This window comes from Pseudomonas sp. B21-031 (assembly GCF_024748985.1).
In the GTDB taxonomy this organism is placed as follows: Bacteria; Pseudomonadota; Gammaproteobacteria; order Pseudomonadales; family Pseudomonadaceae; genus Aquipseudomonas; species Aquipseudomonas kermanshahensis.
On sequence record NZ_CP087181.1, the window covers coordinates 3,264,517 to 3,321,790 of the forward strand.

Annotated in this window: 51 protein-coding genes and 2 pseudogenes (2 of these 53 running past the window's edge); 27 read left to right on the forward strand and 26 right to left on the reverse strand. The window is 61.9% G+C overall.

Going from position 1 to position 57,274, the window contains the following annotated elements; all coding sequences use genetic code 11:
- The 6 genes from LOY53_RS14305 to LOY53_RS14330 form a co-directional block, all read left to right on the forward strand.
- Positions 1-351: the end of a heme utilization protein gene (locus LOY53_RS14305; protein WP_252824452.1), read on the forward strand. 1,149 nt of this gene lie to the left of the window's left edge; the window shows 351 of its 1,500 coding nt (coding positions 1,150-1,500); the start codon falls outside the window, past its left edge; the stop codon is at positions 349-351.
- 64 nt (positions 352-415) lie between these two features.
- Positions 416-1,096 (forward strand): C39 family peptidase, encoded by a 681-nt coding sequence (locus tag LOY53_RS14310; RefSeq protein WP_027594769.1) that lies wholly within the window; start codon positions 416-418, stop codon positions 1,094-1,096.
- A 44-nt stretch (positions 1,097-1,140) separates the two neighbouring features.
- On the forward strand, positions 1,141-1,899 hold the full coding sequence (locus LOY53_RS14315) for a hypothetical protein (RefSeq protein WP_252824453.1): 759 nt from the start codon (positions 1,141-1,143) through the stop codon (positions 1,897-1,899).
- Positions 1,900-1,945: 46 nt separating this feature from the next.
- The gene (locus LOY53_RS14320) at positions 1,946-3,226 is read left to right on the forward strand and encodes a hypothetical protein (RefSeq protein ID WP_252824455.1); all 1,281 of its coding nucleotides are present in this window, start codon (positions 1,946-1,948) and stop codon (positions 3,224-3,226) included.
- A 138-nt stretch (positions 3,227-3,364) separates the two neighbouring features.
- Positions 3,365-5,566: an LTA synthase family protein gene (locus LOY53_RS14325; RefSeq protein ID WP_252824457.1), complete on the forward strand. Its 2,202-nt coding sequence runs from the start codon at positions 3,365-3,367 to the stop codon at positions 5,564-5,566.
- A 96-nt stretch (positions 5,567-5,662) separates the two neighbouring features.
- On the forward strand, positions 5,663-6,388 hold the full coding sequence (locus tag LOY53_RS14330; protein ID WP_258702824.1) for a thioredoxin family protein: 726 nt from the start codon (positions 5,663-5,665) through the stop codon (positions 6,386-6,388).
- Positions 6,389-6,514: 126 nt separating this feature from the next.
- Here the strand turns inward: LOY53_RS14330 and ureG are convergent, their stop codons facing one another.
- From ureG to xerC, 9 genes are all read right to left on the reverse strand, one after another.
- Positions 6,515-7,138 (reverse strand): urease accessory protein UreG, encoded by a 624-nt coding sequence (ureG, locus tag LOY53_RS14335; RefSeq protein WP_010953755.1) that lies wholly within the window; start codon positions 7,136-7,138, stop codon positions 6,515-6,517.
- Positions 7,139-7,149: 11 nt separating this feature from the next.
- Positions 7,150-7,824, reverse strand: a complete 675-nt coding sequence (locus LOY53_RS14340) for an urease accessory protein UreF (RefSeq protein ID WP_258702825.1) — start codon at positions 7,822-7,824, stop codon at positions 7,150-7,152.
- Positions 7,824-8,369, reverse strand: coding sequence for a HupE/UreJ family protein (locus LOY53_RS14345; protein WP_258702826.1), 546 nt, complete (start codon positions 8,367-8,369; stop codon positions 7,824-7,826). The genes LOY53_RS14340 and LOY53_RS14345 overlap by 1 nt, the downstream gene beginning before the upstream one ends.
- 18 nt (positions 8,370-8,387) lie before the next feature.
- Positions 8,388-8,885 carry an urease accessory protein UreE gene (gene ureE / locus LOY53_RS14350; RefSeq protein WP_252824462.1) on the reverse strand — a complete coding sequence of 166 codons (498 nt, stop codon included), beginning with the start codon at positions 8,883-8,885 and terminating at the stop codon, positions 8,388-8,390.
- 10 nt (positions 8,886-8,895) lie between these two features.
- Entirely contained in the window at positions 8,896-10,599 is a 1,704-nt protein-coding gene (ureC, locus tag LOY53_RS14355; protein ID WP_252824464.1) for an urease subunit alpha, read from the reverse strand.
- On the reverse strand, positions 10,596-10,913 hold the full coding sequence (locus LOY53_RS14360) for an urease subunit beta (protein WP_252824466.1): 318 nt from the start codon (positions 10,911-10,913) through the stop codon (positions 10,596-10,598). Before LOY53_RS14360 ends, ureC begins: the two co-directional genes overlap by 4 nt.
- Before the next feature lie 19 nt (positions 10,914-10,932).
- On the reverse strand, positions 10,933-11,235 hold the full coding sequence (locus LOY53_RS14365) for an urease subunit gamma (RefSeq protein ID WP_027594759.1): 303 nt from the start codon (positions 11,233-11,235) through the stop codon (positions 10,933-10,935).
- A 10-nt stretch (positions 11,236-11,245) separates the two neighbouring features.
- Positions 11,246-12,079 carry an urease accessory protein UreD gene (locus LOY53_RS14370; protein ID WP_252824467.1) on the reverse strand — a complete coding sequence of 278 codons (834 nt, stop codon included), beginning with the start codon at positions 12,077-12,079 and terminating at the stop codon, positions 11,246-11,248.
- A 369-nt stretch (positions 12,080-12,448) separates the two neighbouring features.
- On the reverse strand, positions 12,449-13,363 hold the full coding sequence (xerC, locus tag LOY53_RS14375; RefSeq protein ID WP_099453920.1) for a tyrosine recombinase XerC: 915 nt from the start codon (positions 13,361-13,363) through the stop codon (positions 12,449-12,451).
- 215 nt (positions 13,364-13,578) lie between these two features.
- On the opposite strand from xerC, the gene LOY53_RS14380 reads away from it, so the two are divergent.
- Positions 13,579-14,760: an NnrS family protein gene (locus tag LOY53_RS14380; RefSeq protein WP_258702827.1), complete on the forward strand. Its 1,182-nt coding sequence runs from the start codon at positions 13,579-13,581 to the stop codon at positions 14,758-14,760.
- On the opposite strand, the gene LOY53_RS14385 is transcribed toward LOY53_RS14380, so the two are convergent.
- The 9 genes from LOY53_RS14385 to LOY53_RS14425 all read right to left on the reverse strand — a co-directional run bounded on the left by LOY53_RS14385 (position 14,757) and on the right by LOY53_RS14425 (position 27,754).
- Entirely contained in the window at positions 14,757-17,018 is a 2,262-nt protein-coding gene (locus LOY53_RS14385; RefSeq protein WP_258702828.1) for an ATP-dependent DNA helicase, read from the reverse strand. The genes LOY53_RS14380 and LOY53_RS14385 overlap by 4 nt on opposite strands.
- A complete protein-coding gene (locus LOY53_RS14390; RefSeq protein WP_258702829.1) occupies positions 17,015-18,664 on the reverse strand; it encodes a VRR-NUC domain-containing protein in 1,650 nt (549 codons plus the stop codon). Before LOY53_RS14390 ends, LOY53_RS14385 begins: the two co-directional genes overlap by 4 nt.
- 93 nt (positions 18,665-18,757) lie before the next feature.
- Positions 18,758-20,065 carry an MFS transporter gene (locus tag LOY53_RS14395; protein ID WP_252824471.1) on the reverse strand — a complete coding sequence of 436 codons (1,308 nt, stop codon included), beginning with the start codon at positions 20,063-20,065 and terminating at the stop codon, positions 18,758-18,760.
- A 97-nt stretch (positions 20,066-20,162) separates the two neighbouring features.
- Positions 20,163-21,380 carry a fumarylacetoacetate hydrolase family protein gene (locus LOY53_RS14400; RefSeq protein WP_258702830.1) on the reverse strand — a complete coding sequence of 406 codons (1,218 nt, stop codon included), beginning with the start codon at positions 21,378-21,380 and terminating at the stop codon, positions 20,163-20,165.
- A gap of 26 nt (positions 21,381-21,406) precedes the next feature.
- Positions 21,407-22,477, reverse strand: coding sequence for an Ldh family oxidoreductase (locus tag LOY53_RS14405; protein ID WP_258702831.1), 1,071 nt, complete (start codon positions 22,475-22,477; stop codon positions 21,407-21,409).
- A gap of 16 nt (positions 22,478-22,493) precedes the next feature.
- On the reverse strand, positions 22,494-24,074 hold the full coding sequence (locus tag LOY53_RS14410; RefSeq protein ID WP_258702832.1) for an aldehyde dehydrogenase (NADP(+)): 1,581 nt from the start codon (positions 24,072-24,074) through the stop codon (positions 22,494-22,496).
- Positions 24,075-24,109: 35 nt separating this feature from the next.
- Entirely contained in the window at positions 24,110-25,651 is a 1,542-nt protein-coding gene (locus LOY53_RS14415; RefSeq protein ID WP_258702833.1) for a UxaA family hydrolase, read from the reverse strand.
- Positions 25,652-25,815: 164 nt separating this feature from the next.
- Positions 25,816-26,781 carry a LysR family transcriptional regulator gene (locus tag LOY53_RS14420; RefSeq protein WP_252824477.1) on the reverse strand — a complete coding sequence of 322 codons (966 nt, stop codon included), beginning with the start codon at positions 26,779-26,781 and terminating at the stop codon, positions 25,816-25,818.
- Between the two features lie 34 nt (positions 26,782-26,815).
- Entirely contained in the window at positions 26,816-27,754 is a 939-nt protein-coding gene (locus LOY53_RS14425; protein ID WP_252824479.1) for a LysR family transcriptional regulator, read from the reverse strand.
- Between the two features lie 110 nt (positions 27,755-27,864).
- On the opposite strand from LOY53_RS14425, the gene LOY53_RS14430 reads away from it, so the two are divergent.
- Together LOY53_RS14430 and LOY53_RS14435 are read left to right on the forward strand one after the other, a co-directional pair.
- Positions 27,865-29,178 carry an L-fuconate dehydratase gene (locus tag LOY53_RS14430; protein ID WP_252824481.1) on the forward strand — a complete coding sequence of 438 codons (1,314 nt, stop codon included), beginning with the start codon at positions 27,865-27,867 and terminating at the stop codon, positions 29,176-29,178.
- A gap of 67 nt (positions 29,179-29,245) precedes the next feature.
- The gene (locus LOY53_RS14435) at positions 29,246-30,547 is read left to right on the forward strand and encodes an MFS transporter (RefSeq protein WP_252824482.1); all 1,302 of its coding nucleotides are present in this window, start codon (positions 29,246-29,248) and stop codon (positions 30,545-30,547) included.
- A gap of 291 nt (positions 30,548-30,838) precedes the next feature.
- Here LOY53_RS14435 and LOY53_RS14440 read toward each other — a convergent pair whose 3' ends face one another.
- From LOY53_RS14440 to LOY53_RS14450, 3 genes are all read right to left on the reverse strand, one after another.
- The gene (locus LOY53_RS14440) at positions 30,839-32,194 is read right to left on the reverse strand and encodes a GntR family transcriptional regulator (protein ID WP_252824483.1); all 1,356 of its coding nucleotides are present in this window, start codon (positions 32,192-32,194) and stop codon (positions 30,839-30,841) included.
- On the reverse strand, positions 32,194-33,576 hold the full coding sequence (locus LOY53_RS14445) for a hypothetical protein (protein ID WP_258702834.1): 1,383 nt from the start codon (positions 33,574-33,576) through the stop codon (positions 32,194-32,196). Before LOY53_RS14445 ends, LOY53_RS14440 begins: the two co-directional genes overlap by 1 nt.
- A gap of 515 nt (positions 33,577-34,091) precedes the next feature.
- Complete coding sequence (locus LOY53_RS14450; RefSeq protein WP_252824485.1) at positions 34,092-35,117, reverse strand: zinc-dependent alcohol dehydrogenase family protein; 1,026 nt, start codon at positions 35,115-35,117, stop codon at positions 34,092-34,094.
- A gap of 204 nt (positions 35,118-35,321) precedes the next feature.
- Between LOY53_RS14450 and LOY53_RS14455 the strand changes: the two genes are divergently transcribed.
- The 14 genes from LOY53_RS14455 to LOY53_RS14520 all read left to right on the forward strand — a co-directional run bounded on the left by LOY53_RS14455 (position 35,322) and on the right by LOY53_RS14520 (position 50,542).
- A complete protein-coding gene (locus LOY53_RS14455) occupies positions 35,322-36,236 on the forward strand; it encodes a LysR family transcriptional regulator (RefSeq protein ID WP_225935653.1) in 915 nt (304 codons plus the stop codon).
- Between the two features lie 427 nt (positions 36,237-36,663).
- Positions 36,664-37,374, forward strand: coding sequence for a CoA ester lyase (locus LOY53_RS14460; protein ID WP_258702835.1), 711 nt, complete (start codon positions 36,664-36,666; stop codon positions 37,372-37,374).
- A 10-nt stretch (positions 37,375-37,384) separates the two neighbouring features.
- A complete protein-coding gene (locus tag LOY53_RS14465; protein ID WP_215520989.1) occupies positions 37,385-37,909 on the forward strand; it encodes a MaoC family dehydratase in 525 nt (174 codons plus the stop codon).
- A 42-nt stretch (positions 37,910-37,951) separates the two neighbouring features.
- Positions 37,952-38,692 carry an SDR family NAD(P)-dependent oxidoreductase gene (locus LOY53_RS14470; RefSeq protein WP_252824488.1) on the forward strand — a complete coding sequence of 247 codons (741 nt, stop codon included), beginning with the start codon at positions 37,952-37,954 and terminating at the stop codon, positions 38,690-38,692.
- Positions 38,693-38,759: 67 nt separating this feature from the next.
- Positions 38,760-39,800: an ornithine cyclodeaminase family protein gene (locus LOY53_RS14475; protein ID WP_196996475.1), complete on the forward strand. Its 1,041-nt coding sequence runs from the start codon at positions 38,760-38,762 to the stop codon at positions 39,798-39,800.
- Positions 39,801-39,808: 8 nt separating this feature from the next.
- Complete coding sequence (locus LOY53_RS14480; protein WP_258702836.1) at positions 39,809-40,786, forward strand: C-terminal binding protein; 978 nt, start codon at positions 39,809-39,811, stop codon at positions 40,784-40,786.
- Entirely contained in the window at positions 40,779-41,522 is a 744-nt protein-coding gene (locus LOY53_RS14485) for a class II aldolase/adducin family protein (protein ID WP_258702837.1), read from the forward strand. Before LOY53_RS14480 ends, LOY53_RS14485 begins: the two co-directional genes overlap by 8 nt.
- The gene (locus LOY53_RS14490; protein WP_258702838.1) at positions 41,519-42,688 is read left to right on the forward strand and encodes a histidinol-phosphate transaminase; all 1,170 of its coding nucleotides are present in this window, start codon (positions 41,519-41,521) and stop codon (positions 42,686-42,688) included. Before LOY53_RS14485 ends, LOY53_RS14490 begins: the two co-directional genes overlap by 4 nt.
- Positions 42,685-43,422 carry a type IV toxin-antitoxin system AbiEi family antitoxin domain-containing protein gene (locus LOY53_RS14495; RefSeq protein ID WP_207879090.1) on the forward strand — a complete coding sequence of 246 codons (738 nt, stop codon included), beginning with the start codon at positions 42,685-42,687 and terminating at the stop codon, positions 43,420-43,422. The genes LOY53_RS14490 and LOY53_RS14495 overlap by 4 nt, the downstream gene beginning before the upstream one ends.
- A gap of 14 nt (positions 43,423-43,436) precedes the next feature.
- Positions 43,437-44,531 carry an acetyl-CoA carboxylase biotin carboxylase subunit family protein gene (locus LOY53_RS14500; RefSeq protein WP_258702839.1) on the forward strand — a complete coding sequence of 365 codons (1,095 nt, stop codon included), beginning with the start codon at positions 43,437-43,439 and terminating at the stop codon, positions 44,529-44,531.
- A gap of 118 nt (positions 44,532-44,649) precedes the next feature.
- Positions 44,650-45,855 carry an MFS transporter gene (locus tag LOY53_RS14505; protein ID WP_252824493.1) on the forward strand — a complete coding sequence of 402 codons (1,206 nt, stop codon included), beginning with the start codon at positions 44,650-44,652 and terminating at the stop codon, positions 45,853-45,855.
- Between the two features lie 46 nt (positions 45,856-45,901).
- Positions 45,902-46,948 carry a fatty acid desaturase gene (locus LOY53_RS14510; protein WP_252824495.1) on the forward strand — a complete coding sequence of 349 codons (1,047 nt, stop codon included), beginning with the start codon at positions 45,902-45,904 and terminating at the stop codon, positions 46,946-46,948.
- 130 nt (positions 46,949-47,078) lie between these two features.
- Entirely contained in the window at positions 47,079-49,673 is a 2,595-nt protein-coding gene (leuS, locus tag LOY53_RS14515) for a leucine--tRNA ligase (protein WP_252824496.1), read from the forward strand.
- Positions 49,674-50,209: 536 nt separating this feature from the next.
- Positions 50,210-50,542 carry a type II toxin-antitoxin system PrlF family antitoxin gene (locus tag LOY53_RS14520; RefSeq protein WP_258702840.1) on the forward strand — a complete coding sequence of 111 codons (333 nt, stop codon included), beginning with the start codon at positions 50,210-50,212 and terminating at the stop codon, positions 50,540-50,542.
- A gap of 158 nt (positions 50,543-50,700) precedes the next feature.
- Here the strand turns inward: LOY53_RS14520 and LOY53_RS14525 are convergent, their stop codons facing one another.
- Positions 50,701-52,161 (reverse strand): MFS transporter, encoded by a 1,461-nt coding sequence (locus LOY53_RS14525; RefSeq protein WP_258702841.1) that lies wholly within the window; start codon positions 52,159-52,161, stop codon positions 50,701-50,703.
- 98 nt (positions 52,162-52,259) lie between these two features.
- Between LOY53_RS14525 and LOY53_RS14530 the strand changes: the two genes are divergently transcribed.
- The 3 genes and pseudogenes from LOY53_RS14530 to LOY53_RS26905 form a co-directional block, all read left to right on the forward strand.
- The gene (locus LOY53_RS14530) at positions 52,260-52,676 is read left to right on the forward strand and encodes a helix-turn-helix domain-containing protein (protein ID WP_408981302.1); all 417 of its coding nucleotides are present in this window, start codon (positions 52,260-52,262) and stop codon (positions 52,674-52,676) included.
- Positions 52,664-52,819, forward strand: coding sequence for a hypothetical protein (locus tag LOY53_RS26900; protein ID WP_408981303.1), 156 nt, complete (start codon positions 52,664-52,666; stop codon positions 52,817-52,819). The genes LOY53_RS14530 and LOY53_RS26900 overlap by 13 nt, the downstream gene beginning before the upstream one ends.
- 506 nt (positions 52,820-53,325) lie before the next feature.
- A pseudogene (locus LOY53_RS26905) lies at positions 53,326-53,442 on the forward strand (hypothetical protein); the annotation flags it as partial.
- Positions 53,443-53,497: 55 nt separating this feature from the next.
- On the opposite strand, the gene LOY53_RS14535 reads toward LOY53_RS26905, so the two are convergent.
- Positions 53,498-53,728, reverse strand: coding sequence for a hypothetical protein (locus LOY53_RS14535; protein WP_252824503.1), 231 nt, complete (start codon positions 53,726-53,728; stop codon positions 53,498-53,500).
- Between the two features lie 125 nt (positions 53,729-53,853).
- Between LOY53_RS14535 and LOY53_RS14540 the strand changes: the two are divergent.
- Positions 53,854-54,060: pseudogene (locus tag LOY53_RS14540) on the forward strand (damage-inducible protein CinA); the annotation flags it as partial.
- 16 nt (positions 54,061-54,076) lie between these two features.
- Here the strand turns inward: LOY53_RS14540 and LOY53_RS14545 are convergent.
- The 3 genes from LOY53_RS14545 to dctA all read right to left on the reverse strand — a co-directional run.
- Positions 54,077-55,330 carry an OprD family porin gene (locus LOY53_RS14545; protein WP_258702842.1) on the reverse strand — a complete coding sequence of 418 codons (1,254 nt, stop codon included), beginning with the start codon at positions 55,328-55,330 and terminating at the stop codon, positions 54,077-54,079.
- Positions 55,331-55,385: 55 nt separating this feature from the next.
- Positions 55,386-56,690 (reverse strand): CitMHS family transporter, encoded by a 1,305-nt coding sequence (locus LOY53_RS14550; RefSeq protein WP_252824507.1) that lies wholly within the window; start codon positions 56,688-56,690, stop codon positions 55,386-55,388.
- A 121-nt stretch (positions 56,691-56,811) separates the two neighbouring features.
- Positions 56,812-57,274: the end of a C4-dicarboxylate transporter DctA gene (gene dctA / locus LOY53_RS14555; protein WP_027596500.1), read on the reverse strand. 851 nt of this gene lie beyond the right edge of the window; 463 of the gene's 1,314 nt are visible here — the last part of the coding sequence; the start codon falls outside the window, past its right edge; it ends in the stop codon at positions 56,812-56,814.

Below are 57,274 nucleotides of genomic sequence, written 5' to 3' on the forward strand. Positions count from 1 at the left end.
GACAAGTCTCGCGACTCTTCGTACGAGAAGTCCCGCGACTCTTCGTATGAGAAAGCCCACGATTCTTCTTACGCAAACGCTTCGGAGTCTGCGTACGAAAAATCGGGCGAAAAAGCCAATCAATCGTCTAACGACGTGTCGAAAAGCTTCAGCGAAAGCAGCTCGTATGACCTGAGCAACACCGTGTCCTTCCAAGTGCTGACCCCAACCGGCTGGGCCAACCCTGTGACCAACACTGCAACCCTGAGCGGTTCGGTGAATGGTGGCAGCGGCAACCTGGGCGTCAACGTGGCAGCAGGTGTGGGCAACCAGCAAAGCAACTCGCTGGCCATCTCCAACACCTCGTTCTAACGGCTGTAGCCTCGAGGCCCCCTGCGGGGGGCCTTTTTCAACCAGAACAAGAAGGCACCCGATCATGCGTATTTTCGCCTTGGCGTTTTTGCTGTGCCTGGCCAGCGTGAGCGAAGCTGCACAAATGCCGTTGTCCGTGCTGCCCGGTGGCGCGGTGGTGTTCAAACCCATCCAGAGTGTGCGCGAGCGCAAGTTCGCCGATCTGGTGCAACAAAAAACCGACTTCAGTTGTGGCGCCGCGGCGCTGGCCACCATCCTGCGCCAGGCCTACTGGCTGGACGTGGACGAACAACACATCATCGAAGGCATGCTGGCGCACGCCGATCAAGACCTGGTGCGCACGCAGGGCTTCTCCATGCTCGACATGAAACGCTACGTGGAAAGCCTGGGCATGCGCGCCCGTGGGTACCGGGTAGCACCCGAAACCCTGACCAGCGTGCGTATCCCGGTCGTGGTGCTGATGGACATCCGTGGCTACAAGCACTTTGTGGTCATGCAAAAGGTCGACAACGGCTGGGTGTACATCGGTGACCCTGTGCTGGGCCACAAGCGCTTCAAGGTCGAGGACTTCCTCAAGGGCTGGAACGGCATCATCTTCGCCGTGATCGGCCAGGGTTATGACAAGGGCAATGCCCTGCTCGACCCGCCTCTGCCACTGACTGCCAAGGGCCGCGTCAATAACTTCACCCCGGTACAGGATGCAGAGCTGCTGGATTTCGGCTTCATCAAAAGCGACTTTTTCTAACGGTTCTTCTAACGATAGGGAGCACGACGCTCCGGGAGCATCCAATGAAGATTCCATTCTGGCTAGCCGTGGCATGCCTGGCCGCCAGCTTACCGACCCACGCACAGCCGCTCACCCCCATCGAGCTGAAGGATCAGGAGTTGGCGAACCTGCGCGGGCGCTATGTGATGCCGGGGCGGATCGTCAGCTTCGGCATCGTCATGACCAGCACCTGGCAGAATGCCAAGGGCGACGTGATCGGTGCATCGTCGACGCTGCAAGTGCAGCAAAACACCATTAAACCCCAGTTCTATGTGTCGATGATCGACGAAAAAGGGACCAGTGCGGCGCATTCGCAAAGTGCCAGCCCTGCGCCCGGCACCGGTGCGGTCAGCGGCGGCAGCGGGCTGAACACCACCGAAGGGGTGACCCAGGTGGTGCGTGCCGCGGGCGACAACAACACCGCCTATAACAATGTCGACATCAACGTCACCAAGGCCAACCAGGCGCCCGTGGCCCAGCCGCAGGGCCAGGCACTGACCGCAGGCTCGACCCTGGTCGGCGAAAACGGCGCAGGCGCGCTGAGTGTTTCGTCCACCGGCGTGGGCGTGCAGCTCAACATCAATGCCGCCAACAACCAGGGCAGCACCGTGCAACGCCTGGCCCAAGGGGGCCTGATGCAGAACACGACGTTGCTTGGCAACGGCAACCAGGTCAGCAACCTCACCTCCCTCAACGTCGTCATGCGCGAGAACGTACCCACGGCCGCTTCGCTGAACGGTAGCCTCGACCAGCTCAAAGGTCTTCGCACTCTCGGATACTGATCTACGCTCAGTCTCATCAAAAGTAGTCGGAAGGGACGGCAAATCCATGCACCGATCGTTAACGTTCAGAGCTTTTGTCTGTTTGACTACCCTGGCCCCATCCACCGCCCTTTATGCAGCAGTCGACCCACAGGTTGAGGCCCTGAAACAAGAATTGATGGCGTTGAAACAGCGCTACGAAGCGCAGCAGCAAGCGTTGATGGTCCTTGAACAGCGGGTTCGCCAGGTGGAGGAGACCCCTGCGGCGCCGCAGCCTAAACGGTTGACCAAATCCCCGGCCGAAACGGTCAAAGGTGGCCAGACCGTCGCCGCCGGGGCGCCAGGCACCACCGGCAGCTCCTATGGCCAATCGCTCAAGGACGATTCCGAACCTGCGCAAAGTGTGTCCAACCTGTACGACGAGGCCAGCGGTTTCTTCGGGGGCGGCAAGTTCAGCTTCGAAACCGGCGTCACCTACACCCATTACGACACCCGCGCACTGGTGCTCAACGGTTTCCTTGCGCTGGACTCGATTTTCCTCGGCAACATCAACCTGGACCGCATCAAGGCAGACAACTGGACCCTGGACATGACCGCCCGCTACAACCTGGCGCAGCGCTGGCAGTTCGACATTAACGTCCCAGTGGTCTACCGCGAATCGACCTACTCGTCTGGCGGCGCAGGCGGTGCAGCCCCGGTCACCAGCGATGAAACCGTTACCCGCGACCCAGAAATCGGCGACATCAACGTCGGCGTTGCCTACAAGTTCATGGACGAGTCCGAAAACTGGCCCGATGCAGTGGCGACACTGCGGGTCAAGGCCCCCACCGGCAAGGACCCATACGGCATCAAGCTGCGCGAGGTGCCAGGCAACGACAACCTGTCGGTGCCAGAAAGCCTGCCGACCGGCAACGGCGTATGGGCGATCACACCGGGCATCTCGCTGGTCAAGACGTTCGACCCCGCCGTGCTCTTCGGCAGCCTCTCCTACACCTACAACATGGAAGACTCGTTCAGCGACATCAGCCCCCAGGTCAACAGCAAGGTACCGGGTGACGTGAAACTCGGCGACTCCTGGCAAGTCGGTGCCGGTATCGCCTTTGCCTTGAACGAGAAGATGAGCATGTCGTTCTCGGTTTCCGACCAGTTTGCGCGCAAGAGCAAGATCAAGCCGGATGGCGGCGACTGGCAATCGATCAGCAACAGCGATTACAACTCAGCCAACTTCAACATCGGCATGACCTTTGCGGCCAGCAACAACCTGACCATCGTGCCCAACCTCTCGATTGGCCTGACCGACGATGCGCCAGACTTCTCCTTTAGCCTCAAATTCCCCTACTACTTCTGACCCCAAGCCGCCTGCCGGGCCTGCGCAAGCTGGCCCGGCATTTGGTTACCAGCCTTGTAGCCCGCCGTTTTCCCTGGCCCAGCCTGTTATCATTCAGCACAGTTGCATGACGATTTAATGGCAAAAGGGAAGTTTTCTGTGAAGAACCTGTTCGACCACCCACGCACCCGGCTCGTCGCTTTGGCGGGCCTGGTGCTGGTGATCCCACTGGGTACGCGCGCCATGCTGGGTTGGTCCAACCCGCTCGGCTATCTGTCCGACCTGGCCCTCGGCAGCCTGCTGGTCTTGCTGCTGCATCGCCGGCCGTGGTGGCTGGCGTTGCCGGTTCTGCTGGCCTGGGCGGCGCTCTGGGTGGCGTCGGCCGAGCTGGTGAGCGCGGTGGGCAGGCTGCCCACCAGCGCCGACCTCGGCTACCTGACCGACTCCCAATTCATGGAAAACTCAACCGGCGGCGGCCTCGCGCATGGCTGGTTGCCCTGGCTCTTGGCGGCCGGCCTGCTGGGCTGGTTGCTCAGCGTCTGGGGCAGCCGCGGCCAACGCGTCGCTCCCCTGCCCCGCAAGGCCTGGGCAGTTACGCTGCTGCTGTTTGGCGCGCACTGGGGCAGCCAACACCTGGCACCTTCCGATGCCGAGCAGTGGCGGCAGTACAACCTCTCCCATCAGTTGCTGTCGGCCGGTGTCGGCAGCCTGCAGCGCCAGGCACTGGGCTGGGCCGGCCAGGAGCAGGTGGTCACGCCCTTGCCCAGCAGTGGCCTGACCCAGTCCGACCTGCACGGCCAGAAGCTGCTCAAGGCACCGGGCAGTGCACGCAACCTGTTGGTCATCACCGTCGAAGGCATCCCCGGGGCCTACATTCGCCCCAACCGCCAGGCCCTGCACAGCCGCTTCGACGAAGATCTGATGCCAAAGCTCAGCCGTTGGGCCGAGCGCGGCATGAACACCCCAGACTATGTGCTGCACACCCACCAGACCATCCGTGGCCTGTACGCGATGCTGTGTGGTGATTACGACAAGCTGGCCAACGGCACGCCAAAGGGCGTCGAACTGCTGACCCAGAACGACCGTAACCAGGCCTGCCTGCCGGCGCAGTTGCGCCAGGCCGGCTTCACCACCCACTACCTCCAGGGTGCTGGGCTGCGCTTCATGGCCAAGGACCGCATCATGCCGCACATCGGCTTCGATTCGGTGCATGGCCTGGAGTGGTTCCGCAACAAGAACTACCTGGAATTCCCTTGGGGCAAGGACGACCGCGCCTTCTTCGAAGGTGCCCTGGACTATGTCGGCCAGCTGAGGAAACAAGACAAACCCTGGATGCTGACCCTGCTGACCGTGGGCACTCACCAGCCTTATTCGGCACCGGCGGCTTACCTCGAGCGCTACGACACGCCCAAGCAGGCTGCCGTCGCCTACCTGGACGATGCAATCGGCGCGTTTCTCGATAACCTCGAACGCCAGGGTGTGCTCAAGGACACCCTGGTGGTAGTCACCTCCGACGAGTCCCACGGCATAGACGGTGTGCGCTTGGCATCCTCGTGGGGTTTTAACCTCACCCTGGCGCCGGAGCAGGCGGAGCTACCCACTATCAAGCGCGGCACCTATGGCCATATCGACCTGACCACGTCGCTGCTCGACTACTTCGCCTTGCCGATCCCGGTTGCACTGGGTGGCCGCTCGCTGTACCGCGATTACGACACCGGGCGCGAGATGATCTCCTACACCAACGGCATGCTGCGTTACCACAACGGCCAAGGCGTGTTCACCGAATGCGACTTCCAACAGCGCTGCCGACGTTATGCCAGCGAAGGTTTCATCGCCGACCAGGCGCGATACCTCGGCACCGGTGACGACATGCTCGGCCAGCAGGTCGTTACCCTGGCCGGCACCCTCGACCAGTCGCTACTGCAAACGCCGCTCAACCTGCGCTACCAGTTCGGCGGCCCCTCACCGATAAAGTTGCGCAAGCGCATTCACGATGACTGGGCCGACAACCTGATCGGTGCGCAGTACCTGGAGATGCCCGGCGGCTCGCACACCCGTGTTCGGGTCAAGGTGCGCTCGCTGGACCCACGTCGTGCGGCCTACATTCAGCTCAAGGCCAAGCAGCTGGAGCAAGATGTGCCATTGGGGCTGCCAGAAGAAATCCGCGTGACGGCGGATCAGCCACTAGAGATGGAGTTCAGCTTTGACAACCCGACCGAGCGCAAGGCGTTTTCCTTCCACCTGCTGGGGTATGGCGGCGGTGCGGTCGAAGTCAGCGACTTCAGTGTGATTACCGCATTACCTGGGGAAAGCGACGCGCCGGATGAACTGACCGACGACCCTATCGCCCATTCGGGCTGACGCCAGGCCCACCGTTCATCGCACCACCTTCGATGCCTGTCGATCTGGCCCTGCCCCGCTCGACCAGTGCTGAATCCCTACCATGGAGTCAGCACCATGAGCAGTGAAAACAGGCATGAGGTGGTCTCCCGCAGCCAGTGGCTGGCAGCACGCCGGCAGCTGTGGCTGCACGAAAAAGCCTTCACCCATCAACGCGACGCGCTGGCGGCAGCACGTCGCGCTTTGCCCTGGGTGAAGGTCGAACAACCCTATCGATTCCAGGGGCCGGAGGGCGAACTGAGCCTGGCCCAACTGTTCGCCGGGCGCAGCCAGCTGTTGCTCTATCACTTCATGTTCGCCGAGGGTTGGCGTGAAGGTTGCCCCGGCTGCTCTTTCCTGGCTGACCATTTTGACGGTGCGAACCTGCACCTGGCGCACCACGATGTATCCCTGGTGGCCGTCTCCCGGGCGCCCTACGCCGAGTTCCAGGCATTTCGCCAGCGCATGGGCTGGCAGTTTCCCTGGTACTCGTCCGCAGGTAGCGGGTTTAATGAAGACTTTGGCGTCAGCGTGGGCAGCGATGGGCCTCGGCAGTACAACTATGAGCCCTATGAAGGCAGCGAAAGCGAGTTGCCGGGGCTGAGTGCGTTCTACCTTGACGCGGACGGCAGCGTGTACCACACGTACTCAACCTATGCCCGCGGGCTGGACATTCTGGTCAATACCTACAACTTCCTCGACATTGCGCCGTTGGGGCGTAACGAGGCCGGGACCATGGACTGGGTGCGGCACCATGACCGCTATGAAGGGCAGACCGGCACAGCGCATTGTTGCCATGACTGATGCAAACCTACCCTGAATGGTGCCCTGTAGGAGCAGCCTTGTGCTGCGAAGAGGCCGGTGAAAGCAGCGAACATTCACTGTGTAGCCGCCGGCCTCTTCGCAGCACAAGGCTGCTCCTACACCCGGCTAGCCGCGCACGCCAAGCATGCCGCGCTCAACGATGAAATCGATCACCGCCTGCAGCCCTTCGCCCTTCTTCAGGTTACTGAATGTCCATGGCCGCTGTGGGCGCATGCGCTGGGTGTCGCGCTCCATCACCTCCAGCGATGCACCGACGTAAGGCGCTAGGTCGGTCTTGTTGATCACCAGGAAGTCGGACTTGGTAATCCCCGGTCCGCCCTTGCGCGGGATCTTCTCACCCTCGGCAACATCGATGACGTAGATGGTCAGGTCGGCCAGCTCCGGGCTGAAAGTGGCGCTGAGGTTGTCGCCACCGCTCTCCACGAAGATAACCTCAAGGTTACCGAACTTGCGCGCCAAGGCCTCCACGGCCGCCAAGTTCATCGAGGCGTCTTCGCGGATCGCCGTGTGTGGGCAGCCGCCGGTTTCCACGCCGACAATGCGCTCAGGCTCCAGTGCACCGGCCTCGGTGAGGATGCGTTGGTCCTCTTTGGTGTAGATGTCGTTGGTCACCACGGCAATCTGATAATGATCGCGCATGGCCTTGCACAGGGCTTCGAGCAGCGCGGTCTTGCCGGAACCGACCGGGCCGCCGACACCGACGCGCAGGGGTTGTTGATAGCTTTGCATGAAGGCAGTCCTCAGGAGCGGAACAAACGGGTGTATTGGGTTTCATGTCGCGATGAAGCAATCGCCAGCAATGGCAGGCCGCCACCGAGCTGGTCATCGCCCAGGGCCAGCGCCTGGTCGAGTACGGCGGGCAAGTCCTGGCCAAGGTCGCGCAACAAGGTTTGCGCCGCCTGTTGGCCGAACGGCACCAGCTTGACCCCAGCCATCACTGCGCCTTCGAGCCAGGCGAAGCCAATGCCCAGCGCCAATTGACGCAGCGGGATCGACCAGTAGGCGCCGAGCCAGGCCATACCGCCCAGTTGGCTGAGTTCGAGGCTGGCCCGCCAGGCGGGGTCCTGCCCCAGCTGCCAGCCATCGAGCAGGCGTGCCAGCGCCGAGCCCCGCTGTTGTTCTTCCAGGCGCAATTCCGCGGTTTCTCGGTTGGCCAGCAGAAAGCGGCTCCAGTGGCTGAATGCCTGGGCATCCGCGGTAAGGCAGGCGTGATACAGGCGTGCCAGCACGGGCCAGTCGACGCAGCCCAAGGTGTCGTGCAACTGCTCGCGCTGCCAGGCACTGAAGCTGGCGATATCCTGCACCCAGCCCGCTTCGACGGCCCATTCCAGGCCTTGCGAGTAGGTGAACCCACCCACCGGCAAACCCGGGCTGGCCAGTTGCAGCAAGCGCAACAGCGCCAGGTCGCTGTCCATCAACCGGCCAGCACCAGTGCGGCGCCGGCCAGCAGGCCACCACCAAAGGCTTTTTGCAGGCCGCTGTGGCGGCGCAGCAGGCAACCCACCGCGTACCCGGCCACCAGCAGCAGGCCGCTGACGGTCACGAAGCCAGCACTGAACTGCCAGAACGCGCTGGGCGTGGCTTCAACGCCATGCGCCCAGCCGTGAAACAGGGCGAACACCGGCATGGCCAACGCCAGTAACAGCTGGCGGCTAGGCAGCAACAGGGCCCCGGCGGCGACCAGCAACGACACGCTGATCATGGTTTCCATACCCTGCACATCCCCAAACAGGTGGCCGCACACCGCGCCACCAAACATTGCCGCCAGGGTTGCCAAGGGCAAGGTCAGTTTGCGTTGGGTCAGCGCAGCCAGCACGCCAGTGCCCAACAGCATCAGCAAGTGGTCCAGGCCGGTCAGCGGGTGCAGCAGGCCGTCCTGCAACGGGTTGCTGTCGTGGCCGGGGTGGGCGAAGGCCGGCACCGCCAGCATCAGCAGAAACAGGGCAAACGTCTTTTTCATCAGTAGCTCCAGGGCAGTTCAGGAATGGGCTGGCAGGCGCACGAACGGGTGGTCGTTGCCATGGCTGTGGCTATGGCTGTGCGGCGCGCTCTGGTAGGCGCCAGCCTCAGGTTCGAACGGTGCCTGTTCGGTTTCCACCGTCAGGCCCAGGCCACGCAGCATGTCGTCCAGCACATAGTCGTGCTGGTAGCGCAGCAGGCCGGGTTCGATCTGCAGCGGCACATGACGGTTGCCCAAGTGGTAGGCGGCCCGTGCGAGCAAGTGCGGGTCGGCGCAACGTACCGTCGAAACCGTTTCTGGTGCGGCCAGCACGCGAATGACCTGGCTGCCATCGGCATCGGCCAGCAGTTCACCGCCACGCAGCAGGTGGCCACGCGCGAGCATCAGCCCGGCGTCGCGACCGTCGTCGAGGGTTACCCGCAGGCGGCTCTTGATGCGGCTGTCCACATCCAGGGTGACGGTGCCGGTTTCGGCAAGCGCGCCCGGTTCGGTGATCCGGCGAGTCAGGACTATCATCTGTGCTCCTTCAGAACAGGAAGTAACGCTGGGCCAGCGGCAGTTCGCTGGCCGGTTCGCACACCAGCAACTCGCCGTCGGCACGCACCTGGTAGGTCTGCGCATCGACTTCGATGACGGGCTGCAAGGTGTTGTGGACCATGTCGGCCTTGCGCACCCGTCGGCAGCCGTGGGCCACACCGATCAAGCTGCGCAGGTTGAGTGTTTCGGCCAGGCCGCTGTCCATGGCGGCCTGCGGCAGAAAGGTCATCCGCGTGGCGTGCCGCGCCGCGCCCAGGGCGCCGAACATCGGCCGGTAGTGCACGGGTTGCGGGGTCGGGATCGAGCCATTGATATCACCCATGGGCGCGGTGACGATCATCCCGCCCTTGATCACCAAGGCGGGCTTGACCGCAAAAAAGGCCGGGGCCCACAGCACCAGGTCAGCCAGCTTGCCCACCTCCACAGAGCCCACTTCATGGGCAATGCCGTGGGTCAACGCTGGGTTGAGGGTGTACTTGGCGATGTAGCGCTTGACCCGGAAGTTGTCGCTGTAGCTGTTGTCCGGCGCCAGAGGCCCACGGCGCAGCTTCATCTGGTGCGCCACCTGCCAGGTGCGCAGTACCACTTCCCCCACACGGCCCATGGCCTGGGAGTCGGACGAGGTCATGGCGAAGGCGCCCATGTCGTGCAGGATGTCTTCGGCAGCGATGGTCTCGCGACGGATGCGCGACTCGGCGAACGCCACGTCCTCGGCGATGCTCGGGTCCAGGTGATGGCAGACCATGAGCATGTCGAGGTGCTCGTCGACTGTGTTGACGGTGTACGGCAAGGTCGGGTTAGTCGAGGACGGCAGCACGTTGGCTTGCCCTGCGGCGCGGATGATGTCTGGCGCATGGCCACCGCCCGCGCCCTCGGTATGGAAGGTGTGGATCGTGCGGTCGCCAATGGCCGCCAGTGTGTCTTCGATGCAGCCGGACTCGTTGAGGGTGTCGGTGTGGATCGCCACCTGGATGTCCATTTCCTCGGCCACGCCCAGGCAACAGTCGATGGCTGCCGGGGTCGACCCCCAGTCCTCGTGCAGTTTCAGGCCGACGGCGCCCGCCGCAATCTGCTCGCGCAATGCTTCGGGGCGCGACGCATTGCCTTTGCCCAGCAGGCCGATATTGATGGGCAGGCTGTCGGCGGCCTGGAGCATGCGCGCCAGGTACCATGGGCCAGGGGTGCATGTGGTGGCGTTGGTACCGGTGGCCGGCCCCGTGCCGCCACCGATGAAGGTGGTGACACCGCTGGTAAGCGCCTCCTCCACCTGCTGCGGGCAGATGAAGTGGATGTGCGAATCGATGCCGCCAGCAGTGACGATCTTGCCTTCTGCAGCGATCACCTCGGTGCCTGGGCCAACTGGCACGGTGACCCCTGGTTGCACATCGGGGTTGCCGGCCTTGCCAATGGCAGCGATGCGGCCGTGCTTGACGCCGATGTCTGCCTTGACGATACCCCAGTGATCGATGATCAACGCGTTGGTCAGCACCAGGTCCATGGCTTCGGCCGCCAGCATCTGGCCTTGCCCCATGCCATCGCGGATGACCTTGCCACCGCCGAACTTGACCTCTTCGCCATACACGGTGAAATCTTTCTCGACCTCCACCCACAGCGCGGTATCGGCCAGGCGCACACGGTCGCCCACGGTGGGGCCGAACATGTCGGCATAGGCCTGGCGAGAAATACGGCTCATACCCTGCCCTCCAGTGCGCCCATCACCTTGCCCTGGAAGCCATAGACCTCGCGCTTGCCGGCATAGGCAACCAGTTGCACGGTGCGTGCCTGGCCCGGCTCGAAGCGCACGGCAGTGCCGGCTGGAATGTCCAGGCGAAAGCCCAAGGTAGGCGCACGCTCGAACACCAGTGCGTCGTTGACCTCGTAGAAGTGGTAGTGCGAGCCGACCTGCACGGGCCGATCGCCGTGGTTGGCCACGCTGACGCTCACCGTCGCGCGGCCGCTGTTAAGCTCGATGTCGCCGCCGGCGACCTGGATTTCACCTGGGATCATGCTGGGCTCCTGGGCTGTATCAGACGATGGGGTCATGCACGGTCACCAGCTTGGTGCCATCGGGGAAGGTCGCCTCGACCTGTACGTCGTGGATCATTTCAGCGACGCCAGGCATGACCTGCTCATGGCTCAACACTTCACGGCCCAGGCTCATCAGCTCGGCCACCGTGCGGCCATCGCGGGCGCCCTCCAGCACGGCGGCACTGATCAGCGCCACCGCTTCCGGGTAGTTGAGTTTCAGGCCGCGGGCCAGGCGCCGCTCCGCCAGCAACGCGGCGGTGAACAGCAGCAGTTTGTCTTTCTCTCTTGGGGTCAGCTCCATGGCGCTTCTCTCAGGTAGCCCAGATACGCGGCGGGCATGCTGGCAGGCCGAGGACGGCCGGGCGCAAGGCATGCCAGAGGCGTTGCAAGGTGTGTTGCAGGTGTTGGTTGTCGTGGTCGAGCAGGCGGATGACCAGCAGCGAGCCGATCAGGGTGGCGCCAGCGGGATTGTCCAGCTCATCGAGCAAGGCCCGGACGTGTTCCAGCAGCGCAGCGCCCGCCGGGGCGGCGCAAAAGGTGGCGACCAAGGGATGCCCACCGAGCTTGCCTAATTGCCCGCCTTCAATGCGCAGGCGCTCGTACAGGCCTGGGTCATCGGGCATTTCGATGTGCAAGCGGCTGTCGAGGGCGCCGTGATCGAAGCGCTCATTCATCACCGGGCGGCCCAGGCACAGGGTTTCCCAGGCCAGCAACCGGGCGCCTGGCGCCAGGGTGAAGCGGCTGTCGAGGCTGGCACAGGCACCGGCGAAGAAAATACTGTCTTGAGGCAGCCATTCCAGGGTGCTGTCGGCGGCCAGGTGAAAACGCTGGGCAAGCCGTGCGGTCGGGCCAATGCTGCGGTAGAACTTGCTCGCGCCGGGCATGGTCAGCAAGGCGTGGCTGCCAGGGTCAAGGTGGATGTCGAGTTCCAGCCGGTCACCGGCAACGATGCCGCCGGGCGGATGCAGCACATAGACGTGGCACGGCGCGCCCTCGGGATAGAAAGGCCGCTGCACCAAAAGAGGTCCGAAATGCCGCCGCGCACCAAGGCGGGTCACACCGTCGCGCTGGGTAAAGCGCAACTGCAGGAAGGCGCTCCAGCCTGCGTCGTCGTGTTGTTGTTCGATCTGCTCCGCGAGCGACATCCTGCGGCCCCTGATATCCGTGGCCTGGTGGCCGTTTAGAGGGTCATGCAGGCGGCGCTTGACGGCTGCCAGCCTGACCACTCGATCAAATTCTCAGGCTGGATATAGCAGGTTGCGGGCCAACTACGCAGGTGAACAAAAATGAAATCGTCAGTGCGACCGCTCTGGCATCGGGCACACAGGGGTGGCGCGCACAAAGCCAGGGCGCACGAAGGCCCTGTTTCGGTGCCAGAATGTAATGAGGTTTGCTTTTTGTAGGAGCAGCCTTGTGCTGCGAAGAGGCCGGTGTGAGCACCTGCAATCTCCACTGCTTACACCGGCCTCTTCGCAGCACAAGGCTGCTCCTACAGACAGCTATGCAGTGAGGCGTCAGTAATCGAAGCGGTCTACCGCCCGCCGCCGTTCGTTGTCATCTCGGCGGTCATAACTGGCCGTGGTCTGGATATTGGCATGGTGCGCGAGCTTCTGGGCAATCGACAGGTCGTGCTCTTCAATAACCCGGGTGATGAACGCACGGCGAAAATCATGGGGCATGATCTTCACACCCACCTGGGCACCGCGCTGGCGCGCAATGTAGTAGATCGCATGCTTGGTGATGCGGGCGCGGGTAATGTGGTTGCCCCGGCGAATGCGGTTGAACAGGAACGGGTCGTCGGATGCCCCCTCCGGCAAATCGTTGCGACGCAGGTCCAGCCACGCCTGCAGCTTTTCGAACGCCCAAGGCGGCGCATACTTGATCAACTGCCGGTTGCCCTTGCCAAGCACCTGTAGGCTGCGTGCATCGAAGTCGACCTGGTCCAGGTCGATGTCGACCGACTCCGACTTGCGCATGCCGGTACCGTACAGCAAGGCAATGATCGCCGCGTCGCGCACACCTTGCGGCCGAGGGTCGGCCGCGCACACGTCCATCAACTCACGGATCAGGCTGCGCCGCAGGTTGCGCCCCGGTGGCAGGCGGCTACCAGTGGCCGGCTTGACCTCGCGGATCCTCAACAGCTGCTCATGGTCGATCAGGCCCTGGCGCCACGCCTCGTTCATCACCCCACGCACCGCATTCACATACAGCGACGAACTGTTAGGGGCGTAACCATCCTCGCGCAATGCCGCTACCAGGCCGATGACATGCCCAGGTTCAAGCAAGTGCCACGGTACATCGACAAGGTTGCAGTCGACAAAACCCAGCCGGTCGGCAGCGTCCTGAAGGATGTAGCGCATGGTTTGCTGGCTCGACGGTGCCAGGCGGGCCATGTACTGCAGCAGCGGGTTTTTCGAGAGATCGGTCACAACGTGAATCCTGTAGCGACGCTTGGACCGGTACGGGGACAGGCACAGCGTGAAACGAGTCAATACGACATACAAACAAGTACAAATGACAACAATAAGTTGAAGTCATTCGGACTAGGCACAGTGCCATCACCTTGATATTCAAGGGATTTGAAGATGGCACGGATCGTGATCTTACCCCAATTACCGCCCACTGAACGAACGAAGGCCCGCTCATGCTTGTGCAACCTGTCACTGCTCGTCCGCGCCAAGCCGTCTGGGGCTTGGGTTTTCGCCCGTTCTTTCTGGGCGGAACTTTATTCGCACTGATGGCCTTGTTGCTCTGGGCAGGCGTGCTCGCAGGCGTGCTTGCCCCCTCCCCACCCGGCGGCATGCTTGCCTGGCACCGGCATGAAATGCTGTACGGCTTTGCTACTGCCATCGTCGCGGGCTTTTTGCTGACTGCCGTGCAGAACTGGAGCGGCATCCCAGGTTTGAGTGGGCGAGCGTTGCAGGGGTTATTCCTGCTCTGGCTGCTGGGCCGGGCGAGTTGGTTTCTGCCGTTACCGGGCAGTGTGCTGGTGTTGATACAGGGCAGCTTCCTCCCCTTGGTAGCCCTCACTCTGGCACGCCCGATCGTGCAACGGCGCTTGCGCAACAATTACCCGATCATCGGCCTGGTCTGCCTGATTGCAGCCTGCCAGTGGCTGACACTGGTCGGCTGGCTGCGCCAGGACGAACTCTGGCAACGCCGCGGCGTGTTTGCAGGGCTATGGCTGGTTGCCGCGATGATGACCATGCTGGGGGGGCGGGTCATCCCGTTTTTCACCCAACGAGGCTTGGGCCACACAGCCCCAACCCCTTCCCAACCCTGGCTTGATCGCGCGTGCCTGCTGCTGAGCGTGGCGGTGCCCCTGGTGTTTGCCAGTGGCGCTGCGGACATTCGGCATACCGGCCTCGGCGTGCTGTTCGCTGCCCTGTTCGCCCTGCACGCTAGCCGCCTGGTGCTTTGGCATGACCGGAACTTGTGGCGGGTACCGCTGCTGTGGTCGCTGCACCTGGCCTACGCCTGGCTGGCAGCCGCTTGCCTGGGCATGGCGCTGTGGCATGCCGGGCTAGACTTCAATGTCAGCCTCGTGACTCATGCATTGACCATCGGTGCCATGACCGGGCTGATCATGGCAATGATGGCGCGCGTCAGCCTGGGGCATACCGGCCGAGCGCTTAGCGTGCCAAAAAGCGTAGTCTGGGCCTTAGTAATGCTGCAACTGGCCGCGTTGTCGCGGGTTGTATTAACCGTGTTCACGCCACTAGGGGTAAGCCTTTCTGCACTCTGCTGGAGCCTGGCGCTACTGCTGTTCCTCTGGCACTACCTGCCTATCCTGCTGCGGCCAAGGGTCGACGCAATGCCGGGTTAGCTCAGCGCCGCCGGCCACCAACTGGGAAACATCTGCTGAACCCGCGGCTCGGCAAAGCGTTCGTCGATCAGCACCAGCACGCCTTGGTCCTGATCCCCCCGAATGACCCTGCCCGCCGCCTGAATGACCTTGCGCACGCCCGGATAGAGGTAGGCATAGTCAAAGCCCGCGCCAAACTGACGCCCCAGGCGCTGCTTGAACTGCTCGTTGACAGGGTTGACCTGGGGCAGCCCGAGGGTCGCGACAAACGCCCCGATCAAGCGCGTGCCGGGTAAATCGACCCCTTCGCCGAACGCGCCCCCCAGCACCGCGAAGCCCACCCCGCAGCCATCCGCCACGAAGCGATCAAGAAACGCCTGGCGCGCCTCTTCACCCATGCCTGCCGCCTGTGCCCACAGGGGAATGTCAGCATGCCGCTCTGCCAGCAAGCCGGCCACCTGTTGCAGGTATTCGAAACTGCTGAAAAAGGCCAGGTAGTTACCGGGCATGCGCTGGTACTGCTCGGCAATCAGCTCGACGATCGGCGCCAACGAAGCCTGGCGCTCTCGGTAACGGGTCGAGACCTGGCTGGCGATGCGTACTTCGAGTTGTTCGGCGCGAAACGGCGCCGCCACTTCCAGCCAGGCCGTGTCGGCCGGCATGCCGAGCAAGTCGCTGTAGAAATGCCGAGGGCTCAGCGTGGCGGAAAACAGCGTCACACTGCGCGCCGCCTGCATGCGTGGGGCCAGCAGCCGCGCCGGGGTGACATTGCGCAGGCACAGGGTGGCCAGGCGCCGCTTGCGCTGGCCTTCGCGCTGGCTGATGTCGAAGATGAAATGCTCGTCGAACAGCTCAGCCACCCGGTTGAACTGCAACGCCTGGTAGAAGAACTGCAGCACCTGCACATCTACCTCGGCTGGGGCCTGATTCATGCGCTCCTGGATCAGCCCGATGCACTGCTGCAGGGCGCGTAGGAAGGCCTCCGGCAACAGCTCGCTGGCCTGATACGGTACACGCTGCTCTTTGTACAACGCATTCCACTGCCGGTTGAGCCGGTCCAGCGCACTGCTCAGCCCTTGCGGTTTGCTCTGGCGCAAGGCGAGCAACTGGCCTTGATCGAGGCTGGCGCTGTACATGCCGCGACCGCGCTCGACCAGGTTATGCGCTTCGTCCACCAGCACCGCCACCCGCCATTGGTTAGCCTGGGCCAAGCCGAACAGCAAGGCATGGGCATCGAAGTAATAGTTGTAATCGGCCACCACCAGGTCGACCCAGCGGGCCATTTCCTGGCCCAGGTAATAAGGGCAAACCTGATGCACCAAGGCCACCTCGCGCAGGCTGGCACGGTCCAGTAAAGGCACCGCTGCTGCTGCCTCGCGCGCGGCGGGCAGGCGGTCGTAGAAGCCTTGCGCCAAAGGGCAGGACTCGCCATGACAGGCTTTGTCGGGGTGCTCGCAGGCCTTGTCGCGGGCGATCAGTTCCAGCGTGCGCAAGGCCGGTTGCGGCGTGGCATCGGTGATCTGGCGCATGGCATCGAGGGCCAGCGCCCGGCCCGGCGTCTTGGCGGTCAGAAAGAACACTTTGTCGAGCTGCTGCGGCACCATCGCCTTGAGCAACGGGAACAAGGTGCCCAAGGTCTTGCCGATACCGGTACTGGCCTGGGCCATCAGGCAACGGCCGGTGCTGACGGCCTTGTACAGGGTCTCGGCCAGTTGCCGCTGGCCCTGGCGGAATTGCGTATAGGGAAACCCCAGCGCCTGCAAGTCGCGGTCACGCTCGGCCAGTCGGCCTTGCTGACGCTGCGCCCAAGCCAGAAAGCAGCGGCACTGGGTTTCGAAGAACGCTTGCAGCGCGGCAGCCGTGTGGTGCTCGCTGATCAGCGTCTGGCCGTCGCTGTCCACGTCCAGGTACACCAGGGCCACTTCGATGGCCGGCAATTGCCGCGCTTGGCACATCAACCAGGCGTAGACCTTGGCCTGGGCCCAGTGCAGCTGGCGATGGTTGGCCGGCTGGCGCGCAAGGTCGCCGCGGTAGGTCTTTATCTCTTCCAAGCGGTTGCAATTGGGGTCGTAACCGTCGGCCCGGCCTCGCACCCGCAGGCTTTCAAACTGCCCCTCAAGGGCCACTTCCGACTCGTAATCAGCCGCACGCCGCGCCACTACCCGACGGTGCCCCTCGATGCCTTCCTGGGCCGTGGGCGACGGGGTGAAGCGCAGGTCCAGGTCGCCGACCTTGGCACTGAACTCGCACAGGGCGCGCACCGCCACGCTGTAGCTCACGCCGCCTCGCTCCAGCGCACATGGCACACTGCAACGGGCAACCCTTGGGCACGGCAGAACTCTAGCCAACGTAATTGGTTGTCTTGCAGGCGGTCGCCCGGCCCCTTGACCTCGACCATGCGGTAGCCGCCCTGCTCGGGCCAGAACTGGATCAGATCAGGCATCCCGGCGCGGTTGTTGCGGATGTCCTGCAACAGGCGCAGGAAGCACTGCTTCAGGTGCGCGGCCGGCAGGCAAGCCAGTGCCTGTTCAAGCAAGGCTTCGCTGAGCATCGGCCAGAACACGAACGGCGACTGCAGGCCCTGCTTGGCGGCGTAGCAGTCGAGAATGGCCTGGCGGTGGCTACCCTCGTCGAGCCGCCCCAGGCAGCGGTCGAACAGCGTACTGCGCCGTTGCTGAAAGTCGCTGTCGTGCAGGTCTTGTGGCGCGGCCTGAAACGGGTTGAAAAAGGCACCGGGTACCGGCGCGAAAATCGCCTCCCAACACAACAGGCCGAACAAGCTGTTGAACAGCGTGTTTTCCACGTAATGAACCTCCCCGCCGGCCTCGGCCAAGTGCTGGCGCACAGCCTCCTCCACACCCAGGGCTGCGTGTTCACGCGGCAGCTCAAGTTCGATCAAGTGCAGCGGCGCAGCACGCTGGCGCCGTTGTGGCGGGCCTCCGAGTTTGCGGGCCAGGCGCGGCAGCATGCGTTCGAGCGCCTGCACCTCCAGCGCATTGGCCGGGGCCGCAGCCAGTTGCTGGGCCAGCGCATGGGCCTGCGGCCATTGTTCGCTACGCTCCAGTACACGCACCTGACGGATTCGCGCTTGTGCATGGCTGCACTGGCCGTAGACAGCCATGGCCTGGTCCCAGTTGCCCTGGCGCTCGCATTGCTGGCCCAGGGCAAACAGCAGGCGCGCATGGCGCCGGGCCAACCAAGGGTTGTCACTGTGCAGCCCTGCCATCGCCCCCAGAATCGACAGCGGGTCATCGCCCTGCTCCAGCCGCTCGGCGCACTGGTGCAAGGCCATGGCCAGATCGACCTCGGCGCGATGGCGCAAGGCGCGCGAATCGGTGCTGAAAGGCACGTGCTCGTAGCGCAGCAAGCCCAGGTCGGCAAGCACGAAGTCCGACCAGTCCTGGTAAAGGTTGCCGAAGAACAACAGGCGCATGCGGTCACACAGGGGCTGCAGGCACCACTGGAAAATGCGCACGTCGCTGCCGGGGAACCACGCCTGCAACGGCCTGGCCGTTAGCCCCAGGGGTTGAAGCTGCGCGAGCAAGTCGTGCTTGGCGGCGCGCGGCCGGCTCAATTGGGCGGCGAAGCACGACGCCAGTTCGTCCTTGCGCAGCAAGCTGAACAGCTGCTCCAGCTCCAGATGCGCAGGCTCCCGAACCCAACCCAACGCCTGCAACGGCTGCAAGGCCAGCGCGGTATCGCCGATCTCGGCATAGGTCAGCTTGTCACTGCGAAACAGCTCGCCCTTGCGCATGACCATACGCACCATCAAGGCCTGCGCCGGCGCGTCCAATTGCGTAAACGCCTGGATGAACGCCAGCTCCTGGTCATCGAGCAGGTCTTCATAGCGCTGCTCGACCCATAGCAGCACCTGGCGGAAGTTATGCAGGTAATAGAACGGGTCGTCGACAGAATGGGCGATCACGGGGCAAGGTCGGGCAGTGAATGTGGGTACTGGTTATACATACAGATACCCACACCTGACAAGTGCCGTAGGTCCAGTGGCGCAGTAGGGCTGTTACTCGGTCACCCCAACCATCGGCCCCGCCTCGGCCTTGGCACTGCCGATCGGTGCCTTCAGCAGCAGGAAGTAAGCCACCGCCGAGCACAGTGCCACGATCGCGCTGATCATGAATGCCGTGTTGAACGAGCCCGAGTACTGGATGCTGAAACCGGTGACGATCGGTGCCACGGAGCCCGCAATGTAGCCGCCGAAGTTCTGGATCGAGCCAAACGACGCCACCCGCGGGCTGTCGACGATGGTGTTGACGATCATCCAGGCAGTGGCACTGGCCATGTTGATGCTGAACAGCGCCAGGCACAGCAGCACCACACAGCCGGTCAGGCCACTGACGAAGGACAGCGGCAAGGTGAACAGCGCCGCCAGCACCAGGCCAGTGATCACGCTGAATTTGCGACTGCCAAGGATGCTCATGCCGCGTTTGACCAGCAAATCGCAGAAGCGCCCGGCGACGATCGTGCCCGCCGCGCCGAAGCCATAGGCCAGCGAAACCACCCAGGCAGTCTTGTACAGGTCCAGGCCGTGCTCACGCTCGAAGTAGCCGGGCAGCCAGGTCAGGTGCAGCCAGAGCATGTAGATCACGCCCATGAAGCCCAGTACCGCCCCCCAGGTGCTGCGGTGCTTGAACAAGTCGAGCCAACCCGCAAAGTACGACACCTTCGGCGCCTGTGGATTGGCCGCAGGCAGCGGCTGCTTGTACTCGGTAGGCAACGGTTTACCTTCTGCAGCGAGCTCAGCCAGGTACTGCGCCTTGCTCTTGTAGAAGCTCAACCAGCACACCGCCAGCACCACACCGATCAAGCCTGTGATGATGAACATGCCGCGCCAGCCGAAATTGACCATGAACAGCGTCAACAAGGGGGGCGCCAGGCATGGGCCAAGGCAGGTCGAGGACCAGACGATACCGGTCGGGGTGCCGCGTTCGTTGGCATCGAACCATTCCGACAAGGCCTTGGCCGCCGAAGGGAACATCGGCGCCTCGCCAATCCCCAGCAACACGCGCAAGCCCATGAAACCGGCAAAGCTGCTGACCATGCCAAAGGTGGCCTGGGCCACCGACCAGGCCAGCAACGAGGCGCCGAGGGCGATCTTGCTGCCCAGGCGGTCGATGATCATGCCCATCGGCAACTGGGCAAAGGCATAAGCAATGGAGAAGGCCGACAACAGAATGCCCATCTGCGAGGGGCTGATCATCATGTCTTTCTGGATCGAGGTGTTGGCGATCGACAGCGCACTACGGTCCAGGTAGTTGACGATGCCGATCAACAGCAGGAAGACAACGGTGAGGCGCTGATACTTCTTCATAGGGTTCATTGGGTGGCCTTTATTATTATTGTTGCGGCGCCTTCAGCGCCTTGGCGATCCGTCGGTCCTGTTGCGTTCATCCCTGGTGCGGCAACCCTCAAGGTTGACGCGCAGTTACCGCCGCCTCGAGCAGGCCGCGCCGGCTCAAGCTGTCGATCAGCGCACGCAGGCCGAAGCCCCACTGCGGCGCGAGGTCGCTGGTGGTGACACGGTTGCACAGGGTGCCCAGTTGCGCGTTGCTGATGGCGACCAGGTCGCCGGGCTTGTGGGTAAAACCGTTGCCTGGCTGGTCGCGGTCCTGCTTGGGCGCGAACAGGGTACCGAGAAACAGCACCAGGCCGTCGGGGTACTGGTGGTTTTCGTTGAGGGTCTGCTGCACGAGGTCCTGGGGGTCGCGGCTGATCTGGCGCATGGAGCTGCGGCCAGACAGGATGAAGCCGTCCTGGCCCTCGACACGCAGGTCCACTTCGGCGTTACGCACATCGTCCAGGCTGAAGCTTTCGTCGAACAGGCGCAGCAATGGCCCCAGCGAGGTGGAGGCGTTGTTGTCCTTGGCCTTGGACAGCAGTAAGGCACTGCGCCCCTCGAAGTCGCGCAGGTTGACATCGTTGCCGAGCATGGCGCCCTTGATGCTGCCGTCGCTCGACACCGCCAGTACCACTTCCGGCTCCGGGTTGTTCCAGCTCGACTTGGGGTGGATACCGATGTCGGCACCATGCCCAACCGCCGACAGTGGCTGCGCCTTGGTGAAGACTTCGGCATCCGGGCCGATGCCCACCTCCAGGTATTGCGACCACAGGCCCTGCTCCACCAGGACCTTGCGCAGCGCTTCGGCCTGGGCAGAGCCCGGGATGATCTGCGAGAGGTCCGCACCGATGCGGCTGGCCAGCGTATCGCGGATGGCATCGGCCTTGGCCGGGTCGCCCTTGGCTTGCTCCTCCACCACTCGCTCCAGCAAGCTGGCGGCGAAGGTGACGCCGGCGGCCTTCACCGCTTGCAGGTCGATCGGTGCCAGCAGCCAAGGCAAGCGCGTGTCACGTTGACCAGGGTCGCTGTTGGCCAGCAGCGCCGGCAACTCGATCAACGCGTCGGCCAATGGTAACGCACGCAGGTAGGCCACCGGGTCGACCACTTCCAGCAGGGCCGAAACCGTTGCCACATGGGCGCTGATATCGTGCACGGCGCCGGCCTTGACCAGCACCACGGCGGGGCCTTGATCCGGCAGCCAGACGCGCCCCACCCAGCTGCCGGTGTCGAACACGGCAAGGTCGTGGCTTAGCGGCAGTGGCTGGTTGGCATTCGATTGGTCTGTCATGTGTGCACCCTTGTTGTCATTGTCATTCATTGGGAAAGCGCCTGCGAACGGGTCGCCAGCTGCAACTGCTCGGCCAGCCGGTCGAGGTCGTCGAGCACTGGCTGCGACAGGCTCAGGCCCTGCGCCAAGGCTTGCCGGCGCAACGCCAGGCCGGCTTGCCCAGGCAGGCGCACCGGGCGCTCGGGGTCTACCGGTCGGCTGGCCACGATCAACCGGCCAAGGAAGCTGGTTTCGTCGGTAAACGCTTGCAAGCCGCCGAAAAAGCGCGGGTCGATGACCACCGCGGTGGCCGACGCGCCCCACTGGTCCGGGGCGTCCTTGCGGCCATGGCCGGCCAATGCCGAGGTCAGTGCCTCGACCAGGATTGCCAAGGCAAAGCCCTTGTGGCCAAAGGCCTGACCACCCAGTGGCAGAATGCTGCCCTGGGGCGTGGTGAAGAAGTCACGCGGGTCATCGCTCAGGTGGCCATCGTTGCTCATCAGCACCGGGTGCGGCAGCCGGCTGCCGGCATCACGGCACTGCCCGACCAGGCCGAGGGTCACCGTAGACATGCTCACGTCCAGCAGGATCGGCTCACCCTGGGTAGGTACGCCGGCGGCAATCGGGTTGGGCGTGAACACCGGGTCGACCCCACCATGGGCACAGACCAGCCCTACGGACGGGTCCGAGGAATACACCATGGCCACCAGGCCACGGTCGGTATAAGGCTTGAGGTAAGCCGCCAGGCAGCCAATGTGCGCGGCTCGGCGCACCACGGCAATGCCGATGCCCTGTGCGCTGGCCCCTGTGGCCGCACACTCTAGGGCGCGGCTGACACAGTACGGGCCCAGTACGTAATGGCCGTCGAAGAGGCTGGAGATGCCGCTGTCCGACACCTGCTCCAGCGCCTGAGCCTGCGCCTTCACTTGCCCGCTGAGCATGCCGCCAACATAGCGGCTGACCAGGTTCAGGCCATGGGTGCGATGGCCCAGCAGTTCGCCTTCAAGCAATACCTGGGTCACCACCTGGGCGACCTCGGCATCGGCACCGGCTTTTTCAAACAGTTGCTCGACGAACCGGGTTAGCGCCTGCACGTCATAGCGTCTGGTTTGCGTCATGCCCGTCACTCCACGGTCAGTTCAGGGCTGCGGTGCTGGGCTTGCCGTCCACCAGGCGCTGGATGCCCAGCGGGTTGGCGTTCTGCAAGGCGGCAGGCAGCAAGGCGTCAGGCACGTTCTGGTAGCACACCGGGCGCAGGAAGCGGTCGATGGCCAGGGTGCCGACCGAAGTGCCGCGGGCGTCCGAAGTGGCCGGGTATGGGCCGCCGTGGACCATGGCATCGCACACCTCGACCCCGGTGGGGTAGCCATTGAGCAGCACGCGACCGACCTTCACTTCCAACGCACCCAGCAAGTAGCCGTAGGCCGCCAGGTCGGCATCGTCCGCCAGCAGCGTGGCGGTCAGTTGGCCGCGCAAGGCTGCCACCGCGCGCATAAGCTCGGCTTCATCGGCAACCTGAACCACCACCGTGCACGGGCCGAACACTTCTTCCTGAAGCAACTCGTCCTGCTCCAGCAGCAGGCTGACATCGGCCTCGAACAGGTGCGGTTGGGCCTGGTTACCGTGTTGCGCCTGGCCACTCAATCGCTTGACCCCAGGGTGGGCAATCAGGGCCTGCAGGCCCTTGCCATAGCTGCCCAGGGTGCCAGCGTTGAGCATGGTCTGCGGCGCTTGCTCTGCCATGTGCCCGGCCAACTGCTCGACAAAGGCACTGAACGCTGGGGAGCGAATGCCCAGGACCAAACCCGGGTTGGTGCAGAACTGGCCACAGCCCTGCACCACCGACGCGGTGAGGTCCTTGGCCAGTTGCGCACCGCGCGAGGCCAAGGCCTCGGGCAGCACCAGCACCGGGTTGATGCTCGACATTTCGGCGAACACCGGAATCGGCTGCGGCCGTGCCGCCGCCATGTCGCACAGCGCACGCCCACCCTTGAGCGACCCGGTAAACCCGACTGCCTGGATGCCGGGGTGCTTGACCAGCGCCTCGCCAACCCCGCCACCGAAGATCATGTTGAACACACCGGCTGGCATGTTCGTGCGTTCGGCAGCACGAACCAGTGCTTCAGCTACGCGTTCGGCAGTGGCCATGTGGCCGCTGTGGGCCTTGAAGACGACCGGGCAACCGGCCGCCAGGGCTGCGGCGGTATCGCCACCCGCTGTGGAGAACGCCAGCGGAAAATTGCTGGCACCGAATACCGCCACCGGCCCAACGCCAATGCGGTATTGGCGCAAGTCTGGGCGTGGCAACGGCGTGCGGGCAGGCAGGGCCTGGTCGATGCGGGCGCCATAGAAGTCGCCACGGCGCAGCACCTGGGCGAACAGGCGCATCTGCCCGCTGGTACGCCCCCTCTCGCCCAGGATCCGGGCAGTAGGCAGGGCCGTTTCCTGGCAGGTCAAGGCAATGAAGTCTTCGCCGAGGGCGTCGAGTTCGTCGGCAATGGCCTCCAGGAACTCGGCGCGGCGCACCGCTGGCAGGTTACGAAACAGCGGGAAAGCCGCCGAGGCCGCGCCCACAGCGTTGTCGACTTCGGCCAAGGTGGCCTGATAGAAACCGCCGGGCAGGCGCTCGCCGGTGTGGGCGTCGACGCTGTAGACCAGGGTCTGGCCCAGCGCGCTGCGCTGGCCGGCGATGAAGTTGTGTCCGCTAACGTGCATAAAAGGTTGCCTCAAATTCAGGAGTGGGCTGTCGATCAGGTCACGGCGCCGATCTGCCAGGGCACGAACTCGTTCTGCCCGTAGCCGTGCTGTTCGCTTTTGCTGCGCGCGCCAGAGGCGATGCGCAGCATCTGTTCGAAGATGTACGCGCCACGCTCTTCGATGCTGGTGGAGCCATCGGCGATGCCACCGCAGTTGACGTCCATGTCCTCTTCCTGGTGCTCGAACACCCGGTTGTTGGTTGCCAGCTTGATCGACGGCGCCGGGGCGCAGCCGTAGGCCGAACCGCGGCCGGTGGTGAAGGCAATCAGGTTGGCGCCGCCTGCGACTTGGCCAGTGGCCGAGACCGGGTCGTAGCCCGGCGTGTCCATGAACACCAGCCCATGGGCGCGTACCGCTTCGGCGTACTGGTAGACGTCGACCAGGTTGCTGGAGCCGGCCTTGGCCACCGCACCCAGCGACTTCTCGAGGATGGTGGTCAGGCCGCCCGCCTTGTTGCCGGCCGAGGGGTTGTTGTTCAGTTCAGCGTTCATGCGCTGGCAGTAGTCTTCCCACCAGTGGATGCGCGCCACCAGCTTCTCGCCGACTTCGCGGCTTATGGCACGACGGGTCAGCAGGTGCTCGGCGCCATAGATTTCCGGCGTTTCAGAAAGAATCGCGGTGCCACCGGCCGCCACCAGGCGGTCGACGGCATTGCCCAACGCGGGGTTGGCGGTGATCCCCGAGTAGCCGTCGGAGCCGCCACATTGCAGGCCAACGATCAAGTGGCGGGCGCTGACCGGCTCGCGTTCGACCTGGTTGGCTTGGGCCAACAGTGCCTTGACCTGCTCGATGCCGGCGGCGATGGTCTTCGAGGTACCGCCAATGCCTTGGATGGTGAAGGCGCGCAGTTGCGTGCTGGTGGTAAGCCCCTGGGTCTCCAGCAGGCTTTCGATCTGGTTGGTTTCGCACCCCAGGCCGATGATCAGCACGGCGGCGAAATTGGGGTGTACGGCATAGCCGGCCAAGGTCCGACGCAACAGCCCCAAGGCTTCACCGGAAGGGTCTACTGCGCAGCCGGCACCGTGGGTCAAGGCCACCACGCCGTCGATCTTCGGGTAGTCGGCCAGCGCTTCGGGGTGGATGTCGCGGCGGAAATGGTCGGCCACGGCCCGGGCCACGGTCGCCGAACAGTTCACCGAGGTGAGAATGCCAATGTAGTTGCGGGTGGCGACCCGGCCATCGGCACGCACAATGCCCTGGAACACCGCCTCAGCGACCGGCGTGCTGCGGGCATCGACGCCAAAGGCATAGTCGCGGGCAAAATCCCCCATCTGCACGTTGTGCACGTGAACATGGTCGCCGGCGTCGATGGCCTGTGAAGCAAAACCGATGATCTGGCCATAGCGGCGCAGGGGCTGGCCCTGCTCCACGCGTTGGGTGGCGACCTTATGGCCTGAGGGGATCGCCTGGCGCACGGTGATCGCTTCTGCGTCCAGGAACAGGCCTTCAGGCAGTGCCTGGCGGGCGATGAGAACGTTGTCCAGCGGGTTGAGGCGGATGACGGCAAGGTCACCAGAGCGGGCAATCAGTTGCATGGGACCTCTCAGGGCGGTGCGGCTGACTTCTTGTTATGGCGTCGCCCGTTCGATGCCGGGCGAATCTGCGACCACTGTAAGAAGCCTTGCGCAACATTCCCAATGAGATGATCCGATCACGCGATAACCCAGGGTTATCAATAGCGTCTATCGGTGATGTTTTATCAATCGATTGTTGTGCCCTGCGCGGCACGTCGTTGCTGCGCGAAGTCGAGCAGAATGTCGACGAACGCGTGTGCCGACGGGGTCAGCGGCTCGTCCTTGCGGGTGACGATGCCGTACTCCAGCGCGGGCAGGTGCAGGGGACTCTGCAGTTCCTTGAACTGGCCGCTGCTCAGCTGTGCGGCGACCATCGACCTGGGCAGCATCGCGATCATCGGGCCCGATTGCAGCAACTGCAGGAACATCGGCATCGAGATGGTCTCGACGCTGTCTGCCGGTGTGGCAATGCCGGCCACCCTGAAGGCCTGTTCCAGGCGATTGCGAATTGGCGTGCCCACCGGGTAGAGCACCCAGGGCCAGTCACCCAGTGCCTCCACCGGGGTACTGGCCAGCGCGTTGAGCGGGTGGCGGCTGTTGACCACCAGGCTGAAGGGCTCGGGCTCCAGGGGCTGATAATCGAACAGCTGACTGAAGCGTTCTTCCGTGAAGCGGCCGATCATGATGTCGAGTTTGTTCTGCTCCAGCATGGCCAATAGGTGGTCACTGGAGTGCTCGACCACTTCGATCGAGAGCAAGGGGCTGCGTGCCTTGATCGCGGCAATGGCTTGAGGCAGCACCACGGGGGTGGCCGCAAAAATGCCCCCCACCCGGATGAACCCGTGCCCGCCCTTGCGCAGCCGGTTGACCTGGTCGACAAACTGCTGCGAGTCGCCCAACACCCCTTGGGCGTAGCGCACCACATACTCGCCAAGTTCGGTGGGCGGCATGCTGCGTGGCAGGCGCTCGAACAAGGCGAAGCCAAACTGCTCTTCGAGGTCACGCAGCATTTTGCTCAGCGCCGGCTGGCTGAGGTTCATCCGCGTGGCGGTGGCGTGCATGTTACGGGTGCGCGCCAGGGTGTCGATCAGCACCAGGTGCTTGTAGCGGACCCAGTTGCAGAAGCTGGAATGGGTAATGTCCGACGGCATCAGAGGGCAACCTCGAAAAGGTGTAAAGGCAGGGCTATTGCGTGCGCAGGTACTGCAGCAACCTGTCCAGAGCCACGGAGTTGGGGCGCGAGCGTAAGGTCAGCAAGCCCAGGTTGGCCATCGAGATCGGCAGCTCTACCGGCAGGATGGCGACCATGCCGTAGCGCGCATAATGCTCGGCCACATCGTTGGGCACCACCGCAATCATCTCGGACGCCTCCAACATCGCGGTGGTGGCCAGGATCGAGGCGGTCTCGACAATGTCCAGCGACTGCACCATGCCGCCCGCCTGCAAGGCACTTTCGACCCGGCGGCGCATGGGGCTGCCGATGGGGTGCAGGATCCAGGTCAGGGCCACCAGGTCGGCCAGCTGCAACGCCTTGGCGTCGGCCAAGGGGTGGCCGGCGCGGGCGATGACGCGCATCTGCTCACCGCCCTCGAACAGTTCGATGTTCAGGTCCTGGCTGTCGCTCTGGTCGGGCAGGCGCCCGACCACCATGTCGAAATCACCGCGCAGCAACGCCGGCAACAAGGTATCGCTGGTGCCGACTTCGAGCGAGATACGCACCTTGGGGTGATCGCGCTTGTAGGCCAGCACCGCCTTGGTCAGCAAACCGGGCACCGGCCCCATCACACTGCCCACCCGCACCAGGCCCAAGGCACCGCGCGCCAGTTCGGCGATCTGTGCCTGGGCATGCTCGAACTCGTGCAGCGCGTTCTGCGCGTAGCGAATCATCACCTCGCCATACAGCGTTGGCTGCATGCCACGCGGCAGGCGCTCGAACAGGCGTACGCCCAGGCGTTCTTCCAGTTGCTGCAGCAGCAGGCTGGCCGCCGGCTGCGTGGTGTGCATCGCAGTGGCGGCACGGCGCAGGTTGCCGAACTCGCCCAGGGCGTTGAGCAAGGTGATCTGGCGGCTGGAGATCTTCAATGTGCCAAGGTTTTGCGGCAGCGCTGGGCTGTCTGCGGACATTTGAGACATATCAATTCCGATATCCCTACTTAGGAATTGGCGATTATGCCTATATCGCTCGACAACCTACAGTCGAGTCTCCCACTGCCTGACCAGAACAAGAGTCCGCCATGAGCATACGCATTACCCACCTGAGCGTCCGTGACATCCGCTTCCCGACTTCGCTGTCGCTGGACGGCTCCGACGCCATGAACAGCGCCCCTGACTACTCGGCCGCCTACGTCGTGCTGCACACCGACGTCGACGCCCTCGAAGGCCATGGCCTGACCTTCACCATCGGCCGCGGCAACGAAATTTGCGCGGCGGCGGTGCAGTCGCTGGCACCGATGATCGTCGGCCTGACCCTGGAAGAAATCACCGCCGACATGGGTGCGTTCTGGCACCGTTTCACGGTCGGTGACAGCCAGTTGCGCTGGCTTGGCCCCGAGAAAGGCGTGATCCACCTGGCCACTGCCGCCATCATCAACGCCGTGTGGGACCTGTGGGCCAAGCACGAAGGCAAACCGGTGTGGAAGCTGCTGGCCGACATGACCCCAGAGCAACTGGTGCGCTGCCTGGACTTCAGCTACGTCACCGACGTGCTGACCCCCGAGGAAGCCATCGCCCTGCTCCGCCGTCAGGTGCCAGGCAAGGCCCAGCGCGAAGCGCAAATGCTGCGCGAAGGCTACCCCGGCTACACCACTGCCCCCGGCTGGCTCGGCTACAGCGAAGAAAAAATGCGCCACTTGGCCCGCGAAGCGGTCGCCGACGGCTGGACCCACATCAAGCAGAAAATCGGCGCCGACCTGGAAGAAGACATTCGTCGCGCCAGCATCCTGCGGGACGAAATCGGCTGGGAACGCACCCTGATGATGGACGCCAACCAAGTCTGGAGCGTCGATGAATCGGTGGCCAACATGCGCCGCCTGGCCGCTTTCGAGCCCCTGTGGATCGAAGAACCCACCAGCCCCGACGACATCCTCGGCCACGCAGCCATCCGCCAACGCATCGCGCCCATCGGCGTGGCCACCGGCGAGCATTGCCACAACCGGGTGATGTTCAAGCAGATGTTCCAGGCCGGCGCACTGGACTTCTGCCAGCTGGACGCGGCCCGCCTGGGTGGCCTCAACGAGGTGCTGATCGTGCTGTTGATGGCGGCCAAGTACGATGTGCCGGTCTGCCCGCATGGCGGCGGGGTCGGGCTGTGCGAATATGTGCAGAACATCGCCTTGTTCGACTACATCGCCGTTTCGGCATCGCTGCACAACCGGGTGCTGGAATACGTCGACCACCTGCACGAACACTTCCTCGACCCGGTGGTGATCCGTCGCGGCCGCTACATGCCGCCACAGCGCCCGGGCTACAGCATTGAAATGCACGCTGACACCCTGGAGCGCTACCAGTACCCCAACGGCGCGGTGTGGCTCGACATCAACCGTTCCTGACCTACCGACCTGGGTGTGCCGCCGCAAGCGCGGCACACCACCAGCACTTATCACGGGGAAAAAAACAATGACAATCCTCACCGGCACGACAGCGGCCACCGCGCCTGCCGTCACTACCGAACAGCGCCTGAACGGCCTGTTGCTGCGCAAATTGATGCCACTGCTTATCGTCGTCTACGTGATGAGCTTCCTCGACCGCACCAACATCGCCCTGGCCAAGGCCAGCATGGGCATCGACCTGGGCCTGTCAGCGGCGGCCTACGGGCTGGGTGCCGGCCTGTTCTTTCTCACCTATGCCCTGGCCGAAGTGCCGAGCAACCTGATCATGCACCGGGTGGGCGCACGCTTCTGGATCACCCGCATCATGATCACCTGGGGCCTGCTGTCAGCGGGCATGGCGTTCGTCCAGGGTGAAACCTCGTTCTACATCATGCGCCTGCTGCTCGGGGTGGCCGAGGCCGGCCTGTTCCCTGGCGTCATGCTGTACCTCACGTACTGGTTCGACCGCGAACAGCGTGCGCGCGCCACTGGCTACTTCCTGTTGGGTGTGTGCCTGGCCAACATCCTCAGTGGGCCGCTGGGCGGCGCGCTGCTGGAAATGGACGGCGTGCTGGGCTGGCACGGCTGGCAATGGCTGTTCGTGCTCGAAGGCCTGCCCGCGGTGGCGCTGGCCTATGTGGTGTGGAAGAAGCTGCCCGATGGCCCCGCGTCGGCGCCTTGGTTGTCTGCGGCCGATGCCCAGGACATCGAGCGTCGCCTGAGTGCTGAGCGGGCTGCAGCGCCGCAACAGAGCAAGCTGGGACAGATGTTTCGCGACAAGCAGATCTGGTTGGCGATTGCGGTGTACTTTGTGCACCAGATCACCATCTACACCGTGATCTTCTTCTTGCCAGGGATCATCGGCACCTATGCTGCGCTGTCGCCCTTCCAGGTCGGGTTGCTGACTTCGGTACCCTGGATCGCCGCCGCCATCGGCGCCGCCACATTCCCGCGCCTGGCGACCTCGCCCAGCCGTTGCCGTACCCTACTGTTCTTTGGTCTGCTGACCATGTCCGCCGGGTTGCTGCTTGCTTCGCTGTCCAACTCCTTCATTGGGCTGATCGGCTTTTCGTTGACCGCCTTGATGCTGTTCGTGGTGCAGTCGATCATCTTCGTCTTCCCGTCCAGCCGCCTGAGCGGTAGCGCGCTGGCGGCGGGCCTGGCGTTCGTCACCACCTGCGGCCTGTTTGGTGGCTTTGTCGGGCCGTCGGTGATGGGCCTGATCGAACAGGCCACCGGCAGCACCCGCAACGGCTTGTGGATCATTGCTTCGATGCTGGTGGTGGCGGCACTGATCAGCACCCGTTTGCGCCAAGGACAAGAAGGGTAGTTCGACCGATGAGACGACGAAGGCCGTACAGGCACCGCTGATTTTGTGGGATCAACTGTCTTGTGGTGCTTGTTCCGGCCTCTTCGCGGGCAAGTCGGACCGCCGCACCGCGGCTCCCACAGGTAACTGCGCAGGCTCAGACCTTGTGAGAATCCCTGTGGGGGCCGGCTTGCCGGCGATGCAGGCGCCGCGGTGTCTGGCACCGGCTTCGCCGGTGATCGCCGGCAAGCCGACTCCCACAATGTCCCTGCTAAATGAGTAAGGTATGTTTGGCCCCATCAGAGCAGCCTCTCAGCCCTGCCCTATTGGCCGGCCGCAGCGCAGCTCCAGCGCTTGAGCCAGCTTTTCCAGGGCCTGCTGCAACGCATCCGGATCCTCGCCCACCCAGATCAGTGCCAGGTATTGCTGATGACGCACCTCCGCGCTGTGCTGCCCGCCAGGGACCACACGCAGGACGGTGCCTGACAACGCCGCTACCACGTCATCCAGTCGCAGCGGCCAGCGGGAGCGCAACCACAGGGTCCAGCCGCCCTCGGGCATGTCGAACGTCACTTGGTCGCCCAGTTCCAGCTTCAGTTGCCGGCTAAAGCACGCCATGCGCCTTTGCAGTTCTGCCCGCAGCCGCCCCAACTGGGTCTCGATTTCACCTTTGCCAAGCATGTGGGCAAGCGCCTGCAGCCGCAATGGCGCCAGCTGAAACGCACGTTGGCCGAACGCCTCGGCCAAGCCGGCATGACGCCCCATCACATAGGCGTAAGGCGCTTCGCCCCCCACTGCGGCCTCGAACGACCCCATCACCAACAGCCAGCGCGGGTCTACCCAGTCGCGCAGGCGCGCATTCGGTGGCCCGCTGTAACACAGCTCGCTGTCCAGGTCGTTTTCCAGCAACCACACCGGGTGGTCGCCAAGCAGTTGGCCAATCTGCTGCTGGTCGTGCTGCGACATCAGCCTGCCCTGGGGCAGGCTGAGGCACGATGGCATGATCAGCATGCCAACCGGCTCAGCACTGAGCAGCCGTCCCAGCGCCTGCACATCCGCCGTGCCGCTGTTGCTCAACGGTACCTCCAGCACGCGCATGCCGCAGCGCTGCAAGGCGCGCAGCACCGGCCAACAGCATGGCGATTGCACCAGCACGGTGGCGCCGCGCAAGGCCAACGCCGCCAGCAGCACCTCTAGCAATGCCTGCACGTCAGGGGCAAGGTGCACCTCCTCGGCACGCCAGTAATGGCTGGAGGAACGTGTATAGCGCTCGGCCAACGCATTGCGCAGCCGAGCACCGCCAACCTCTTCAACCGGGGCGGTGCCACGCGCACGCTGACGTGCCAGGCGCCGCTCGTGGGTAAACAGCGACCGCTCCAACATCGAGTGAGCGGGTACATGCCATGGCCCAGCCGGTGCTTGAACCGGCGAGCCGCCAGCGTGGGCGCGCACGAAGTAACCGGACCGCGGCACGCAATGCACACGGCCCTCATCTTCCAGCAAGCTGTAGGCGCTCTGCACGGTAGCCAGTGATACACGCAAGCGCCGCGAAAGCGTGCGTAACGACGGCAAGCGCCAAGGCTCACGGCCTTGTGCCTCATCGATCAGCGCTTCGAGGTAGTGGTACACCTTCCGATAGGCGTAATCGCCAGGTACCGATCGGCCCATCAGGGCAAGCCCTCAAAGGCAGGCCTTCCTGCAGCGGGTGGGCGCGGCAGCCACTTCAGGTGCACATCGCGGCGAGCCAGGTTGGCCATCAAGCGCCTGGAGGTCGGTTGCAGCCCCCCCTCATAGATCGCCCGCAACGGTACCAGCGCCAGGCCGCTGGTGTTCACCAACCAGTCCTTGACCGCCTCGGGGCACGGCTTGCCCTGCAAGGCTCGGTGCAGGTAGGGCAACGCCACCAGCATGTCGGGATGACGGCACCTCAGAAAACGCTCAAGGCCTTTCCCCTGCCTAGCGAAAGGGCTAAACAGCAGGCACACCAGCTGGGTCTGGCTGATGCCATAGGGTTTGCCCAGGTGCACTGAAGTTGGCTCGCGCTGCCCGCCGTCGCTGCTGGGGCTTGCCAAGCGCAGTGCCGGCCGATGGACCAGCGGCTCGAGGCTACGCGCGCGCAAATCGTGCAGTTGCGCCACGGCCCGCGAATCGACAAAGGCCGCCAAGGGCCAGGCGTCCTGGGCCGCATCGAAGCAGCAGCCCAGCATGTGATCGAACTGCTCGTCCTCAAGCAGGTGTGGCAGCAGGTCGTCGATGGCGATTACGCGCAAGGGCGCATCCTCATTCTCCATGCTGCTTGAAGCATCCACGCGCTCCAGGGGTGAACCGGCAACCCCATGCAACCTGCCCAGCCCGTTGGCCAATGCTGACAAGCACTGATGCACGACGTGGGGGCCACGTTCCCCTGCAAGGCGCAGGCTCCGCCGCGCCCAGGCCAGGTAGCGGCGGCGCTGGCGTGCGGGTACGGCAGTAATCAGCACATCGGCCCGCGACTGCGCCTGCAGTGCAAGGCCCACTGCACCCGCCAACTCCAGGTGCAGCCGGCTGCCCAGCAGGGCTTCGGGCCTGGCATCGACCCCGTGGCCGAACATCAGCATGGCATTGCGCGCCAGTGCCCAGCGCTCCGGCGCAGCCGACGGCCGACGGCTGAAAGGCACGACTTCGCAGCCTTCGGTCATCTGCAGTTGCACCCGCGGGTCATCCTGCATGAACAAGGCATTGAAACTGCGTTCATGGTTTTCCAACACGGAATTGCCGGCAGCAGGCAGGTTGACCACCAGTACGCGCAACTGAAACGTCACAGGGGCGCGCAAGGCGATACTCAACTGGGCAGCACGCAAGGTGGCCAACAAGTGGGCACTGCGTCGGTCAGCCCCTTGCAGTACCAGCAAACGGAACGTGCCAATGTATTCGGGCCCGCCGGCAGCCACCAGCAATCGCTGAATCAGCAACTGCAAGGAGGCACGTTGCGCCTGGGACATATGGCTCAACAAGCGCTCTAGCACTTGCTGGTAGATATAGTGCATCGCCTGATCGTGAATAGCGCCCACGTAATCACCTCATCAACTTCATGTATCCATCACACCGGCAACTGCAAACAGTGCAATGGGTCCTTCCTGAAGAAATTTCCTACAAACTACGGGAAATAATGATGTGACCTGCTCTGTCGCCAAGCCATCGAAAAAAATGCGCCGCACCGATGACCGGCCGCTGCCGTACGCTGCCCTAACTCGGGCATAGCCATGCTCATTCCACGCTCCTTGCGCAAACTATCACTGGGCCATTATCGAGCGTTGGATATCGAATAGAAGATACAGATCAGCGTAAAAAAACCATTCAGCAAGTGCGGGAATACACAATGAGCCGGGCGCCACAAGTATTCAACTTAAATTTCCTTCCGAGATATTACGACAATTAAAAGCAAACACTCAAAATATGTAGTCTCCGTACTTTTTAATTGTAGGATGCGTCTGATTTTTGATGGATATAGCGCATGGGCATTGCACCCGCCAACGCACAAAAAACCCGGGACATTGCCCGGGTTCTTGTGGTCTTCAACGCCCCCTCATGAAGGCTGTGCCATATCCAATACCACCCGCCCGCCACACGGGCATTCATCCATGTACCGATGCGCCTCGACCACCTGATCGAACGGATACACCTTGATGATCTGCGGGGTCAGCAACTGATCGGCGGTGAACTGGTTGATATCCCGCAGCGCCCGCTGCAGCGCGACCTGGTCCTGGCTGATACCCAGCTCCGGCTTGCCGGTAAAGTTGCCGATACAGTGCACATAGAACTGGATGTTCTTCTGAAACGCCGCACAGGCCGGGAATGGCGTCTGGTTGCCGCCTTGCAGGCCATACAGCACCAGGCTGCCACGGGGGGCGAGCACATCGCCGAGCAGCGACATCTGCGGCCCACCCATGCCATCGAGGACCATGTCCACGCCACGCCCGTCGGTGTATTTGCCAACCTGCAGTAGCAGGTCCTGCTCCTCGGTGACAATCACCTTGTCCGCCCCCAGGCCCAACAGGTAGTCGCGCTGTTCCGGCTCCTTGGTGGCCGCAAACACCTTCAACCCCAACGCCTTGCCCAGTTGCACGAACGCGGGCCCGGCGCAGTGGCTGGCATCGGTCACCAACGCGGTTTGCCCTGCCTTGGCGCGGGCCAGGTCGACATACGCGAAGTAGGCAATCAACAGCGGCGTGTAATGCACGCTGGCCTCGATCGGCGTGAGGATAGTCGGGTAGCGGGTGATGGCTGTACGTGGCAGCACGATCACGTCGCCATATACAGGGTGATCATTGGCGCTGGTGGCCGGGAAGCTGGCGACCCGGTCACCCACCGCAATATCCTCGACCCCTTCACCGACAGCCGTCACCACACCCGCCATCTCATGGCCGATCCCCGCCGGCAGACGGGCTTGGGACGGTGCCAGGTTCTGACGCCAGAGCACGTCATACCAGCTGACGCCGATCGCCTCGACGCGGACCTGCACCTCGTCGGCGGCGGGCGACGGTTCGGCCTGCTCTTCGCAACGGAGCACATCGGCTGCACCGAACTTGTGGAAACGGATCATGCGGGACATCGCATACCTCGCCTTGTGAACCTCTATTACCACGGACTTTATCCGGGCTTTGGCCGTTAGACCATCAGTGGTCATTAATAGTCGACATGCTTGTCATCGATTGGGCACCTGACATTCATCTGAATTGGCCCCCGGAAATCGGTGCAGGGTAACAGCCTTTGGCCTTAAGATTCACCCCTGCCCCACTTTAGGCGAAGCGCACCGATGAATCGAAACGACCTGCGTCGTGTAGACCTCAACCTGCTGATCGTGTTCGAAACGCTGATGCACGAGCGTAGCGTGACCCGTGCTGCCGAGAAACTGTTCCTCGGCCAGCCGGCCATCAGCGCGGCCCTGTCGCGCCTGCGCAACCTGTTCGACGACCCCCTGTTCGTGCGCACCGGCCGCAGCATGGAGCCCTCGGCGCGGGCGCATGAAATCTTCGCCCTGCTCTCCCCGGCGCTGGACTCGATCTCTACCGCCGTCAGCCGCGCGGCCGAGTTCGACCCCGCCACCAGTAATGCTGTGTTCCGCATCGGCCTGTCGGACGACGCCGAATTCGCCTTGCTGCCGCAACTGCTCAAGCGCATCCGTGCCGAAGCACCGGGTATCGTGCTGGTGGTGCGCCGGGTCAACTACCTGCTGATGCCAACGCTGCTGGCCTCGGGGGAAATATCGGTGGGCGTGAGCTACACCAGCGAGCTGCCAGCCAATGCCAAGCGCAAGGTGCTGCGCCGCAGCAAGCCGAAACTGCTGCGCGCCGACAGCGTGCCCGGGAGCATCACCCTGGACGACTTCTGCGCCCGGCCGCACGCCCTGGTGTCGTTTGCCGGTGACCTGTCCGGTTTCATCGACGAAGCCCTGGACGAGATAGGCCGCAAGCGCCATGTGGTGCTCGCGGTGCCGCAGTTCAATGGGCTGGGGAGTTTGCTGGCGGGTACCGACATTGTTGCCACGGTGCCGGATTACACGGCGGATGCGTTGACGGCTGCCGGGGGGCTGCGGGCTGAGGACCTGCCGATCGAGGTGCGCAGTTTTGAGCTGCACATGGCGTGGCGGGGGGCGCAGGATAATGATCCTGCGGAGCGGTGGTTGCGGTCGCGGATACAGATGTTCTTTGGCGATCCGGACAGTCTTTGATCAGAACGCCATGAAGGCAACAGTCCGGCCGGACAACTGCCATGGCACTCGCCGACGCGATAAGCCGAGACAGCGAACACAGCGAACGGCCGTGACACAGCACCACGCCCTACCACAGCGCATGGAGTGGGACCTTCTTGGTTGGACTGATGTCCATCTCTGCCCATGCTTTCGCCACCCCCCCCCATATCGTCAGCCAGTGCCCTGACGGTGTCACGGGACACAGTACAAATCATGCCCAGCGACATGCCCGGACAACATTGCGGCGTAGGTGGCCGCTCCAGATTGAAGTTGGAAAGTCAATAACGGCAACCGCAAGACTTGTCATCTCCGACTATGGTACACGCCAATGACACCTATTACTGCGCTATACGCAGAGGCTGACGGAAGTTGTTTTCATGGCTACTCGGAATAATGAGTCCTCTACTTGCAAAAAGCCCAGGCGCGGGCATGTGTCGAGCAGTTCTATCGCTCTCGCGTGCAGCAACGGACGGCGCTGCGAATCAACCCGCTACGTGACAACGAAGGGTTGCTCGATCTCTTGCTCGTCCAGTCGCTGAAACACCGGCCTGAGTTCATCGTGATGGCCATGACCGAAGCGGCTGCCGAAATCGAGGTGGTGCGGGCCAACCTGTGTCGTGACGGAGAAAGCCCGAAGATCCTGGTCACGGTCGAAACACCGGTCTGCATGCGGGACATCTACGAGATCGCCGCCACGGCCGACGGATTGATCTTCGGGTCTGCCGACTACGCCGCCAGCCTCGGCGTGCCGATTGGCGGCTGGAACAATATCCTGCATGCGCGAGGGAGCATCGTCGCAGCGGCTAGCGCGGCAGGCATTCCCGCGTTCGATACGGCTTATTTCCATCTTGATGACGAAAACGGGTTGATGAAGGAATGCCAGGACACCCTCGAGCTAGGGTTCAGCGGCAAGACCGCCATCCACCCCCGGCAGATAGCCACGATCAATGCCGTTTTCACCCCCTCTACCACGGCCTACGAACAGGCCTTGGCGGTGGTGAAGGCAGCACAGCACAGTGGCGACAAGATCACCCGGTTGAAGAACCTCATGGTTGGGCCGCCATTCGTGAAGCAAGCTAGGAAGGTGATCCAGCGCGCCCAGGAACTGGGACTTTAAGGAGAGATGCATGGAATCCATGATTACGGCGCATGAACAGGTCGGCGTCAATCGCTACCGCGAATCCTACGGCCTGCATTTCGAAGAGTTCGTGGTGGGCGATGTCTTCGAACATCGCCCGGGACGCACGGTGACGGAACTGGACAATATCTGGCAGTCGCTGGTCAACATGAACAATCACCCCGCACATATTGATGTGGCTTATGCGCAGCGCACCGAATTTGAAAGGCTGCTGGTCAATAGCTCCGTCACCTTGTCGATTGTCAGCGGCATGACCGTAGCGACCATGAGTGCGCGGGCGATTGCCAATCTAGGGTGGGATGAAATACGGCTGCCAAACCCGGTCTATGTCGGCGATACCCTTTACGCCGAGAGCGAGGTGGTTTTCAAACGAGAATCGCGCTCACGCCCCGGCCAGGGAATCGTCACCATCAGAGTCATTGGTCGCAAGCAAGACGGAACGCCAGTGATCAATTACCTGCGGACCTTCCTGGTGCCGAAGAAGGGGCACTCCCAGGACTACCCCATCGGCTAGGACACGTTGGCCGTCGTGAAACAGCAACCCTGGAAACATGCCATGAGCAAATTAGCGGTGATTACCGGCGGCAACTCCGGTATTGGTGAGGCCTGCGCCTGGCGTTTTGCCAGGGAGGGATACGAGGTGGTTGTCTGCGGGCGCCGAGGCGAGCAGAACCGTGGAGTGTGCGACCGCATTCGCGAGGCCGGCGGGGTGGCCCATGGCTATGCTGTCGACCTGCGTGATGCTCGCGAGCTGACCGAATGCTTTCGGGCCATTGCACTCAATCATCCGCCGGTGACGTGCCTGGTCAACAGCATCGGTATAGAAGGCACGCCTTTCACGCGTACCGAGGAGTACGACGACACCGTGTTCGACGATGTCCTGGCCACCAATGTCAAGGCGCCCTGGCAGTGTATGAAAGCAGTCTTGCCGACGATGAGGCTGGCGCGCGCCGGCAGCATCGTCAACGTCGCTTCCCTGGCCGGGATACGCGCAAGTGCCACGGGCGGTTCGGTCTACTCTGCGAGCAAGCATGCCCTCGTGGGTATGACCCGGGCCGCGGCGCGTGAGTATGCTCCGTTCGGGATTCGCATCAATGCAGTATGCCCGTCCTTTGTCCGCACGCCCCTGTCGGAGGACATCCTTGGAGGCGATCTGGAATCGGTAGGCGGCACCCACCCACTGAACCGGGTCTGCGAAGCCCAGGAAGTGGCCAGCGCGGTTTATTGGCTGTGCTCTCAGGACGCGTCATTTGTGACCGGCATCGCGATGCCGGTGGACGGAGGAACTCAGGCCTGAATACCGCTGGCGCGAGAATCAATTGCCCGCATCTTCACAAATGGATCAATAGAACAAGGAAAAAGGCATGCTGCTGCTCAATCGCCAGGACATCGAACGCAGTGTCGAGCTGCCAAGGCTTGTCCGTGTGCTGGAAGACGCGCATCGAGGGTTTGCGTCAATCCCCCCGGTGGTTCCAAAACGGCTGATGATCACTCAGGAACGCAATAGCGCATTTTCCTTGTTCATGCCGGCGTTGCTGCCCGAGCAGCAAACCCTGGGCATCAAGGTATCGTCGTTCCATCCCGATAACAGTGCACGGGGGTTATCGGCGATCAACGGTGCAGTATTACTGATCGAAGCGCAAACCGGTAGGCTGCTGGCGATGCTGGACAGCGCGGCCCTGACAGCTATTCGCACCAGTGCCATGAGCGCACTGGCAACCGACAAGCTATGTCCGCGTGGGCGGCTCAATCTGGCGGTTATCGGGGCGGGCGCCCAGGCTGCGGCGCATGTGAGGGCCATGGCTGCCATCCGGGATCTGGGGCAGGTGCGGATTGTTTCGCGGCGCCTGACACAGAGCGTCGCGTTGGCCGAGCGGTTAGCCATCGAGCTTAGCCTGCCGATCGAAGCGGTCGACACTGTGCCGATGGCGCTGGCCGATGCGGACATCATCTGTACGACCACCTCTCACGCCAGCCCTACCCCACTGGTCGCCCCGCAGATGCTCAAACCGTTCGCGCATATCAACGCAGTGGGGGGTAGCTCGCTTGCCGCGTGCGAGATCGACCCCGGGTTGCTGGCCGACGCCCAGGTCCATGTCGATCATCTGGACTCGGCTCGCCATGAGTCGGGAGAGATAGCTCAGGCGCTGGCATTGTCGGTGATCAGCGAGCGTGACATTCGCCAGATCAGCGCGCTGGTCATCGACCAGCCTGAGCCTCCCCTCAAGAAGTCCCGGTGGAGCTACTTCCGCAGCGTAGGGCATGCCAGTCAGGACATGGTGGTAGCCGCCTGCATCTATGAGACGGCCAGAGCAGGAGGAATAGGTCGGTACTGCGACTATTTCAACAATCCAGACATGCCCCGCGTGCGGAGCCGATCTGGCATGGACACTATTGGGGAGTAGGGAAACCCATGAACATATTGCTGATCGATTCTCCGAGAGTGAACTACATCGATTCCGGAGAGTACGGCGCAGGAACAACACAACAGGGCCATACCCTGGAGGTCACCGCCAACCCTTCGGATGAGCAACTGGCACGGGCCGATGGAATAATCGCTTTTCACGCGGTGGTCGTCGACGCGTCTCTGGTGGCCAGGATGCGTCGCTGCCGAGTGCTGGTGAAGGCAACCATCGGCCTCGATGACGTCGACGTCGACGCCCTCAGCGCAAAAGGCATCCTTTGTTCGAACATCGGTGCGGTGGGTGCGCAAGAGGTCGCGGAGCATGCACTGGCGCTTATTCTGATGGCCCAGCGCAAACTGCTGGAGTTCGCCAGGCATACCCGGGAGGGTGGCTGGAGCTGGCGCACTCATACCGGCACGGTGAAAGCCTGCCGCGACACCGTGCTGGGGCTGGTTGGCTATGGTGCAACCGGGCAAGCCTTGGCACACAGGGCGTCGGTGCTCGGCTATCAACTGCGTTTCTACGACCCGTGGATCGAGCAGTGTTCACAAGGGCTGGCACAGCGGGTGACGCTGGAGTCCCTGCTCGAGCAGGCCGATGTTATTTCCCTGCACCTGCCTCTCACCGCGCAAAGCCTGCACCTGTTGAACGATGCGCGCTTTGCGCAAGTCAAGCCTGGGGCAATGCTGATCAATACGGCGCGCGGCGGTATCGTTGATTCCGAGGCATTGCTGCGCGCCTTGCCGTCCGGGGCGGTATCGATGGCATTGCTGGATGTGGTGCAGGAGGAGCCCTCTGCGCCCAAGGCACTGATCGAGCATGAGCGTGTGCTGATGACCCCTCATGCGGCCTTCTACAGTGAGCGCTCACTGGCTGAGTTGAAGCGCAATGCGCTGCAGACGATGCTGACGCTACTGCAGGGGGACAAGGTCAAGACCCTGGTCAACCCTGATTGCATCGCAAAGGAGGCGAAAGGATATGCCTGAGATGAAGCTCGCGAGCCTTGAGCTCTCACCATCCGGGCTGCCCGCCTGGTTCGACCTGGCGACTGGCGCCAGCATACTGCAGTACGGCCAGCGCCTGGCCGCACGCGAACTGCTCGTCAATACCCTGGGCAATATCGTCGTGCGCACACATTGTCCTTATTGGAAGCGCGAGGTGATGTACACCAAACATCTCGGCCTGTCGCTCGAAGAGTCCGGCCTAGAGCACCTGGCCGTGCTGGACATCCAGTCCGATGAACTGCTGCACGGGCGCTGCCGCCCCAGCCTGGGGCATCAGATGCACCGCGAGATCATGCGCTGCCGCCATGATATCCATGCCACTGTGCACCTGCACCCCGATGACGTCATCGCATTTTTTTCCGTCATGCAATGGCGGCAGATGAGGTATGTGTCGAACGACACCGCGCTCGTCATGGGCAAGCCGCCCTGCATTCTTGGCGAAGGGGTGAATGTCGAGCTCGACGTGAGCGCCATCGGCCGTTGTGCCGACGCTACCAATTGCATCGTCATGCCTGGCCACGGCATCACCAGCTTCGGCCGCGACCTTTCAGAGGCCTACCACCGCGCGGTGGCATTCGTCGCGGAAATTCGCCGACTGATTATCTGTCAGCACCTGTCGGCGGCAACCGGAAAATCGATTGCATTTGCCAGCGAAGAGGAAGTGCAGCACATGTATGAGCTCGGCGAGCAGGTCATCTATGGGAGCACGCACACATGAACATTGACGAACATATTCTCGGCTCGGGACTGTGGAAGGCGCCGGAGCGCGACCTGAACTCCGTGTTGCTGGACTTGAACGAAAACCAGTTCCTGAGACAATTTCTCGCGCGCTTCATTGCGACAGAGCTCCAACCCCAGGACCTGTTCACCTACCCCAACTACCAGCCCCTGCTCAGCGAGTTGGCCAACTACTGCAAAGTGCCCACGCAGCACGTGCTGTTGACCAACGGCGCGGATCAAGCCATCGACCTGCTGTTGCGATTGCTATTTTCACCTGGCGATCGCGTCGTCATTCCTTCGCCAGTGTTTTCCTTCTACTACCAGATGCTCGACATCAATGGCGTCACGCCGGTCGTCGTGGGGTTCGAGAAGCAAGCGCAAGGCTTCGTACTGCCCATTCCGGCTGTTCTCGACGCCTTGTCGACAAGCCAGGGCCTGATCCTGTGCAACCCTAACAATCCACTGGGGGGGCGCTTGGAGACGGAGCAACTGGAGGTACTGGTGGAGGCGTGCGTCAGGCAGGACAAGCCGATCATTGTTGACGAGTGTTATTTCGAATACTTGCAGCAATCTTGCCTGGATACGTTCAGCAGAGTCAGACAGTTGTTCGTCATCCGCTCGTTCTCCAAGTATTTCGGACTTGCCGGACTGCGCCTTGGGTATGTGGTCACGCATCCTGATTCGGTGCGCGAGCTGTTGAAAGTACGTGGTCCCTGGGACATCAACCACATCGCAATAAAAGCCGCGTTGTACTGTTTGCGCAATCAGGATCACTTGCGGCGTGCCCATGAGAGCCTCGATCAGATCAAGGGCGCGATCATCGAGATATGCCGTGCGCACGGGATCGTGGCGTACGGCAGCGATACCAACTTCCTGCTATTGCAGGATCAAAACAATGGTCGTCTGGCACGTGCCTTCGCCCAGAACGATATCCGCGTGAGCCACTGCTCCGGGCACCCCCACAGTTTCGGCATGCTCCACAACATGCTGCGCGTGGCGATACCGGCGAAATCAGATCTCAAGGTATTCCTGATGGCGTTGATACGTGGGGCTGGCAGCGTGACTGGCTGGGGGGGATGTGAAACTGGCCGTTCGATAGTGATCACAGGCCAGGACGGTGGTGTGGTTTTTCAAGATCGCACAGACTTAGGATGCAAGGGATGAAAGGACGTCACCAGTACTCGTTGATCAAGGAACTCTACAAGACCATGCCTCGTGACATGCCGCTGGATCTCTCGACACTGCAGAAAATCGGTATCTCCAATCAGCGCGCTGCCGGCTACGCAAAGAGTGGCTGGCTTACACGTGTTGCCCATGGCGTCTATGTATTTCCTGGCGAGTCGTTGAGACTGCCGTCGGCGCTTTCCTACCTGGCCATGCAAATCGAAGGATTGCATGTAGGCGGCTATAGCGCACTCTTGGAGCACGACAGCACGCCTCTGGTGCTATGGGGGGACGCACGCGCGGCCTTGCCGCGCTGGTTTTCCGAGCGTTTTTCCGTGCGCTATAGCCATGCCCGCCTGTTCGATTGGGAGGGTTCAAGCATGCCTGAGCAGACATTGACGGATGCGGGGCCAGCATTGGGCGGCATCAAATGCTCCACGCCGGAGCGTGCATTGCTGGAAATGCTCTACGACGTGGGCGGCAAGCAATCGCTGGAGGATGCCTATAGTGCGTTTTCGCAAGTCAAGGTGATGTACCCGGACATCGTGGGTGATCTGCTTCAACGCTGTACCAGCGTAAAAGCCAAGCGTCTGTTCCTCAAATGGGGACGCGAATGCGGTCAGCTCAACGTCGATACGGTGCTGAGTCAGTACCGTATTCCGGTGGGCAGTAACAGCCGTTGGATCACCCGGCTCAAGGACGGATCGATGTTGTCTTTGAAACCCTACGGATAGGGGTGCCAAGCGCTATGAAGCATATTTTGCTGCTTGATGTGGGTAACCAGTTTTACCGCGAGTTTGCCTTGGCCTCCCTGGCGCGTCAGGCGCCGGTGATCCTGGTGGGCAAGAGCCTGCCCGAATGGGCCGAGCGCTACGTCGCTCACTGGGTAGACATCGATCCGGAACAGATTGACGAGATTGCCACCCAGGTCGAAACACTCGGTATCGACTTGCTCCTGATTGTCACCTACTACGAATTCTACGTCGAGGCGGTGGCCTTGCTGTCCGCTCGCTTCGGGTTGCGCGGCAATACGCTGGATACCGCCCGGGTGAGCCGGGACAAACGCCTGATGCGCGAAGCGTTCGCCCGGCACGGCGTGTCTTCTCCCGCCTCATTGCTCGCCCTGACGGATGCGGAGATTGTCGCGGCCGCACGGGCAATCGGTTTCCCGGTGGTCATCAAGCCAAGAAAACTGGCAGGCAGCATCGGCGTGGTGCTGGCGGACACCGAGCAGGCACTGCTCGCGGCTATCGCGGCCAGGCACGCTAGCGAAAAACAGGTACGTACCAGCAGCGCGATCATGGACGAGACATTGGTGGAAGCCTATGTCGATGGCCCGGAAATCAGTGTCGAAAGTGTGGTGGCCCAAGGTCGCGTCAATATTGTTGCCGTGACGCAGAAACGTCTCGGTCCGGCACCTTACTTCGAGGAGGTTGGTCACCTGGTCTCTTTCGAGCCGGGTGGGCAGGACCTGCCGCCGGCGGTTGCGGCCTTGGTGGTTGCCGCCCATCAGGCGCTGGCTGTGCAGTGGGGAATCACCCATACGGAAATCCGCCTGGGCAAGGATGGTGCGAAGGTCATTGAACTTGCGACCCGGGCCGGTGGTGATCAGATCCTGAAGCTGGTAGAGCTGGCCAGCGACCTGGATCTGTTCAAGCTGCTGGTGGACAGTTTCCGGGATGTACCGCTGGACCTGCGACCGACGCGCCACCGGGTGGCCGCCATCGACTTCATCTACCCGCCCCACGCGGGGTATTGGTCAAGGTGCATGCCGCACTGCCCGCACTGCCCGCAGGCGTCAGGTCGCAATTGGTCGTCGAGGCCGCCTCCGGCCGCACCTTGAAGCTGCCGCCGGATGCCTTTCTTGATCGAGCTGCGTTCATCATCACCCAGGCAGATACGGCGCACGAATGCCGTGCAGCGAGCACTGCGCGCGTTCGTGACACCGAGGTGATCCTCAAGTGAACAAGCTCTTCAAGGACGCGGGGCTGACGACGGCGATGCGCAACATCATCCTGCTTCGTCTGCTTTTCGTCATGGCGAACGCGTTGGGGCCATTCGCAGCGCTGTTTTTCAACCGTCACTACCATCTCGATGGCTCGGCAGTGGCGCTGGTGATAACGCTGGTATCGGCGTTCTACTTGACGGGCAACTTGTTGGGTGGGGCCTTGGCCAGTCGCTGCTCCTTTCGCTCACTGTTACTGGGCACATCATTGTGCTCGTCGGTCTTTCTGCTGCTCGCGATGGTGTTCAACACGCCGACCACGTCCATTGCCATGGTGCTGATGTTCATGCTATGCGCAGGCGTGATCACGCCAGTGTTCAGCATGCTGACCTCGCTGGCGGCGGACGATGGCAACCGCATTGCATCCTTCGGCTACCTTCACCTGGCCAGCAACCTGGGCGCCGCGCTGCTGTTTGTCATCGGTGGGTATCTGCTCGGCCTGCATAGTCATTACCTGATGGTATTCGCCGCCGGCCTCAGCATTGCGTGTTTCCTTGCGAGTGTTTTCCTGGTGCTGCCTGAGCGACAGGTTCATACGCCACAGGCACGACGCAGAATCTTGCGCAACATGGTCGACATACCGAGGATCGTGATCGTCGCCGGCGCAATGTTTTTCGCTTTGTCGGTGTTGGATGCGCAGCGTGAGTATCAGCTACCGTTGTGGCTCGATGTAATAGCCGTTGACCGTGCCGCGAGCATCTTCGCTGCCGTGGGGATCGTCAACGCGTTGCTGGTCATCCTGATCACGCAGCCTCTGATCGCGCTAACCTCCCGATTCAGCACGCTCTCCAACCTGGCCGCGGCAGGAATCTTCTACGGTATCGGATTTGGCGCCTACGCGTTTTTCGAGCATACCGCGTTGATTCTGACGTTCGTTTTCTTCTGGACGATGGGTGAGATTCTCGGCATCACCCATATCACCGCGTTGATTTCCCAAAAGACATCATTGCAAACCCAGGCCAGCCTCTTTTCGCTGATTCCCATCCTGCTCGCGCTCGCCAGAATGGTCTCGGTGGGATTGGGCGCCTCGTTGAACTCCAGCGCTGGGTTCACGCTGAGCTGGAGCCTCTACGGACTGCTGGGTCTGCTGCTCGGAGGCGTCTGCTGGTTGTGGGGCCGGGAAGCCAAGGCTCCACAGGTTTCATCACCACGAAGAAGTTGAGCCAGGAGGCTCGTTTCAGGCATCAAAAGGAAGAGGTGCATTCAGCATGAGCGAGACACTGACGCAGGACCTGTACGAGCGTTTGTATCGTGGCAATCCGACCCTGGTCAAAACCCGCGACTTCGACGATATCGATGTCACGACCAACAACTTGATCTTTGCATTTCTTGTACTGGTCAACGGCTACCAGTTTCTCATCGCTCCCCTGTTGATCTCTACAAACCCCTGGTTCATGCTGACCCTGCTACCCACCCTGTTGTTCTCTTCGACCACCGGCGTTATGGTGCATGAGGCGATACACGGATTGCTGCACCCTGCCCCCCGGAGGAACCGGCGTATGGGCCAGGTGATGGCGGTGTTCATGGGCATCGCCTATGACTTGCAACGCTTCGATCATCTGCGGCATCACCGCGTCAATCGTACCGAGCATGATTGCGACGAGATCTATATCGCCCCGCGCCGATCGACGCGCAAGGTCGTCAATTATTACTATCGCAAATTGTTTGGTGCTTACTGGCACGACTTCGTGCTGACCGCAATCGTCTGCTTCCTGCCGCCCCGTTTTATCTACCCGCTGACGAGCCTCATCTACGGCTCGACAGTAGTGCCGTCGGATCATTGCGCGCTGTCCATCACCCTGCGCAATAAAAAATTGAGCGCACTGCGCACCGAAGGCGCGTGCACCTTGCTGCTGTTAGCTTGCAGTGCTTTTCTGTATGGCGCCAACTGGTGGATATTGGTGATCCTCTACTTACTCAGAGCATTTATTCTCACTGTGCTGGACAGTTTTGCCCACTACCAGACGCCCATCAATGATTCGCTGTTTGCGAGAAACGTGAAAGTGCCACTCTTTTTCGAGCGAGTGTGCCTGATGAACTTCAACTACCATGGCGCCCATCATATTTTTCCTACAGTTCCGTGGGATAAGATCCCACAGTATATGCAGCACTTCCAACCCGATTTCTGCTTGATTACTCACGGCAGTCTGTTACGGTCGCTTAAAGCCAAATACAAGCCGCCTCGGGCTTTCAGCGTGTGGCCCCGTGGCTGGTTGGCGGGAGGGCGCAAAGAGGAAAAAACTTTTCAAACCTAATCCCTGCCAGATTACCGTAAGCGCTTACACTTGCGGCAAGCGATGTTCAACAGGCCGAGCGATATCTTACAAGAACATATGAGCCGGGCGATTTATCGTCGTCCAGCTCCAACAATATCGAGGACCCCCTATGCGACAGCAGTATGATCCTGCCTGGGTTGAAAGCACGGCTCAGGCCAAATGGCTTCGCGATGAAGTATTCAAGGCTGTCCAGGACGAAAGCCGGCCAAAGTTCTATGCCTGTTCCATGCTGCCCTACCCTTCCGGAAAGTTGCACATGGGGCATGTGCGCAACTACACGATCAATGACATGTTGGCCCGTCACATGCGGATGAAGGGCTACAACGTCCTGATGCCGATGGGATGGGATGCGTTCGGCCTACCGGCTGAAAACGCCGCGATGCAGTCGGGCGTATCACCCGCTCAATGGACACGGATGAACATCGCCGACATGAAGTCGCAGATGCAGCCGCTAGGACTGGCTTTCGACTGGTCACGAGAAATCGCCACCTGCGATCCCGAATACTACAAATGGAACCAGTGGTTTTTCTTGAAGTTGCTGGAAAAGGGCGTGGCCTACAAGAAGACCCAGATCGTCAACTGGGACCCCGTCGACCAAACCGTGCTGGCCAACGAGCAAGTGGTGGATGGCCGGGGTTGGCGATCCGGAGCGCTCGTCGAGAAACGCGAGATTCCCGGCTACTACCTGCGCATCACGCAGTATGGAGAGGAACTGCTGTCGGCCATCGATACCCTGGAGGGTTGGCCGGACATGGTCCGCAGCATGCAGCGCAACTGGATTGGCAAGGCCAGTGGAGTCCGCCTGGCCTTTGTCCACACTGTCGAAGACGCAAACGGGCAGTTGATCGACGCAGGCAAGCTGTGGGTGTTCACGACGCGCGTCGATACGCTGATGGGTGTGACGTTTTGTGCCGTTTCCCCTGATCATCCGCTGGCCAAGCGTGCCACGGCGCTCGATCCAGGGCTCGAGCCGCAGGTGCAGGCGTGTCGACAGGCGGCACAGACCAGCCCCGCCGCCGGCGCGCAGGCGAAGCTCGGTATCCCGAGCGGCTTGCACGTCGAGCATCCATTGACCGGCGAACCGGTCGCCGTGTGGATCACCAATTATGTGGTTGGTGAGTATGGGGAAGGCGCCTTGATGGGGGTGCCGGCCCATGATGAGCGCGATTTCGATTTTGCCCGTCAGTATGGCTTGCCCGTACACCCCGTCATCGCGCTCGACGGGGCTCCTTATGACCCTGCAGCCTGGTCGGATCGCTACGGCAGCCAGGAAGGTCGCCTGATCAACTCTGGCGCCTATGATGGCCTCACGGTGGAGCAAGCTGCCCTGGCAATCGTCGACGCCCTGGCCGAGCGTGGGCGTGGCGAGCAAGCCACCACGTGGCGCCTGCGTGACTGGGGAATCTCCCGGCAACGATACTGGGGAACTCCGATTCCGATCATTCATTGCGAATACTGTGGCGATGTACCAGTACCTTACGCAGACCTGCCGGTAATATTGCCGACCGATTGCATTCCCGACGGAAGCGGCAATCCGTTGCTGCGGCGTGAATCGTTCCGCCTCGTCGCGTGCCCTCGTTGTGCAGCACCCGCGCAACGGGAAACGGACACAATGGACACCTTCGTCGACTCGAGCTGGTATTTCATGCGCTACTGCGATCCCGACTGCCACACTTCGATGGTAGGGCCTGGCAACCGATACTGGATGCCCATCGACCAGTACATCGGCGGCATCGAGCATGCGGTGCTGCACTTACTCTACGCCAGGTTCTGGACAAGGGCGATGCGCGACGAGGGATTGGTGGACTTCAGTGAACCATTCAAGAATCTGTTCACTCAGGGCATGCTGCTGCGGGAAAGTTATTACCGCAAGGCGCAGGACGGTAGCCGACGATGGTTCTACCCCTGCGAAGTATCGGTTCAATACGATGAAAAAGGCCGTCCGGTCAGCGCGACAGCGATCGAAGATGGCTTGCCTGTCACCCTCGGTGGCGTGGAGAAGATGTCCAAGTCGAAGAACAACGTGGTCGAGCCCAAGGACATCATCGACCGGTTTGGTGCGGACACCGCCCGGTTGTTCACCATCTTCGCCGGCCCCCCTGATCAAAGCACGATCTGGAGCGACACCGGTGTCGAAGGGGCTTATCGCTTCCTGCGCCGTCTCTGGAGCTTTGCCGTTGATGAGCAGGCACGCTGGAGCGAAAGTGACGGCCAGGCGGCAGACGCCACAGAAGCCAGCCGTGTGCGCTTCATGACCCATGACTTGTTGAAGCAAATCAATAACGATTATGAGCGTCTGCAATACAATACCGTCGTATCGGGTGCAATGAAGATGCTCAAGGTACTGGAGAGTGCCCGCAGCGTTGGTCACCAGGTCTGCCGGGAAACCATGTCCATTCTCTTGCAGGTGCTGCAACCTGTGACGCCACATATCTCCCAGGTTCTCTGGGAGGCATTAGGATTCCCCGGCGCGATCTACGACAGTGCCTGGCCGACCCCGGACAGCGACGCCTTAAGGCAGGACGAAGTGAAGTTGATGGTACAGGTCAATGGCAAGCTACGGGGGGAGATTCTGGTCCAGGCCGATGCCGACCATGACACAATCCGTGACCAGGCGCTGTCCGATCCTGTGTTGAGCAAATATCTGGAAAGCGCAGGAAGGATGATCGTAGTGCCTAACCGATTGGTGAACTTCATCGTCTGACCATTCAGGTTGTCCCCTGAAACCAGAAAGCCGGCTTTCTCAGGAAATGTCGGCTTTCTGGTTCAGGCCTCAGTGGAAAACGTGTGCATCCCACCCACTGACTGCTGCTACGCGTAGCGACTGTGACGAGCCCAAAGCATAAGTTGCGCAAATGGGCGAGGGATTGCACATTTGAAACCGATCCCTCCTCGTTGCCTCCACTGGAATCCACTCGTAGCTGCAGTTGAAAGGGGTACATCTGCGGGTACAAATCCAATTTCCCATTCATAACCATTTGATTTATATGAATGTCCAAATGTTTTTTGGCAACCCTGAGAGTTTTTAGGGGCTTCGCGCATGCTTGTTAGCTGATCATTTCTGCCTTTTTCTAGCCTCGAATAGCCATTTACTTCCAGCTAATTGCTACATTTGGGGCAAATTTGAGGGCATGCTTTGGATGGTTTGAAAAGGATGCCCCCAACCGTCATTGTTGTCCTTTAAAGGCGGCCTGCAAACTGACAGCATCTGGGCAATATCCTGACCATCACATCGTCGCGATGACAGCCTGCATTTATCGCCGTAGCGGAGAAAAGAACACCCTCACCTCCAAGGGCCAGGTCACCCTACCCAAAACCGTCCGCCAACTGCTGGGCCTGAATACCGGCACCAAAGTCGCGTTCGACGTCCGTGGGAACGAAGTCGTAGTCAGCCGGGTGGAGGCCGATCACGAAGACCCTGCCATCGGCGCATTCCTAACCCTGTTGGAGGCTGACATCTGCAACGGACGCAACATCACCGCGCTACCGGACGACCTGGCACAGGCCATGCTCGCCAACGCACGCCACCCTGTGAACCTAGACGAAGAGATTAACGGTGAGGTCGCGTTTTGACACAGCAGCATGGCTGGACGCTGCTGTTCAAGGCAATACGCTGGGCAGCGCATAGCGACTGACACGAATCCAATGCGTAAGCTGCGCCCTTAACCACGCCGCCTAACGCTCAAATGGGCGCTAGCACAATCAGTTCACGTGCCATCGCACGCTTTCTCTCAACTGCCTACCGCCGGCTGCTGTGCCTTCGCCAACATCAGCAACAAAAGGCCAACCAGCAGCGCTGCCACCAAGTTGTAGAGCATGCCCGTAACGAAAGCCGCCACGTAGTGACCTGCCAGCACGACCCCGCCATCACCCGCGACCAGCGCCTTGTTGAACAGGAGGCCCACTACCCCTACACCCAGAGCCGCCCCCACCTGCTGAACAGTCGAGATCACTCCCGACGCCATTCCGGCCTGGGCTTCATCGACAAAACCCAATACCAGGTTCAGCAGTGGCGTCATGATGAAACCCTGACCGGCGCCGACCACCATCAGTACGGGAATCAACCCCGCGGGCATCAGGGCCGCGCCCGCCATCCAAACCTGCGCAATCAATAGCCCGATCGAAACGGCATACACCATCGCACCTACAACGATGGCGCTCGCCCCCCATCTCGCCACCAGCTTGGGCGCGACGAGCGACGCCAGCACGAACCCCACGCTGCAGGGTGCGAAAATGCTACCCGCAGTCAAAGGATCAAGCCCCAGCCCGGTCTGCACCAACAAGGTGAAGCACAAGAAGAACGAACTGGACGTGGAATACACCAAAAGCACCAGCAATGCGCCCAACGCGAAGTGACGCTGGGCCAGCAAGCGCATATCCACCAGTGGCAAGCCGCCGTCTGCTCTTCGCTGCTCCTGCTGCCTATGGAAAAGTACCAGCAGTACTCCCGCCAGGCCCAACGACACTAGACTCCAGGCTGGCCAGCCTAGCGCCGGTCCTTCGATCAACGGCACCAGCAGCAGCACCAGGCCGGTGCTGACCAACCCTACGCCCGCCCAGTCCAGGGTAGGTCGCTGTGGTGCGCGCGACTCAGGGATATAACGTGCCGCCGCGATGGCCAACAGGCCGATAGGTACGTTGATGAGGAAGATGCTACGCCACCCCAGGCCGAACAAGTCGGCATGAATCAACCCGCCACCCAGCACTTGCCCTGCGATGGCGGCCAGCCCCGGGGTCATTCCCAGTAGACCAAAAGCACGACGGCTGTCGCCGTCATTGAAATTGACACGGATAGAGGCATAGACATGCGGGAACAGCAACGCCGCCGCCAGCCCCTGTAATACCCGCGCAGCAATCAGGAAGCCGGCAGTGGGGGCCAGCCCGCACAGCAGGGAGGCGAAGGTGAACCCGGCCATGCCGATCACGAAGAGGCGGCGGCGCCCGAACAGGTCGCCCAGACGGCCGCCGGTAATCAGCAAGACGCCAAACGCAAGTTCATAGCCGGCCACGATGAAGCCAACCTGTGCGAAGCTGGCCGCCAACCCTGCTTGCAGGCTGGGGATGGCCACATTGACCACAAACAGATCGAAAATCGTCACGAAACCGGCCAATAGCAGCACCGACAGACCGAGCCAGGGCGGGCCGTCGACAGTGCGCACAGGCAGTACCGAAGGGTGGGAGTTCGAGTTCATCTTGCGCATCCTGAGAAGAGACGTGAGCATTCTCGAACCACCGTTAAGTGATTACAATTTAACCATTTATGCTATTACTCAAAGTAACGAGATAAGCGATGCGAACCTTGGCACGAACACGCGCCGATCTGGCGGCATTCCTCCTGGCGCACCGCCAGCGGCTATCCCCTGTCGATGTGGGCCTACCCAGTGGTGGTCGCCGCCGCACGCCTGGGCTGCGACGTGAAGAAGTTGCCGCACTCGCAGGTGTCGGATTGACCTGGTACACGTGGCTGGAACAGGGCCGTGACATAGGGGTTTCGGCTGCTTTTCTGGACAACCTGGCTAGGGTGCTGAAGCTGGATGCCGCAGAACGACGCCACTTGTTCCTGTTGGCTCACGAACGGCCACCTGCCGAACCCGGCAAAACATGGTGCGTGCTACCCCCACTGGTACGGCGCCTGATGCACGACTTGCCGCACCCCGCCGGCGCCGGCACGATGTTCACGCCCCCTCTGCAGGCATGCGCAAGCTGACCATTGACGGCAAGATCGAGCTGTTCGAGCACACCTCGCTGACCATCGACGAAGACCGCCACCTACGCCTGGTGGTCTATGCCAAGTTAGCAGAGCCTTCCGTCGCTCTGCAGGCACCCTCTGGCTATCCGCAGGCCGAATAGAGGGTGAACAACCAGAAAAGGCGCTCCGCCATGAAGCCAGCAAAACCACATACATTACTGCTCGCGTTGTGCCTGAGCCTGGGTACCCCCCTTGCCTTGGCTGCCACAGACCTTAACGATCAGCGCGCCCCGGGCACACAATCCCATGACGATGGGCACATGGACGGCCAAGGCGATGCGACGGGCTCAGGAACACCAGGCGATAGCATGGGTACCGGTGATGGCGGTACTGATGACAATGGGACGGACAACACCGGAGGTGACGGTACCAACAGTGGCTCGGGAACCGGCAGTAATGGCTCTGGTGATAGCGGTACAGGCTCGGGCAGTGGAAGCAGCAGCTCGGCCGGTAGCGGATCAGGATCAGGTTCCGGCAGTTAACTGAAACAGCCGATGGCGATGGGTTACTCGTTCATCGCCTATTTGGCGGCCCTGAGATCGTTTCAGCGCAAGCCTCGTCATCCGCACTTAACGCCAATGCGTCCCTGCACGAAACAGCGTTCACTGACCATCGGTTGGGCCGCATCGTCAACCATAACCTGGCGGAGTACCACATGCCGGTCAACGCAGACAGCGGGGATATCGACGTCATCTTCGTTGAAGAGCACGACGATATTGTCAGCGTGTAAGGGACTTCCCTTTACGCTCGACAAGGTGCTGTGATTGAGCCAGCCAACATCACACGGCGCAAACCTCAATGTGGGACAACCCAAGCACATCGGCTTGAGCCATTATCTCGCTCGGCGATGAATCAGCAGCAGGCAGCACAAGCCCGTTTTCGCTGTCCCCGAAATGCAACACAATCAGGTGCATTGCAGCTTCGTGAGGACTGAGCGTGCCCTGCTCCACCTCCAATCGATAACGTTTCGGCTCTTCAGCCAAGCGATAGTTAATGTTGTAGGTTGCCATACTCACCTCAGGTCCAAATGCAGGGGTTCGGCGCCCCGCTCCGTGTTCCTTCAGTGAGGTCACCGCGGACAGAAAAGTTCAGTTCAGGAACCCAAGCGAACCCAAGTTAAACCGGTGAACCATTTGGTGGTACCGGGCCTAGCCCAACCTCCGGGGTACTACCCGGCACGCTGTGCTTTGCGTGGGCATTTGCGGGCGAACCAATTGCCGTGTTTACCCGCACCCAGCGATTTTTTGGAGAGCGGTCGCAGGTCATGCATGACGGCGCCGTCTACGGGCTAACCCGGCTGATTCATTATCACGAGCGCTGGCTGCGTGGGGAGCGCGCCTGAGAGCAAGGGTGCCGCATTACCAAATCGCAATGTCGTAGGTCAGGTAGATGCGATTACTGTCGCGCCCGCGGGAAAAATCAGAACGGTAGACATAGTTGCGTAGTTTTACACCCAGCCCTTTGACGGGCCCTGACTGCACAACGTAGGCCAGTTCCATGTCACGTTCCCATTCGTTGAGTTCAGCTTCAGCGGAACGACCGTTGTCCCCGCTCAGGTATCGCGCCATGAACGTGAGGCCAGGGACACCGGCTGCTGCAAAATTGTAGGCATAGCTTGCCATCCAGGTTTTCTCTTCCTCCTCGATGAACTTGCCGATGCCGACGTTGCTGAACGAGTAAACCGTCGCACCGCTGATGTAGGGCAGCCCGGCATCGCCGTCTAATATCTGGTAACCAGCACCGACGGTGTGCCCGGAATGGGTATACGACACCTGCCCGCTGAACATGTCGTTGTCGATCTTGCCGCCATAAGCAGCTCCGCTGTCGCGGCTCTTGAAGTAGCGCAGGTCGGTGGTGAACACCCCGCCGGCCAAGGCTAGATCGTGCACCAGCCCCGCATAGTCCTGGCGGTAGAAGTGCTCGAGCTGGCCGTGGAAGTAGCTCACACGCAGTTGCTTGCTGATGGCAAAGTCAGCACCCGCAAAGCTGAAATCGCCGGACTCATCGCCGCCGTATCCATCTAGGTACAGGCCCGTGCTGTTGGACGAGTCGCGCTGCTTGAACCGATCCAAGTGGCCGGCGGTCAGTGTCAGGCCATCGACATCCGTACTGGTCAACTGCGTGCCCTGGTAGGTCTGCGGCAGAAGCCGGGCATCGTTATAAACAAGCACCGGTGTCTTGGGCAGCAAGGTACCGTGCTTGACCACGGTCTGCCCCACCCGCGCCTTGGCAGTCACGCCGGCACTGGCAAACTCGCCTGCGGCGCGGCCATCGTCATGGACCGGCAGCAGGCCGGTACCGCTGCGGCCGCGCCCCGAGTCGAGGCGCACGCCTACAAGCCCTAGGGCGTCTAGCCCAAGGCCCAGCGGGCCTTGGGTAAACCCTGATTGGTAGTCGAGCAAAAAGCCCTGCGCCCATTCCACCCGCTCACTCTTGGCAGTCGCAGCAGCGCGGGTGCTCATGCCCTGTTCGTCGCGGAAGTTTTCGTTGAAATAGACGTTGCGCAGCTGCAGTTTGAGCTTGCTGTCGTCGATGAATCCGGCAGCGCCGGCCACAGGCAACCAGCCGCAGAGCAGGCCACAGGTGGCCCCACGGAAAACAGCTCGGGACATGTTCGATACTCTGTTGTTATTGGATGAGGCGGGCGCAAGCTGCGCCCTCTGTAGATCAGACGAAGAAGGACAAGGCACCCGTGAGCAAAGCCAGCGCAGTGATGACCAGCGATGTCAAAACCGCCCACTTCACGGTTGCCTTCTGGAAGTCGCCGATATCTCGATCGACCATGCCCACCAACAGCAGGGTCGAAGCCACCAGCGGGCTCATCAGGTGTACAGGCTGGCCCAGCACCGAGGCGCGGGCTATTTCTACAGGGTCGATACCATACGCGGCAGCCGCATTGGCCAGGATCGGCACAACGCCGAAGTAGTAGGCGTCGTTGGAAAGCACGAAGGTCAGCGGCATGCTGGTCAGCGCCACCACCAGCGGGAACCAGTGGCTCCAGGCGTCCGGAATCCAGTCCACGAGGGTCTGCGCCAGCGCATCGACCATCTTCGTACCCGAGAAAATACCGGCGAAGATGCCTGCGGCGAACACCAGGAGCACCACGGTCATGGCGTTGCCTGAATGGGCGAGAATGCGTTCTTTCTGCAAGTCCAGTTGCGGGTAGTTGATCATCAATGCGGCGACAAAACCGATCATGAACAAGATGGCGGCGTGCATAACCCCCAGCACCAGCGCAGTCATGACAGCGATGACCAGCAACAGGTTCACATAGGCCAGCCGTGGGCGCTTGTGCGGGTTATCGCCGAGGATTTCCTTGATGTAGCAGTTACCACCACCGGACTCCAGCGCGATGTTGCCGATGCGTCGGCGCTCGGCGCGGCCAAGCAAGTAGGCTGTGAACACTACCCACGCTGCCCCACCGATGACCGTCGGCAGCATCGGGATGAAGTACTCGGTCGCATCCAGCCCCAGCGCCGCAATGGCACGGGTGGCAGGCCCGCCCCATGGGCTCATGCCGCTCATGATGCTCAACGACAGCATCGAGACGGTGGCCAGGATCATCGGGTTCATGCCGATACGCTTGTACAGCGGCAGCATGGCGGCGCAGGTAATCATGTAGGTCGTGGTGCCATCACCGTCCAGCGCCACCAGCAGCGACAGCAAGGCGGTACCGATGGCGATCTTGATCGGGTCGCCATTCACCCGCTTGAGAATCTTGCGGATCAGCGGATCAAACAGACCGGCGTCGATCATCAGGCCGAAAAACAGGATGGCGAACAATAGCAGCGCCGCAGACGGTGCGACCATTTTCAGCCCATCGAGCATCATCTTGCCAAGGTCCGGCGCAAAGCCGCCAATCACAGCGAAAACAATCGGAACGACGGTCAGGGCAACGATAGGAGACAGGCGTTTACTCATGATCAGGTAGGTGAAGGTCACCACCATAATCAGGCCCAGAAGTGCGAGCATGGTCTTTTCTCTTGTTTTTATTGTGTGCGGCCGTCGATAGGGCAGACGGCCCCCTACCCACTCGACATCACTGGGATGTTGAGTGGGATTTTAAGTCAACAATGGGAGGTGGAAGCGGCTATTAGCCGTGATGCCGAGGCTCGGCTGACCAGCTGGCCTGGGCCGTATCCGCTTCGCCCGGTGCTGCCGGGGTGCCGTTCAGGCGACGCAGCAAGGTTTCCCGGTCACAGGCGTTCTCCGACAGTGAAATCACAACCGTGGCCACGGCATTGCTGGCCAGGCTGGTCAGTGCACGCGCTTCGGACATGAAGCGATCAATACCGATCAGCAAGGCAAGCCCTGCCAATGGGATGTCGTGAATAACCGTCAACGTCGAGGCCAGCGCCACGAAGCCACTGCCGGTGACGCCCGCAGCGCCTTTGGACGACAACAGCATGATCGCCAGCATTGTCAACGTTTGGCCCAACGTCAGATCGATGTTGCAAGCCTGGGCGATGAACACCGCCGCCAGTGACAGGTAGATAGCGGTACCGTCGAGGTTGAAGGAATAGCCGGTTGGCAGCACCAGCCCCACCACACCTTTC

What these genes read in the sequence shown, in the direction of transcription:
- LOY53_RS14310 (WP_027594769.1), top strand. Translation starts at nt 416, where the DNA reads ATGCGTATTTTCGCCTTGGCGTTTTTGCTGTGCCTGGCCAGCGTGAGC.
- LOY53_RS14315 (WP_252824453.1), top strand. Translation starts at nt 1,141, where the DNA reads ATGAAGATTCCATTCTGGCTAGCCGTGGCATGCCTGGCCGCCAGCTTA.
- LOY53_RS14320 (WP_252824455.1), top strand. Translation starts at nt 1,946, where the DNA reads ATGCACCGATCGTTAACGTTCAGAGCTTTTGTCTGTTTGACTACCCTG.
- LOY53_RS14330 (WP_258702824.1), top strand. Translation starts at nt 5,663, where the DNA reads ATGAGCAGTGAAAACAGGCATGAGGTGGTCTCCCGCAGCCAGTGGCTG.
- ureG (WP_010953755.1), bottom strand. Translation starts at nt 7,138, where the DNA reads ATGCAAAGCTATCAACAACCCCTGCGCGTCGGTGTCGGCGGCCCGGTC.
- LOY53_RS14340 (WP_258702825.1), bottom strand. Translation starts at nt 7,824, where the DNA reads ATGGACAGCGACCTGGCGCTGTTGCGCTTGCTGCAACTGGCCAGCCCG.
- LOY53_RS14345 (WP_258702826.1), bottom strand. Translation starts at nt 8,369, where the DNA reads ATGAAAAAGACGTTTGCCCTGTTTCTGCTGATGCTGGCGGTGCCGGCC.
- ureE (WP_252824462.1), bottom strand. Translation starts at nt 8,885, where the DNA reads ATGATAGTCCTGACTCGCCGGATCACCGAACCGGGCGCGCTTGCCGAA.
- ureC (WP_252824464.1), bottom strand. Translation starts at nt 10,599, where the DNA reads ATGAGCCGTATTTCTCGCCAGGCCTATGCCGACATGTTCGGCCCCACC.
- LOY53_RS14360 (WP_252824466.1), bottom strand. Translation starts at nt 10,913, where the DNA reads ATGATCCCAGGTGAAATCCAGGTCGCCGGCGGCGACATCGAGCTTAAC.
- LOY53_RS14365 (WP_027594759.1), bottom strand. Translation starts at nt 11,235, where the DNA reads ATGGAGCTGACCCCAAGAGAGAAAGACAAACTGCTGCTGTTCACCGCC.
- LOY53_RS14370 (WP_252824467.1), bottom strand. Translation starts at nt 12,079, where the DNA reads ATGTCGCTCGCGGAGCAGATCGAACAACAACACGACGACGCAGGCTGG.
- LOY53_RS14380 (WP_258702827.1), top strand. Translation starts at nt 13,579, where the DNA reads ATGCTTGTGCAACCTGTCACTGCTCGTCCGCGCCAAGCCGTCTGGGGC.
- LOY53_RS14395 (WP_252824471.1), bottom strand. Translation starts at nt 20,065, where the DNA reads ATGAAGAAGTATCAGCGCCTCACCGTTGTCTTCCTGCTGTTGATCGGC.
- LOY53_RS14400 (WP_258702830.1), bottom strand. Translation starts at nt 21,380, where the DNA reads ATGACAGACCAATCGAATGCCAACCAGCCACTGCCGCTAAGCCACGAC.
- LOY53_RS14405 (WP_258702831.1), bottom strand. Translation starts at nt 22,477, where the DNA reads ATGACGCAAACCAGACGCTATGACGTGCAGGCGCTAACCCGGTTCGTC.
- LOY53_RS14410 (WP_258702832.1), bottom strand. Translation starts at nt 24,074, where the DNA reads ATGCACGTTAGCGGACACAACTTCATCGCCGGCCAGCGCAGCGCGCTG.
- LOY53_RS14415 (WP_258702833.1), bottom strand. Translation starts at nt 25,651, where the DNA reads ATGCAACTGATTGCCCGCTCTGGTGACCTTGCCGTCATCCGCCTCAAC.
- LOY53_RS14420 (WP_252824477.1), bottom strand. Translation starts at nt 26,781, where the DNA reads ATGCCGTCGGACATTACCCATTCCAGCTTCTGCAACTGGGTCCGCTAC.
- LOY53_RS14425 (WP_252824479.1), bottom strand. Translation starts at nt 27,754, where the DNA reads ATGTCCGCAGACAGCCCAGCGCTGCCGCAAAACCTTGGCACATTGAAG.
- LOY53_RS14430 (WP_252824481.1), top strand. Translation starts at nt 27,865, where the DNA reads ATGAGCATACGCATTACCCACCTGAGCGTCCGTGACATCCGCTTCCCG.
- LOY53_RS14435 (WP_252824482.1), top strand. Translation starts at nt 29,246, where the DNA reads ATGACAATCCTCACCGGCACGACAGCGGCCACCGCGCCTGCCGTCACT.
- LOY53_RS14440 (WP_252824483.1), bottom strand. Translation starts at nt 32,194, where the DNA reads ATGGGCCGATCGGTACCTGGCGATTACGCCTATCGGAAGGTGTACCAC.
- LOY53_RS14450 (WP_252824485.1), bottom strand. Translation starts at nt 35,117, where the DNA reads ATGTCCCGCATGATCCGTTTCCACAAGTTCGGTGCAGCCGATGTGCTC.
- LOY53_RS14455 (WP_225935653.1), top strand. Translation starts at nt 35,322, where the DNA reads ATGAATCGAAACGACCTGCGTCGTGTAGACCTCAACCTGCTGATCGTG.
- LOY53_RS14465 (WP_215520989.1), top strand. Translation starts at nt 37,385, where the DNA reads ATGGAATCCATGATTACGGCGCATGAACAGGTCGGCGTCAATCGCTAC.
- LOY53_RS14470 (WP_252824488.1), top strand. Translation starts at nt 37,952, where the DNA reads ATGAGCAAATTAGCGGTGATTACCGGCGGCAACTCCGGTATTGGTGAG.
- LOY53_RS14475 (WP_196996475.1), top strand. Translation starts at nt 38,760, where the DNA reads ATGCTGCTGCTCAATCGCCAGGACATCGAACGCAGTGTCGAGCTGCCA.
- LOY53_RS14480 (WP_258702836.1), top strand. Translation starts at nt 39,809, where the DNA reads ATGAACATATTGCTGATCGATTCTCCGAGAGTGAACTACATCGATTCC.
- LOY53_RS14485 (WP_258702837.1), top strand. Translation starts at nt 40,779, where the DNA reads ATGCCTGAGATGAAGCTCGCGAGCCTTGAGCTCTCACCATCCGGGCTG.
- LOY53_RS14490 (WP_258702838.1), top strand. Translation starts at nt 41,519, where the DNA reads ATGAACATTGACGAACATATTCTCGGCTCGGGACTGTGGAAGGCGCCG.
- LOY53_RS14495 (WP_207879090.1), top strand. Translation starts at nt 42,685, where the DNA reads ATGAAAGGACGTCACCAGTACTCGTTGATCAAGGAACTCTACAAGACC.
- LOY53_RS14500 (WP_258702839.1), top strand. Translation starts at nt 43,437, where the DNA reads ATGAAGCATATTTTGCTGCTTGATGTGGGTAACCAGTTTTACCGCGAG.
- LOY53_RS14510 (WP_252824495.1), top strand. Translation starts at nt 45,902, where the DNA reads ATGAGCGAGACACTGACGCAGGACCTGTACGAGCGTTTGTATCGTGGC.
- leuS (WP_252824496.1), top strand. Translation starts at nt 47,079, where the DNA reads ATGCGACAGCAGTATGATCCTGCCTGGGTTGAAAGCACGGCTCAGGCC.
- LOY53_RS14520 (WP_258702840.1), top strand. Translation starts at nt 50,210, where the DNA reads ATGACAGCCTGCATTTATCGCCGTAGCGGAGAAAAGAACACCCTCACC.
- LOY53_RS14525 (WP_258702841.1), bottom strand. Translation starts at nt 52,161, where the DNA reads ATGAACTCGAACTCCCACCCTTCGGTACTGCCTGTGCGCACTGTCGAC.
- LOY53_RS14530 (WP_408981302.1), top strand. Translation starts at nt 52,260, where the DNA reads ATGCGAACCTTGGCACGAACACGCGCCGATCTGGCGGCATTCCTCCTG.
- LOY53_RS26900 (WP_408981303.1), top strand. Translation starts at nt 52,664, where the DNA reads ATGCGCAAGCTGACCATTGACGGCAAGATCGAGCTGTTCGAGCACACC.
- LOY53_RS14535 (WP_252824503.1), bottom strand. Translation starts at nt 53,728, where the DNA reads ATGGCAACCTACAACATTAACTATCGCTTGGCTGAAGAGCCGAAACGT.
- LOY53_RS14545 (WP_258702842.1), bottom strand. Translation starts at nt 55,330, where the DNA reads ATGTCCCGAGCTGTTTTCCGTGGGGCCACCTGTGGCCTGCTCTGCGGC.
- LOY53_RS14550 (WP_252824507.1), bottom strand. Translation starts at nt 56,690, where the DNA reads ATGCTCGCACTTCTGGGCCTGATTATGGTGGTGACCTTCACCTACCTG.